54 protein-coding genes and 2 riboswitches (2 of these 56 cut by a window edge) are annotated in these 56659 nt (G+C 71.1%); of the genes, 22 read left to right on the top strand and 32 right to left on the bottom strand.

Annotation, left to right across the window (positions count from 1 at the left end; translation table 11 throughout):
* A riboswitch (TPP riboswitch) is annotated at positions 1-95 on the top strand (it extends 19 nt beyond the left edge of the window).
* The 6 genes from thiO (at position 93) to OG259_RS30050 (ending at position 6120) form a co-directional block, all read left to right on the top strand.
* Positions 93-1391 carry a glycine oxidase ThiO gene (gene thiO / locus OG259_RS30075; protein ID WP_328945102.1) on the top strand — a complete coding sequence of 433 codons (1299 nt, stop codon included), beginning with the start codon at positions 93-95 and terminating at the stop codon, positions 1389-1391. (Overlaps the previous riboswitch by 3 nt.)
* A complete protein-coding gene (thiS, locus tag OG259_RS30070; protein ID WP_328945101.1) occupies positions 1388-1588 on the top strand; it encodes a sulfur carrier protein ThiS in 201 nt (66 codons plus the stop codon). The genes thiO and thiS overlap by 4 nt, the downstream gene beginning before the upstream one ends.
* 5 nt (positions 1589-1593) lie before the next feature.
* Positions 1594-2388: a thiazole synthase gene (locus OG259_RS30065; RefSeq protein ID WP_328945100.1), complete on the top strand. Its 795-nt coding sequence runs from the start codon at positions 1594-1596 to the stop codon at positions 2386-2388.
* A gap of 248 nt (positions 2389-2636) precedes the next feature.
* Entirely contained in the window at positions 2637-4541 is a 1905-nt protein-coding gene (pknB, locus tag OG259_RS30060; RefSeq protein WP_328945099.1) for a Stk1 family PASTA domain-containing Ser/Thr kinase, read from the top strand.
* A 6-nt stretch (positions 4542-4547) separates the two neighbouring features.
* A complete protein-coding gene (locus OG259_RS30055) occupies positions 4548-5399 on the top strand; it encodes a deoxyribonuclease IV (protein ID WP_328945098.1) in 852 nt (283 codons plus the stop codon).
* Between the two features lie 85 nt (positions 5400-5484).
* Positions 5485-6120, top strand: a complete 636-nt coding sequence (locus tag OG259_RS30050) for a DUF4396 domain-containing protein (protein WP_328945097.1) — start codon at positions 5485-5487, stop codon at positions 6118-6120.
* 33 nt (positions 6121-6153) lie between these two features.
* Here OG259_RS30050 and OG259_RS30045 read toward each other — a convergent pair whose 3' ends face one another.
* A complete protein-coding gene (locus OG259_RS30045; RefSeq protein WP_266890918.1) occupies positions 6154-6798 on the bottom strand; it encodes a sulfite oxidase-like oxidoreductase in 645 nt (214 codons plus the stop codon).
* 177 nt (positions 6799-6975) lie between these two features.
* On the opposite strand from OG259_RS30045, the gene bfr reads away from it, so the two are divergent.
* Positions 6976-7452 carry a bacterioferritin gene (gene bfr / locus OG259_RS30040; RefSeq protein ID WP_030314454.1) on the top strand — a complete coding sequence of 159 codons (477 nt, stop codon included), beginning with the start codon at positions 6976-6978 and terminating at the stop codon, positions 7450-7452.
* 25 nt (positions 7453-7477) lie between these two features.
* Here the strand turns inward: bfr and OG259_RS30035 are convergent, their stop codons facing one another.
* Complete coding sequence (locus OG259_RS30035) at positions 7478-7723, bottom strand: (2Fe-2S)-binding protein (protein ID WP_266890921.1); 246 nt, start codon at positions 7721-7723, stop codon at positions 7478-7480.
* Between the two features lie 132 nt (positions 7724-7855).
* Entirely contained in the window at positions 7856-9208 is a 1353-nt protein-coding gene (locus OG259_RS30030; RefSeq protein WP_328945096.1) for a class II 3-deoxy-7-phosphoheptulonate synthase, read from the bottom strand.
* 195 nt (positions 9209-9403) lie between these two features.
* Between OG259_RS30030 and OG259_RS30025 the strand changes: the two genes are divergently transcribed.
* The 3 genes from OG259_RS30025 (at position 9404) to OG259_RS30020 (ending at position 14317) form a co-directional block, all read left to right on the top strand.
* Positions 9404-12181 (top strand): N-acetylmuramoyl-L-alanine amidase, encoded by a 2778-nt coding sequence (locus tag OG259_RS30025; protein WP_328945095.1) that lies wholly within the window; start codon positions 9404-9406, stop codon positions 12179-12181.
* Between the two features lie 90 nt (positions 12182-12271).
* Positions 12272-12328, top strand: coding sequence for a trp operon leader peptide (locus OG259_RS41810; RefSeq protein WP_071892416.1), 57 nt, complete (start codon positions 12272-12274; stop codon positions 12326-12328).
* A gap of 108 nt (positions 12329-12436) precedes the next feature.
* Positions 12437-14317, top strand: coding sequence for an anthranilate synthase family protein (locus tag OG259_RS30020; protein WP_328945094.1), 1881 nt, complete (start codon positions 12437-12439; stop codon positions 14315-14317).
* Between the two features lie 65 nt (positions 14318-14382).
* Here OG259_RS30020 and OG259_RS30015 read toward each other — a convergent pair whose 3' ends face one another.
* The 5 genes from OG259_RS30015 to OG259_RS29995 form a co-directional block, all read right to left on the bottom strand.
* Positions 14383-15162 carry a S1 family peptidase gene (locus OG259_RS30015; protein ID WP_328945093.1) on the bottom strand — a complete coding sequence of 260 codons (780 nt, stop codon included), beginning with the start codon at positions 15160-15162 and terminating at the stop codon, positions 14383-14385.
* Between the two features lie 131 nt (positions 15163-15293).
* Entirely contained in the window at positions 15294-16304 is a 1011-nt protein-coding gene (locus tag OG259_RS30010; protein WP_328945092.1) for a 2-hydroxyacid dehydrogenase, read from the bottom strand.
* Between the two features lie 121 nt (positions 16305-16425).
* Positions 16426-17112, bottom strand: a complete 687-nt coding sequence (locus OG259_RS30005) for a response regulator transcription factor (RefSeq protein WP_328945091.1) — start codon at positions 17110-17112, stop codon at positions 16426-16428.
* A complete protein-coding gene (macS, locus tag OG259_RS30000; RefSeq protein WP_328945090.1) occupies positions 17109-18323 on the bottom strand; it encodes a MacS family sensor histidine kinase in 1215 nt (404 codons plus the stop codon). The genes OG259_RS30005 and macS overlap by 4 nt, the downstream gene beginning before the upstream one ends.
* 34 nt (positions 18324-18357) lie before the next feature.
* Complete coding sequence (locus OG259_RS29995; protein ID WP_015032987.1) at positions 18358-19089, bottom strand: lysophospholipid acyltransferase family protein; 732 nt, start codon at positions 19087-19089, stop codon at positions 18358-18360.
* Positions 19090-19290: 201 nt separating this feature from the next.
* Between OG259_RS29995 and OG259_RS29990 the strand changes: the two genes are divergently transcribed.
* A complete protein-coding gene (locus OG259_RS29990) occupies positions 19291-20073 on the top strand; it encodes an alpha/beta hydrolase (RefSeq protein WP_328945089.1) in 783 nt (260 codons plus the stop codon).
* Positions 20066-20749, top strand: coding sequence for a hypothetical protein (locus OG259_RS29985; RefSeq protein ID WP_328945088.1), 684 nt, complete (start codon positions 20066-20068; stop codon positions 20747-20749). Before OG259_RS29990 ends, OG259_RS29985 begins: the two co-directional genes overlap by 8 nt.
* 42 nt (positions 20750-20791) lie before the next feature.
* Here the strand turns inward: OG259_RS29985 and OG259_RS29980 are convergent, their stop codons facing one another.
* From OG259_RS29980 to OG259_RS29955, 6 genes are all read right to left on the bottom strand, one after another.
* On the bottom strand, positions 20792-21538 hold the full coding sequence (locus tag OG259_RS29980) for an endonuclease/exonuclease/phosphatase family protein (protein WP_328945087.1): 747 nt from the start codon (positions 21536-21538) through the stop codon (positions 20792-20794).
* Between the two features lie 131 nt (positions 21539-21669).
* The gene (locus OG259_RS29975; protein WP_266890944.1) at positions 21670-22611 is read right to left on the bottom strand and encodes an ROK family glucokinase; all 942 of its coding nucleotides are present in this window, start codon (positions 22609-22611) and stop codon (positions 21670-21672) included.
* A gap of 66 nt (positions 22612-22677) precedes the next feature.
* Entirely contained in the window at positions 22678-23187 is a 510-nt protein-coding gene (locus OG259_RS29970; RefSeq protein WP_328945086.1) for a DUF5304 domain-containing protein, read from the bottom strand.
* 43 nt (positions 23188-23230) lie between these two features.
* The gene (locus tag OG259_RS29965) at positions 23231-24376 is read right to left on the bottom strand and encodes an ArsA family ATPase (protein ID WP_328945085.1); all 1146 of its coding nucleotides are present in this window, start codon (positions 24374-24376) and stop codon (positions 23231-23233) included.
* 181 nt (positions 24377-24557) lie between these two features.
* Complete coding sequence (locus OG259_RS29960) at positions 24558-25001, bottom strand: SRPBCC family protein (protein ID WP_266890950.1); 444 nt, start codon at positions 24999-25001, stop codon at positions 24558-24560.
* 89 nt (positions 25002-25090) lie between these two features.
* Positions 25091-25858, bottom strand: a complete 768-nt coding sequence (locus tag OG259_RS29955; protein ID WP_328945084.1) for a metallophosphoesterase family protein — start codon at positions 25856-25858, stop codon at positions 25091-25093.
* Positions 25859-26113: 255 nt separating this feature from the next.
* On the opposite strand from OG259_RS29955, the gene OG259_RS29950 reads away from it, so the two are divergent.
* On the top strand, positions 26114-27910 hold the full coding sequence (locus OG259_RS29950) for an AMP-dependent synthetase/ligase (protein ID WP_328945083.1): 1797 nt from the start codon (positions 26114-26116) through the stop codon (positions 27908-27910).
* 125 nt (positions 27911-28035) lie between these two features.
* On the top strand, positions 28036-28563 hold the full coding sequence (locus OG259_RS29945; protein WP_328945082.1) for a hypothetical protein: 528 nt from the start codon (positions 28036-28038) through the stop codon (positions 28561-28563).
* Here OG259_RS29945 and OG259_RS29940 read toward each other — a convergent pair.
* Positions 28547-29689 carry a glycosyltransferase family 4 protein gene (locus OG259_RS29940; protein ID WP_328945081.1) on the bottom strand — a complete coding sequence of 381 codons (1143 nt, stop codon included), beginning with the start codon at positions 29687-29689 and terminating at the stop codon, positions 28547-28549. The genes OG259_RS29945 and OG259_RS29940 overlap by 17 nt on opposite strands.
* Before the next feature lie 88 nt (positions 29690-29777).
* Here OG259_RS29940 and OG259_RS29935 point away from each other — a divergent pair, with 88 nt between their 5' ends.
* A complete protein-coding gene (locus tag OG259_RS29935; protein ID WP_328945080.1) occupies positions 29778-31052 on the top strand; it encodes a glycosyltransferase 87 family protein in 1275 nt (424 codons plus the stop codon).
* Here the strand turns inward: OG259_RS29935 and OG259_RS29930 are convergent.
* A complete protein-coding gene (locus OG259_RS29930) occupies positions 31013-32341 on the bottom strand; it encodes an MATE family efflux transporter (RefSeq protein WP_328945079.1) in 1329 nt (442 codons plus the stop codon). The two genes, OG259_RS29935 and OG259_RS29930, sit on opposite strands and share 40 nt — an antisense overlap.
* A gap of 101 nt (positions 32342-32442) precedes the next feature.
* On the opposite strand from OG259_RS29930, the gene OG259_RS29925 reads away from it, so the two are divergent.
* Entirely contained in the window at positions 32443-32985 is a 543-nt protein-coding gene (locus OG259_RS29925) for a PadR family transcriptional regulator (RefSeq protein ID WP_328945078.1), read from the top strand.
* On the opposite strand, the gene OG259_RS29920 is transcribed toward OG259_RS29925, so the two are convergent.
* The 5 genes from OG259_RS29920 to OG259_RS29900 all read right to left on the bottom strand — a co-directional run bounded on the left by OG259_RS29920 (position 32982) and on the right by OG259_RS29900 (position 38467).
* Complete coding sequence (locus OG259_RS29920) at positions 32982-34208, bottom strand: hypothetical protein (RefSeq protein WP_328945077.1); 1227 nt, start codon at positions 34206-34208, stop codon at positions 32982-32984. The genes OG259_RS29925 and OG259_RS29920 overlap by 4 nt on opposite strands.
* 91 nt (positions 34209-34299) lie before the next feature.
* Entirely contained in the window at positions 34300-35310 is a 1011-nt protein-coding gene (locus OG259_RS29915; protein ID WP_328945076.1) for a C40 family peptidase, read from the bottom strand.
* A gap of 199 nt (positions 35311-35509) precedes the next feature.
* Positions 35510-36559 carry a C40 family peptidase gene (locus OG259_RS29910; RefSeq protein ID WP_328945075.1) on the bottom strand — a complete coding sequence of 350 codons (1050 nt, stop codon included), beginning with the start codon at positions 36557-36559 and terminating at the stop codon, positions 35510-35512.
* Between the two features lie 267 nt (positions 36560-36826).
* Positions 36827-38191 carry an NYN domain-containing protein gene (locus OG259_RS29905; RefSeq protein ID WP_328945074.1) on the bottom strand — a complete coding sequence of 455 codons (1365 nt, stop codon included), beginning with the start codon at positions 38189-38191 and terminating at the stop codon, positions 36827-36829.
* A gap of 33 nt (positions 38192-38224) precedes the next feature.
* Complete coding sequence (locus tag OG259_RS29900; RefSeq protein WP_017238847.1) at positions 38225-38467, bottom strand: hypothetical protein; 243 nt, start codon at positions 38465-38467, stop codon at positions 38225-38227.
* Positions 38468-38625: 158 nt separating this feature from the next.
* Here OG259_RS29900 and OG259_RS29895 point away from each other — a divergent pair, with 158 nt between their 5' ends.
* Together OG259_RS29895 and OG259_RS29890 are read left to right on the top strand one after the other, a co-directional pair.
* The gene (locus OG259_RS29895; protein WP_266890977.1) at positions 38626-39360 is read left to right on the top strand and encodes a rhomboid family intramembrane serine protease; all 735 of its coding nucleotides are present in this window, start codon (positions 38626-38628) and stop codon (positions 39358-39360) included.
* Positions 39357-39638 (top strand): Lrp/AsnC family transcriptional regulator, encoded by a 282-nt coding sequence (locus OG259_RS29890; RefSeq protein ID WP_030205672.1) that lies wholly within the window; start codon positions 39357-39359, stop codon positions 39636-39638. The genes OG259_RS29895 and OG259_RS29890 overlap by 4 nt, the downstream gene beginning before the upstream one ends.
* A gap of 71 nt (positions 39639-39709) precedes the next feature.
* Here the strand turns inward: OG259_RS29890 and OG259_RS29885 are convergent, their stop codons facing one another.
* From OG259_RS29885 to ctaE, 6 genes are all read right to left on the bottom strand, one after another.
* Positions 39710-41122 carry an aminotransferase class V-fold PLP-dependent enzyme gene (locus OG259_RS29885; RefSeq protein WP_328945073.1) on the bottom strand — a complete coding sequence of 471 codons (1413 nt, stop codon included), beginning with the start codon at positions 41120-41122 and terminating at the stop codon, positions 39710-39712.
* Positions 41123-41366: 244 nt separating this feature from the next.
* A riboswitch (SAM riboswitch) is annotated at positions 41367-41483 on the bottom strand.
* Between the two features lie 88 nt (positions 41484-41571).
* Positions 41572-42636 carry an anthranilate phosphoribosyltransferase gene (gene trpD, locus OG259_RS29880; protein WP_328945072.1) on the bottom strand — a complete coding sequence of 355 codons (1065 nt, stop codon included), beginning with the start codon at positions 42634-42636 and terminating at the stop codon, positions 41572-41574.
* Positions 42637-42767: 131 nt separating this feature from the next.
* Positions 42768-44390, bottom strand: a complete 1623-nt coding sequence (gene qcrB, locus OG259_RS29875; protein ID WP_328945071.1) for a cytochrome bc1 complex cytochrome b subunit — start codon at positions 44388-44390, stop codon at positions 42768-42770.
* Complete coding sequence (gene qcrA / locus OG259_RS29870) at positions 44387-45439, bottom strand: cytochrome bc1 complex Rieske iron-sulfur subunit (RefSeq protein ID WP_328945070.1); 1053 nt, start codon at positions 45437-45439, stop codon at positions 44387-44389. Before qcrA ends, qcrB begins: the two co-directional genes overlap by 4 nt.
* A complete protein-coding gene (gene qcrC / locus OG259_RS29865) occupies positions 45436-46245 on the bottom strand; it encodes a cytochrome bc1 complex diheme cytochrome c subunit (protein ID WP_328945069.1) in 810 nt (269 codons plus the stop codon). Before qcrC ends, qcrA begins: the two co-directional genes overlap by 4 nt.
* A 74-nt stretch (positions 46246-46319) precedes the next feature.
* Entirely contained in the window at positions 46320-46940 is a 621-nt protein-coding gene (ctaE, locus tag OG259_RS29860; protein WP_328945068.1) for an aa3-type cytochrome oxidase subunit III, read from the bottom strand.
* Between the two features lie 202 nt (positions 46941-47142).
* Between ctaE and OG259_RS29855 the strand changes: the two genes are divergently transcribed.
* Positions 47143-47544, top strand: coding sequence for a hypothetical protein (locus OG259_RS29855; RefSeq protein WP_328945067.1), 402 nt, complete (start codon positions 47143-47145; stop codon positions 47542-47544).
* A gap of 138 nt (positions 47545-47682) precedes the next feature.
* On the opposite strand, the gene OG259_RS29850 is transcribed toward OG259_RS29855, so the two are convergent.
* The 4 genes from OG259_RS29850 to ctaC form a co-directional block, all read right to left on the bottom strand.
* Positions 47683-48939 (bottom strand): L,D-transpeptidase, encoded by a 1257-nt coding sequence (locus OG259_RS29850; RefSeq protein WP_328945066.1) that lies wholly within the window; start codon positions 48937-48939, stop codon positions 47683-47685.
* Positions 48940-49060: 121 nt separating this feature from the next.
* The gene (locus OG259_RS29845) at positions 49061-49459 is read right to left on the bottom strand and encodes a cytochrome c oxidase subunit 4 (RefSeq protein ID WP_328945065.1); all 399 of its coding nucleotides are present in this window, start codon (positions 49457-49459) and stop codon (positions 49061-49063) included.
* Positions 49456-51192 (bottom strand): aa3-type cytochrome oxidase subunit I, encoded by a 1737-nt coding sequence (gene ctaD, locus OG259_RS29840; RefSeq protein WP_328945064.1) that lies wholly within the window; start codon positions 51190-51192, stop codon positions 49456-49458. Before ctaD ends, OG259_RS29845 begins: the two co-directional genes overlap by 4 nt.
* Entirely contained in the window at positions 51189-52154 is a 966-nt protein-coding gene (ctaC, locus tag OG259_RS29835) for an aa3-type cytochrome oxidase subunit II (protein ID WP_328945063.1), read from the bottom strand. Before ctaC ends, ctaD begins: the two co-directional genes overlap by 4 nt.
* Before the next feature lie 367 nt (positions 52155-52521).
* Here ctaC and OG259_RS29830 point away from each other — a divergent pair, with 367 nt between their 5' ends.
* Complete coding sequence (locus OG259_RS29830; protein WP_328945062.1) at positions 52522-53907, top strand: cysteine desulfurase/sulfurtransferase TusA family protein; 1386 nt, start codon at positions 52522-52524, stop codon at positions 53905-53907.
* A 127-nt stretch (positions 53908-54034) separates the two neighbouring features.
* On the opposite strand, the gene OG259_RS29825 is transcribed toward OG259_RS29830, so the two are convergent.
* Positions 54035-55009, bottom strand: coding sequence for a carbohydrate kinase family protein (locus OG259_RS29825; protein WP_328945061.1), 975 nt, complete (start codon positions 55007-55009; stop codon positions 54035-54037).
* A 130-nt stretch (positions 55010-55139) separates the two neighbouring features.
* Here OG259_RS29825 and OG259_RS29820 point away from each other — a divergent pair, with 130 nt between their 5' ends.
* Together OG259_RS29820 and OG259_RS29815 are read left to right on the top strand one after the other, a co-directional pair.
* Positions 55140-55346, top strand: coding sequence for a hypothetical protein (locus OG259_RS29820; protein WP_266891008.1), 207 nt, complete (start codon positions 55140-55142; stop codon positions 55344-55346).
* Positions 55347-55412: 66 nt separating this feature from the next.
* Positions 55413-56659: the 5' portion of a hypothetical protein gene (locus OG259_RS29815; RefSeq protein WP_328945060.1), read on the top strand. The gene runs 283 nt beyond the window's last position; 1247 of the gene's 1530 nt are visible here — the first part of the coding sequence; the start codon lies at positions 55413-55415; its stop codon lies off the right edge, out of view.

Genomic DNA, 56659 nt, shown 5'->3' with positions numbered 1-56659 from the left:
CGGACGCACCGGGCTGAGAGGGAGGCTGGGACGGCCTCCGACCGTACGAACCTGATCCGGGTCATGCCGGCGAAGGGAGGGGCTGGACGCCCATGCGTTCTTCCGATGTCCATGTGTCCGAAACCGACGCGTCCGATACCGATGTACCCGATGTCCGTGAGGCCGACGTCCTCGGGACGGATGCCGATCGGGCCGACGTCCGCAGGACCGACGCCGGTCGGGCCGATGTCCGTCGGGCCGATGTCCTCGTCGTCGGGGGCGGCATCATCGGTCTGGTCACGGCCTGGCGGGCCGCGCGGCGCGGACTGCGCACCGCCGTGGTCGACCCGGACCCGGGCGGCGGCGCCGCGCGGGTAGCGGCCGGGATGCTCGCCGCCGTCACCGAACTCCACTACGGCGAGGAGACCCTCCTCGGGCTCAACCTCGCCTCCGCCCGGCGCTATCCCGACTTCGTCGCCGAACTCGCCGAGGCCACCGGCCTCGACGTCGGCTACCGCGCCTGCGGCACCCTCGCCGTCGCCCTCGACGCCGACGACCGGGCCCATCTGCGCGAGCTGCACGCCCTGCAGACCCGCTGCGGACTCACCTCGGAGTGGCTCAGCGGCCGCGAGTGCCGCCGCCTCGAACCGATGCTGGCCCCGGGCGTGCGCGGCGGACTCCGGGTGGACGGCGACCACCAGGTCGACCCGCGCCGGCTCGCCGCCGCGCTCCTCGTCGCCTGCGAACGCGCCGGGGTGGTCTTCCACCGCGCCCTCGCGCAGAACCTGACGGTGGTACGGGACCGGGCGCGCGGTGTCGTGCTCGCCGGGGGCGAGGAACTGACGGCCGACCAGGTCGTCCTCGCCGCGGGCAGCCTGAGCGGGCGCCTCGCGGGCGTACCGGACGAGGTCCTGCCGCCGGTGCGACCGGTGAAGGGCCAGGTACTGCGCCTGCGGGTACCGCCCCCGTACGCTCCCTTCCTCTCCCGGACCGTCCGGGCCGTCGTCCGCGGCAGCCACGTCTACCTGGTGCCCCGCGAGAACGGCGAACTCGTCGTCGGCGCCACCAGCGAGGAACTGGGCTGGGACACCACGGTCACGGCGGGCGGGGTGTACGAGCTGCTGCGCGACGCCCACGAACTCGTCCCCGGGCTCACCGAACTGCCGCTCACCGAGACCCTCGCGGGCCTGCGCCCCGCGTCCCCCGACAACGCGCCGATGCTCGGCCCCACCGCCCTGCCCGGCCTGCACCTCGCCACCGGCCACTACCGCAACGGGGTCCTGCTCACCCCCGTCACCGGCGACGTCATGGCCGAGGTGCTCACCACCGGCGTCCTCCCCGACGAGGCCCGCCCCTTCACCCCCCGCCGTTTTTCCAGTACTCCTCCCGTACGTCAGGAGCAGCCCGTATGAACGTGTCCGTGAACGGAGAACCGCGCGTGCTCTCCGGCCCCCTCTCCCTCGACGCCCTCGTCACCACCCTGACGACGGCCCACTCCGGGGTCGCCGCCGCCCTCAACGAGACGGTCGTACCGCGCGGCGAATGGGAGACGACGCTCCTCGGCGAGGGCGACCGGGTGGAAGTCCTCACCGCGGTCCAGGGAGGCTGAGCGCGATGTCCGACGACGTGTTCACCCTCGGGGGTACGGAGTTCTCCTCGCGCCTCATCATGGGCACCGGCGGGGCGCCCAGCCTCGACGTCCTGGAGCGCTCGCTGGTCGCCAGCGGTACGGAGCTGACGACGGTCGCGATGCGCCGCCTGGATCCGACCGTCCAGGGCTCGGTCCTCTCCGTCCTGGAGCGGCTCGGCATCCGGGTCCTGCCGAACACGGCGGGCTGCTACACGGCGGGCGAGGCCGTCCTCACGGCCCGCCTGGCCCGCGAGGCACTCGGCACCGACTGGATCAAGCTGGAGGTCGTCGCCGACGAGCGGACCCTGCTGCCGGACGGGGAGGAACTCCTCGAAGCGGCCGAGACGCTGGTCGACGACGGCTTCACCGTCCTCCCCTACACCAACGACGACCCGGTCCTCGCACGCAAGCTGGAGGACGTCGGCTGCGCGGCGATCATGCCGCTCGGCTCCCCCATCGGCTCGGGGCTCGGCATCCGCAACCCGCACAACTTCCAGCTGATCACGGAGCGGGCGGGGGTGCCGGTGATCCTCGACGCGGGCGCGGGCACGGCGTCCGACGCGGCGCTCGCGATGGAGCTGGGGTGCGCGGCGGTGATGCTCGCCTCGGCGGTGACCCGCGCGCAGGAGCCGGTCCTGATGGCCTCGGCGATGCGGCACGCGGTGGAGGCGGGGCGCCTGGCCCACCGGGCGGGTCGCATCCCCCGCCGCCACTTCGCGGAGGCGTCGTCGCCGACGACGGGCCGCGCGGCCTTGGACCCGGAACGACCGGCCTTCTGACCCGCACGCGGACCGACGCCCCGCGCGTGGGCCCCCACCCACCCCGCCGTGGATCTCCGTTCCGCCGGGCCGACTCCCACCCCCGCCCCGAGCGGGGGCAGCGTGCGGCACACACGGCGGCGGGCCCGGCTCGTACGGCGGGTGCGTGGGGTCGAGGCCCGGTTCGGGCGTGCGGTGCTCGTCACAGGTGCGTCGCAGTCGTGGGCGCCCGGCCAAGGCCCCGCCCGCCCCCTCGTAGACTCGACGCCGTGGACACGACCCTTCAGGACCCCCTCGTCGGGCGGCTGCTCGACGGCCGCTACCGCGTCGACGCGCGCATCGCCGTCGGCGGGATGGCCACGGTCTACCGGGCCGTCGACACCCGCCTCGACCGCGTCCTCGCGCTCAAGGTGATGCACCCCGCCCTCGCCACGGACGCCGCCTTCGTCGAGCGCTTCATCCGCGAGGCGAAGTCCGTCGCCCGGCTCTCCCACCCGAATGTCGTCGGCGTCTTCGACCAGGGCGCCGAGGGCGCGTACGTCTATCTGGCGATGGAGTACGTCGCCGGCTGCACCCTCCGCGACGTCCTGCGCGAGCGCGGCGCCCTCGCGCCCCGGGCCGCGCTCGACATCCTGGAGCCGGTGCTCGCCGCGCTCGGCGCCGCGCACCGGGCCGGGTTCGTGCACCGGGACATGAAGCCGGAGAACGTCCTGATAGGGGACGACGGCCGGGTGAAGGTCGCCGACTTCGGTCTCGTACGGGCCGTGGGCTCGGCGACGGCCACCACCGGTTCGGTCCTCGGCACCGTCTCGTACCTGGCGCCGGAGCAGATCGAGCACGGCACCGCCGACACCCGCGCCGATGTGTACGCGTGCGGTGTCGTCCTGTACGAGATGCTGACCGGCGGCAAGCCGCACTCGGGCGACACCCCCGCCCAGGTGCTCTACCAGCACCTCAGCACGGACGTGCCCGCCCCCTCGGCGACCGTTCCCGGGCTCGCCCTGGAGCTGGACGAGCTGGTCGCGGCGGCCACGGCCCGTAACCCCGAGGTCCGCCCGTACGACGCCGTCGCCCTGCTCGCCCTCCTCCGGGAGGCCCGCGCCGCGCTCGGCGACGAGCAGCTGGACGCCGTACCCCCGCAGGCGCGGTCCGAGGTCCGGGACACCACGGACGACCGGACCAGCGTGATCGCCCGGCCCGTACCGGCCGAGACCGACGCGCACCAGGTGCTGCACACGAACCGGCTTCCGGCCCCTGAGCCGCCCGCGCCCGGCCGTCGTCGCCGGCCCCCGCGCGGCCCGCTGCTCCTCGTCCTCGGCGTTCTGCTCGCCCTCGGCCTGGGCACCGGCGTCTGGTACATCAATTCCGGCCAGTTCACCCGGGTCCCCGCCGTGCTCGGTCAGACGGAGACCGAGGCGACCGAGCGGATCACCGACGCCGGTCTTGAGGTCGGCACGACGAAGCGCGCGTTCAGCGACGTGTACGAGCGCGGCACCGTCATGGCCGTCGACCCGGCGCCCGGCGAGCGTCTTCGGGACAACGGCACGGTCACCCTGACCCTGTCCCGGGGCCCCGAGATCGTGAAGGTGCCCAACCTCAAGAACAAGCCACTCGCCGAGGCCAAGCGGGCCCTGGCGAAGGAGGGCCTGGTGGCCGGGGTGATCACCAGTGCGTTCAGCGACTCGGTCGCCCAGGGCGCGGTGATCAGTACGGACCCCGAGCCCGGCACCGAGCGCGCCCCCGACTCGGCCATCGCCCTGGTGGTCAGCAAGGGCTCCCCGATCGACGTCCCCGATGTCACCGGCGAGACCGTGGCCGATGCCACGGCCCTGCTCCAGGACGAGGGGCTCAAGGTGGTCGTCGCCCCGGAGCGGATCAACTCGCCCGAGGACGCCGGATCCGTCGCCGCCCAGTCCCTCGCCGAGGGCAGCCGGGCCGCCGAGGGCGACACCATCACCCTCACCGTCTCCAAGGGCCCCCGGCTCGTCGAGGTCCCGGACGTCACCGGCGAGTCGGTCGACGACGCCCGTACGGCCCTGGAGGACGAGGGCTTCGAGGTGGAGATCAAGAAGTCCTTCCCCTACCTGGGCAACACGGTCGCGAGCCAGTCCGTGGAGGGCGGCTCCACCGCGCCCGAGGGCTCCGTCGTCACCATCACGATCAAGGGACTGTAGAAACTGATGCGCAACCCCGTCGGTGGCCATGTCCCGGTGGCCGGTGGCCTCGCCACGGTCGGCCTCGGTTACGCCCGTGAGCTCGGCGCCGAGACCGTGCAGGTCTTCGTCGCCAACCCGCGCGGCTGGGCCACCCCGCCCGGGAACCCCGCCCAGGACGAACGGTTCCGCGCCGAGTGCGCCGCCGAGTCGATCTCGGCCTGGGTCCACGCCCCGTACCTGATCAACTTCGGCTCCCACACCGAGGCCACCGCGGAGAAGTCGGTGGAGTCGATGCGGCACTCGTTGCGGCGGGGCCGCGAGATCGGCGCGAAGGGCGTGGTGGTGCACACCGGCTCGGCGACCGGGGGCCGCACGCGCGCGGTGGCGCTCGCGCAGGTGCGGGAGCTGCTGCTGCCGCTGCTCGACGAGCTGACGCACGAGGACGATCCGGATCTGCTCCTGGAGTCGACGGCCGGGCAGGGCTTCTCGCTCTGCTCGCGCGCGGAGGACTTCGGACCGTACTTCGACGCGCTCGACCGTCATCCGAAGCTGGGGATCTGCCTCGACACCTGCCACATCTTCGCCGCCGGCCACGATCTGACCGGTCCGCACGGCGCCGCGCAGACGCTCGACCAGCTGGTGGCGACCGTGGGCGAGGGACGGCTGAAGCTGATCCACGCCAACGACTCCCAGGACGTCGTCGGCGCCCGCAAGGACCGGCACGCGAACATCGGCGTGGGTCACATCGGCGAGGACGCGTTCCGGAACCTCCTCCGCCACCCCGCGACCGAGGGCGTGCCGCTGATCATCGAGACGCCCGGCGGCACGGCGGGTCACCTCGCGGACGTGGAGCTGCTCAAGAAGCTGAGGGACTGACACGGTTTCCCGTTGAGGAATACCCCAGGGGGGTATACGGTTCTTGCAACGGCAGGAACCGCTACCCGACCATGGGGGGCACCCGATGCAGCACGACGCGCACGCCCATCACGACCACAGCACCCACACGGGCCACGAGGGTCACGCGGGCCACACCGGACACGAGGGTCACGCCGACCACACGGCAGGACTCGAAGGCCACCAGACCCACCAGACCCACGAGGGTCACCAGGAGCAGCACGGTGGCCACCAGGACCAGCACGGCGCTCACCACGCCCCCGGCAAGGTCTCCTGGTCCATGGCCGCCAAGGCCACACTGCACTGCCTCACCGGCTGCGCCATCGGCGAGATCCTCGGCATGGTCATCGGCACCGCGCTCGGCTGGGGCAACACGCAGACGATGATCCTGGCGATCATCCTGGCCTTCTTCTTCGGCTACGCGCTCACCCTGCGCGGCATCCTGGCCGCCGGCGTCGATTTCAAGACGGCCTTCAAGGTGGCGCTCGCCGCCGACACCCTCTCCATCGCGGTGATGGAGATCATCGACAACGGCATCATCGCCCTCTGGCCCGGCGCCATGGACGCGCATCTCGACGAGGCGTTCTTCTGGATCGTGCTCGCCATCGCGCTCGCCGCCGCCTTCGTGATCACCACGCCGGTCAACAAGTGGATGATCGGCCGCGGCAAGGGCCACGCGGTGGTCCACCAGTACCACCACTGAACGGCGAAAACAGACCGACGGACGGTCCGGGGCCTACAGCTCCGGGCCGTCTCCCGGTTCCTCCTGGTACGAGTACCGCTGCTCCGTCCAGGGATCGCCGAGGTTGTGGTAGCCCCGCTCCTCCCAGAAGCCCCGGCGGTCGGCGGCCATGTACTCGACGCCCCGGACCCACTTGGGGCCCTTCCACGCGTACAGGTGCGGGACCACCAGGCGCAGCGGGAAACCGTGCTCGGCGGTGAGCAGCTCCCCGTCCTTGTGGGTGGCGAAAATCGTACGGTCCCCGGCGAAGTCGGCGAGCCGCATGTTGGCGCTGTAGCCGTACTCGGCCCAGACCATCACATGGGTGACCTGCGGCGCCGGCGGGGCGAGCTCCAGCACCGTACGGGCCGGGACGCCACCCCATTCGGCCCCGAGCATGCTGAATTTCGTGACGCAGTGCAGATCGGCCTCGACCGTGGAGAACGGAAGGGCCGAGAACTCCTCGTGGTTCCAGCACCGCTTGTCACCGTCGGCCGTCGCGCCGAAGACGCGGAACTCCCAGCGGTCCGGCTTAAACTTGGGGACGGGCCCGTAATGGGTGACCGGCCAGCCGCGCTGGAGCCGCTGACCAGGCGGAAGGTCCGGTGAACGATCCGGCTGCCCCGCTTCCCGGTGTACTCCGCTCTCCGGCTGACCCATGTCATCCATGGTGACAGACGGCGAGGGGTGGTCATGACCAAGCGACGTCCCACCGGGCAGGATCCGGGCAACTCCCACTAAGCCTGCACTTACTGGACGCCCCCCATTCGGGGTGCGAGGATGCGGCCATCCTGCCCAGTGACGGCGTAGACACGCAACGTGGAAGGAGCCTCTGCGATGCAGGGCGACCCCGAGGTCCTCGAGTTCCTCAACGAGCAGCTGACCGGCGAGCTGACGGCCATCAACCAGTACTGGCTGCACTACCGCATCCAGGACAACAAGGGGTGGACGAAGCTCGCCAAATACACGCGCGAAGAGTCCATCGATGAGATGAAGCACGCGGACAAGCTGACCGAGCGCATCCTGATGCTCGACGGCCTGCCCAATTACCAGCGGCTCTTCCACGTACGGGTCGGCCAGACCCTCACCGAGATGTTCCAGGCGGACCGCCAGGTCGAGGTGGAGGCGATCGACCGTCTCAAGCGCGGGATCGAGGTCATGCGGGCCAAGGGGGACATCACGTCCGCCAACCTCTTCGAGGAGATCCTGGCCGACGAGGAGCACCACATCGACTACCTGGACACGCAGCTGGAGCTGATCGAGTCCCTGGGTGAGGCGCTCTACATCTCGACGCTCATCGAGCAGCCCAGCTGACAGCCCGGCCGGCGCTCCGGAGGCCTCAGGCGGCCTCGGAAAGCCCCTCGGGCTCGACGACGTCGGCCGCCAGGGCGGGCATGCCCTGGTCCACGAGGTCACGTCGTGGGCAGTTGCCCCGACCGAGAATGGCCTGAATGCGACGGACGCAGGAACCGCAGTCCGTGCCGGCCTTGCAGGCCGACGCGATCTGGCGCGGCGTGCAGGCGCCCGCGTCGGCATGCTGCTTGACCTGCTTCTCCGTAACGCCGAAGCATGAGCAGACGTACAACGCGGTTCACCTCCCGCCGTGATCGATTAGGCTAACCTAACCTTACCCGGCGACGCGGGACCGTAAAAGCCCTGGATACGACGATGGGGCGCGGATCACATCGATCCGCGCCCCATCGTCGTAGGTACCTACTTACTGATCGCGGTACATCTCCGCGACCAGGAAGGCCAGATCGAGGGACTGGCTGCGGTTGAGACGCGGGTCGCAGGCCGTCTCGTAGCGCTGGTGCAGGTCGTCGACGAAGATCTCGTCGCCGCCGCCCACGCACTCGGTGACGTCGTCACCGGTGAGCTCGACGTGGATGCCGCCCGGGTGGGTGCCCAGCGCCTTGTGGACCTCGAAGAAGCCCTTGACCTCGTCGAGCACGTCGTCGAAGCGGCGCGTCTTGTGGCCGGAGGCGGCCTCGAAGGTGTTGCCGTGCATCGGGTCGGTGACCCAGGCGACGACCGCACCGGAGGCGGTGACCTTCTCGACCAGCTCGGGGAGCTTGTCGCGGACCTTGTCGGCGCCCATGCGGACGATGAAGGTCAGCCGTCCCGGGTCGCGGTCCGGGTCGAGACGGTCGATGTACGTCAGCGCCTCGTCCACCGAGGTGGTCGGGCCCAGCTTGATGCCGATCGGGTTCGAGATGCGCGCGGCGAACTCGATGTGGGCGTGGTCGAGCTGGCGGGTGCGCTCACCGACCCAGACCATGTGGCCGGAGGTGTCGTACAGCTTGCCGGTGCGCGAGTCCGTACGGGTGAGGGCGCCCTCGTAGTCGAGCAGCAGCGCCTCGTGGGAGGCGTAGAACTCGACGGCCTTGAACTCGGCCGGGTCGGTGCCACACGCCTTCATGAAGTTCAGCGCGTTGTCGATCTCGCGGGCGAGCGCCTCGTAGCGCTGGCCCGAGGGGGACGACTTCACGAAGTCCTGGTTCCAGGCGTGCACCTGGCGCAGGTCGGCGTAGCCACCGGTGGTGAAGGCGCGCACCAGGTTGAGCGTGGAGGCGGAGGCGTTGTACATCCGCTTCAGGCGCTCGGGGTCCGGGATGCGGGACTTCTCGTCGAAGCCGAAGCCGTTGACCGAGTCGCCTCGGTACGTCGGCAGGGTCACCCCGTCACGGGTCTCGGTGCCCTTGGAGCGGGGCTTCGAGTACTGGCCGGCGATGCGGCCGACCTTCACCACGGGCACGGAGGCCGCGTAGGTGAGGACGGCGCTCATCTGGAGCAGCGTCTTGAGCTTGGCCCGGATGTGGTCGGCGGACACGGCGTCGAAGGCCTCGGCGCAGTCGCCGCCCTGGAGCAGGAACGCCTCGCCACGGGCGACGGCTCCCATCCGGGCGCGCAGCTGGTCGCACTCGCCGGCGAAGACGAGCGGAGGATACGACTCGAGGTCCGCGATCACATCGCGCAGAGCCTCGGCATCGGGGTACTCGGGCTGCTGCGCCGCGGGCAGGTCTCGCCAGGTCGCCTTGGCGACGGCGTGGGTATCAGCGTTCACGGTCACACGCACAACATTACGGGGTTCTTCGTCCGGTCCTGTCCCCCTGCCCAGTGGCTGAGACGCGCACCCGGAATGTCACCCGCCGATATTCACACGATCGAGTGGTGTTACCCTCTGGCCCGTTTCACTTTAAACAGTCGAATCACAGGGGTGGGCGTGACCCAAGGGCACCGCAGGGACCGCAGGAAGAGACGACTCTTGTACGGAGCGGCGGCCGCAGTCGTCGCCACCGCCACGATCGGCACCATCGCGGTCGCTTCACCGGGCCTCCTCGGCGCGGCGGGCGACACCAAGGCTACTGAGGATGTCCCCCTCCAGACACAGTTCGCAAACGCGGCGCAGGAATTCGATGTGCCGCAGAGCGTGCTGATGGCGGTGTCGTACCGGCAGACGCGGTGGGAGTCGCACGACGGGCTGCCGAGCACGACCGGCGCGTACAACGTCATGGGTCTGACGGACGTCGACGCCGAGGACATCGAGCAGCCCACCGACGAGGAGCGCCTCGCGCACCTGAACGCGAGCGGCAAGGCCGAGATCGAAAAAACGTTCGACAAGGCCAAGGCCCTGGCCGCCCTGCCGAAGGAGACCGTCGACACCGACGACCCGCGGCTGCACACCCTGGACAAGGCGGCCGGTCTGATCGGCAGCTCCGCCGAGGCCGTCCAGAACGACACCACCGCCTCCATCCGCGCCGGTGCCGCGCTGCTCGCCGAGTACCAGAAGCAGGCCGGCGCCGAGCTCTCCGACGACCCGGGTGTCTGGTACCCGGCCGTGGCGCGCTACAGCCAGTCGTCGAACAAGAAGAGCGCCGACCTCTTCGCGAAGCGCGTCTTCGAGTCGATCGAGACGGGCGAGCGGGCGCTCACCACGGACGGCGAGTCGGTCGCTCTGCCGGCGGACCCGGCGGTCGAGCCGGTCAAGCCGTCGAACGTGCCGCTGGCCGCGACCTTCGCGAGCACCACGGCGCTCCCGACCCCCGAGTGCCCGCCCACCGGCCTCGTCTGCGACTTCCGTCCGGCGGAGGTTCCGAGCACCGGACAGCGGAACTACACCCTCGCCAATCGTGCCAAGGGCACGCAGCTGAACATCAGCCGGATCGTCATCCACGACACCGAGGGCAGCTACGACGGCACCATCGAGACCTTCCAGAGCGCGACCGCCAAGGGCAGTGCCCACTATCTGATCCGCGCCAACGACGGTCTGGTCACCCAGATGGTCGAGAACAAGAACATCGCGTGGCACGCGGGCAACTGGTCCGACAACATGCACGACATCGGCGTCGAGCACGAGGGCTTCGCCATCCGGGACGGCTACTGGTACACCGAGCCCCAGTACGAGTCCTCCGCCAAGCTGGTGAAGTTCCTCGCCGCCCAGTACGGGATTCCGCTGGACCGTGAGCACGTCATCGGCCACGACGAGATCGCGGGCCACGTCAACGCCAAGGTCGCGGGGATGCACTGGGACGCCGGTCCGTTCTGGGACTGGAACCACTACATGTCCCTCCTCGGCGCCCCGACCGGTGCCGGCGGTGCCGGCGGTCTGCTCAAGGCCGGCCAGCTGGTCCGCGTCGTCCCGCCGTTCACCTCGGCGAACCAGCAGCCGATGAAGTACAGGGAGGAGCTCCCCGACAAGACGGTGGTCGTCAAGACGACCGCCCCGCTGCCGGTGAACTTCGGCTACCTGTACTCGGAGCCCGTGGCCGACCAGGCCAAGGCGCTGACCGATCCGTACTTCTCGGACGGCTGGCAGTACGGCTCCAACTGGGCGAACAAGGTCCCGGCCGGCGGCACCTACGTCGTCGCCGAGGTGAAGACCAACTGGACCGCCATCTGGTACCGCGGCCAGAAGGCCTGGTTCTACAACCCGGGCGGCCAGTACACGTCCGTCGTCAAGGACAGCACGCAGCGGGTCCTCGTGCCCGCGCCCGGCAAGACCCCGCTGATCTACGGCCGGTCCTTCCCCGAGGCCTCGGCGTACCCCGGGACCAACGGCGTCACCGCCCCCACGGACAACCCCAACTACCTGTCGAAGTACTCCTTCGGCAGTGGTGCCGCGTACGTGAAGGCCGGCCCGGCGGTCAAGGGCGACGACTACTTCGGCTCCGCCCAGACGAACGTCGTCGGCACCGACATGTACATCCCGATCCGCTACAACCACCGCATGGCGTGGGTGAAGGCCTCGGACGTCGTCGAGTCCGCCCCGGCCCCGGCGGTGAACGCCACCGACCGCTACAACGTCCTCGCCCGTGACGCCTCCGGTGTCCTCTGGCAGTACCAGGGCACCGGCAAGGGCGCGTTCCTGAACCGGTACCGGGTCGGCCCCGGCTGGGACGCGTACAACACGATCACCCCGATGACCGCGCTCCGTGCCGATGGCACCGGCGACGCCGTCGCCCGGGACAAGGACGGCGTGCTCTGGTACTACCGGGGCAGTGGCAACCCCTCCGCGCCGTTCGCGAGCCGCCTTCGGGTCGGCGCCGGCTGGAACGTGTACGACAAGCTCCTCGGCGCTCGCGACATGAACGCCGACGGCCGGCCGGACCTGATCGCCCGCGACAAGACCGGCGTGCTGTGGCTGTACAAGAACACCGGCGCCTCCCCGAACCCCTTCGCGACCCGTGTCCGGGTCGGCGGCGGCTGGAACATCTACAACGAGCTGATCAGCACCGGTGACATGACCGGGGACGGCAAGCCCGACCTGATCGCCCGCGACAAGACCGGCGTGCTGTGGCTGTACAAGAACACCGGCGCCTCCCCGAACCCGTTCGCCACCCGCGGCCAGGTCGGCGGCGGCTGGAACGCCTACAACGTCATGGTCGGCCCGAGCGACCTCGACCTCGACGGCAAGCCTGACCTGATCGCCCGGGATGCCGCCGGTGACCTGTGGTTCTACAAGAACACGAACGGCTACCCCAACCCGTACGCCACCCGCGTCCGCGTCGGTGGCGGCTGGGGCATCTACAACCTGATCGTCTGATCGGGGCAACACGGCCACGGGGCCCGTTCCACACCGTCCGCGGTGTGGAACGGGCCCCGTTCGCGTGTCCCGCTGGGTTACAGTGCTCGCATGTTCGCGCCGCAGATCCAGAACTGGTGGTGGACCGCTCATCCGGCGGCCCACTGATCGCGCGTACACCGACTGACACGCGAAGGCCGCCCGAGGGGCGGCCTTTTCTCGTACCCGGGGCCGTTCCTCCTCTCCGTACTCCTCCCCGGAAGGAACGACACACCCATGGACCCCGTGGACCTCTCCCGTCTCCTCGACCCCTCCTGCCCGCCCTTCGCCCTGCTGCGCCGCCGCACTCCCGGCCGTGACCACGACACCGTCGAGGTGCTGATCGGCCGGGTCCACGAGGCCGAGCGCCTCGCGGAGCTGCCCGTGAGCCCGCTGCCGACGCTCGCCCTGGTGCCCTTCCGGCAGATCCGGGAGCGCGGCTTCGACGTGCGGGACGACGGCACCCCGCTCTCGGTGCTCGTCGCCGACGAGACGTACGAGCTGCCGCTCGCGGAGGCCCTGAGGCAGCTCCCCGCGCACGACGTGGCCGTCGAGGGCGGTGGCTTCGACGTCTCCGACGAGGAGTACGCGGGGATCGTGCGGCGGGTCATCGACGAGGAGATCGGCTCCGGCGAGGGCGCGAACTTCGTCATCCGGCGTACGTACACCGGGGAGATCCCGGGCTTCGGGCGGGCCGACGCGCTCGCCCTGTTCCGGCGGCTGCTCGCCGGTGAGCGGGGCGCGTACTGGACCTTCGTCGTGCACACCGGCGACCGGACGCTGGTCGGGGCGAGCCCCGAGGTGCACGTACGGATGTCGGGCGGCACGGTCGTCATGAACCCGATCAGCGGCACGTACCGCTACCCGGCCGGGGCCGCCCCGACCACCGAGGGCCTGCTCGCCTTCCTCGCCGACCGCAAGGAGACCGAGGAGTTGTCGATGGTGGTCGACGAGGAGCTCAAGATGATGTGCACGGTCGGCGACATGGGCGGGGTGGTGGTCGGTCCGCGGCTGAAGGAGATGGCCCATCTCGCGCACACGGAGTACGAGTTGCGGGGCCGCTCCAGCCTGGACGTGCGGGAGGTGCTGCGGGAGACGATGTTCGCGGCGACCGTGACCGGCTCGCCCGTGCAGAACGCGTGCCGGGTGATCGAGCGTCATGAGGTGGGTGGGCGCGGCTACTACGCGGGCGCCCTCGCCCTGCTCGGCACCGACGAGAGCGGCGCGCAGACCCTGGACTCCCCCATCCTGATCCGTACGGCCGACATCGCCTCCGACGGGCACCTCCGAGTGCCGGTCGGCGCCACGCTCGTACGGCACTCCGACCCGGCGGGCGAGGTCGCCGAGACCCATGCGAAGGCGGCCGGGGTGCTCACCGCGCTCGGGGTGAGGGAAGGCCGGCCGGCCGGCGGGGCCGCACCGGCCTCCGTGGCCCTCGCGGACGATCCGCGGGTACGGGCCGCCCTGGACGCGCGGCGGGCGGACCTCGCGCCGTTCTGGCTGAAGATGCAGGTCAGGTCGGCCGAACTGGCCGGCCGCGCGCTGGTGATCGACGCCGAGGACACCTTCACGGCGATGCTGGCGCACGTCCTGCGCTCCTCGGGCCTCGACGTGTCGGTGCTCCGCTACGACGAGCCGGGGCTGCGCGAGCTGGCGCTCGCCCACGAGGGGCCGGTGGTCCTCGGTCCCGGTCCCGGCAACCCCTCGGACGCCGCCGACCCGAAGATGCGCTTCCTGCGCGCTCTGACGGCCGAGCTGGTGCGGGAACACCGGCACGGCCTTCTGGGTGTCTGCCTCGGGCACGAGCTGATCGCCGCCGAGCTGGGCCTGGAGATCGTCCGCAAGCGGACCCCGTTCCAGGGGGCCCAGTTGCGGATCGACCTCTTCGGGCAGGAGCGGACGGTCGGCTTCTACAACAGCTTCACCGCCCGCTGCGACGACCGGACCGCGACGGAGCTGGCGCTGCACCGGATCGAGGTGAGCCGGGACACGGAGACCGGCGAGGTGCACGCGCTGCGCGGGCCGGGTTTCGCGGGGGTGCAGTTCCATCCGGAGTCGGTGCTGACGACGGAGGGCGCGGCCCTGACGGCCTCGCTCCTCGCCGGCGTACTGGTCTGAGGGACGACGGCTCCCAGGCCCGCCCGCGAACCCGCCGGTGCCGGCGGGTTCGCGGGCCCGCCGGTTCAGGACACCGGCAGGTTCAGGCCCTTGGCGATCGCGTCGACCCGGGTGAACACGGACGCCGGGTACTGGTCGTCGCAGTACTTGTTGCCGCTGGAGACGATGCCGACGAGCTTCCCGCCCGCGACCAGCGGCCCGCCCGAGTCGCCCTTGCAGACGCTGTCGGGGGCGCCGGACGCCGAGGTCCCGCACAGCTTCAGGGCGGCGGAGTCGGTGGGATCGGTGAACGGCTCGCAGCTCTTGAGCGGCGCGAGGCGCAGCTCGGCCGCCTTCAGCCGGGTGGCGAGGGTCGTCCGGTCGGTGCGGCCCCAGCCGACGGTCTTCGCCTTCGTGCCGGAGGCGTAGCGGGCGGAGTCCTTCGGCCCGGCGAGCGGCATCGTCGCGTACGGCATCGGCCCGTCGAGGGTGAGGACGGCGGCGTCGTACGCGAACGTGCCGTCGCCCCACTTCGGGTGGACCTTGATCGAGGCGATGTGCCGGACGGTCCCCTTGGTGCTGCCGAGGTCGGTGCGGCCACCGATGACGAGCAGGTCGCGCGGGACCGCGGCGTCGTCCACGCAGTGGGCGGCGGTGAGCACCTTGGTGGGTGCCACCAGGGTCCCGCCGCAGAACTGGACGCCTTCCGGGGTCTGGATGAGCATGGCGTACGGGTGGTCCACCACGGTGGTGCCCCGGCCCCCGTGGATCGCGGCGGCCGGAGTCGCCGTGACGGCGGCCGTGGCGACGGCGGCGGCGACGGCGGTGAGCGCGACGACGGAGCCGCGCCTGACGAACGAGAACATCTGATCCCCCACGAACCTGTGATTCCGCAAGAAGTCGGCGCGCGGTCCGAACGGCCGCGCTGCCTGGTCACGTTGCAGGAGGGAGGGGGCTCCGGTGAGGTTGTCCGGAGGGCGGAGCTGTAGCGATTCGGTCACATGGACGGGGTCGGGGTACGGGGGACCAGGACGTTCTCGCTGCGCCGGCCGGCGGTGTAGTCGAGGACGTTCCGGACGGTGGTGTCGATGATCTGGCCGACCGCGTCCTCGGTGTAGTACGCCTGGTGGGAGGTGACCACCACGTTCGGGAAGGTGACCAGCCGGGCCAGGGTGTCGTCCTCGACGACCTCCAGGGACTTGTCGAGGAAGAAGAGCCCGGCCTCGGCCTCGTAGACGTCGAGGCCGACGCCCGCGAAGCGTCCGGCCCGGAGTTCGACGACCAGCGCCTCGGTGTCGATGAGGCCGCCGCGGCTGGAGTTCACCAGGATGGCGTCGTCCTTCATGGACGTGAGGGCGGCGGCGTCGATGATGTGCTGGGTGGCGGGCAGCAGCGGTACGTGGAGGCTGATCAGGTCGGCCTCGGCGAAGAGCCGTTCCTTCTCGACGTACTTCATGCCGAGTCCGACGCAGGCGGGGTTCTCGGCGATGTCCCAGCCGAGGAGGGTCATGCCGAAGCCGTGGGCGATCCGGGTGAACGCCTCGCCGATCTTGCCGGTGCCGAGCACGCCGACGGTACGGCCCCGCAGGTCACGCCCCATCAGCCCGTCGAGGCGGAAGTCGAAGTCGCGGGTCCGGTTGGAGGCGCGGACGATCCGGCGGTTGACGGCCATGGCGAGGGTCCAGGCGAACTCGGCGACGGAGTACGGCGAGTAGTACGAGACCCGGGCGACGGTGAGGCCGAGACGCTCGGCGACCTCCAGGTCGATGTTGTTGAAGCCGGTGGAGCGCTGGGCGATCAGCTGCGTCCCGCCGGCGGCGAGGGTCTGCAGGACACGGTGGTCCAGGACGGCGTTGACACTGGTGGAGACGATCTCGTAGCCGGCCGCGATGGGGGCGGTGTCCTCGGTGAGGAAGACACTCAGACAGCGGACGTCGTGGTGTCCCGCGAAGGCCTTCTCGATCAGGGGCTTCTCGTCCGCCTGCACGCCGAATGCCAGGATTTCCACGGGATTCCCCTCGATGACGGTGATGGGCCGGATATGCGCGATCCTCGCGAATATACGACCCATCCCGTCGCGGCGCCCGGCCTACCGCGCGCCTGGGGTCGGGTGCCTGCCGCCCGGCGCCTCAGGCGTCGTCGAGGCCGCGCTCTATGGCGTACCGGACGAGCTCCACCCGGTTGTGCAGCTGGAGCTTGCCGAGGGTGTTCTGGACGTGGTTCTGCACCGTGCGGTGCGAGATCACCAGGCGCTCGGCGATCTGCTTGTAGCTGAGCCCCTTGGCGACGAGCCGCAGGACCTCCGTCTCGCGCTCGGTCAACTGCGGGGCCTTCGGCTCGTCGCCGCCGGCCGCCGGGGCGGGCTCGGAGGCGAGCCGGCGGTACTCGCCGAGGACCAGTCCGGCGAGGCCGGGGGTGAAGACGGGGTCGCCGGCCGCGGTCCGCCGCACGGCGTCGATCAGCTCCTCCGTACTGGCCGACTTGAGGAGATAGCCGGTGGCGCCGGACTTCACCGCCTCCAGCACGTCGGCGTGCTCGCCGCTCGCCGAGAGGACCAGGACGCGCAGTCCGGCGAGGCCGCCGACGAGCTCCTTGCACACCTGGACGCCCGGCTTCACCGGCAGGTTCAGGTCCAGCACGAGGACGTCGGGGGTGACCGCGAGGGCGCGGCGGACGGCCTGCTCGCCGTCGCCGGCGGTGGCGACCACGTCGAGGCCCGCCTCGGCCAGGTCGCGGGCGACCGCGTCCCGCCACATCGGATGGTCGTCGACGACCATCACCCTGATCCGCTGCTGCTCGGCCTGCTGCTCGCTCATCTTTCCTGTCCTGCCTTCCCCCGTGGAACCTTCAACTCGACTTCCGTGCCCTGGCCCGGGACCGAGATCAGCTCGGCCGAGCCGCCCAGATCCCGCAGTCTCCCCCGGATGGAGAGGGCGACCCCCATCCGGCCCTCGCCCCAGGCCTCCGCGAGACGGCCCTCCGGGATGCCGGGGCCGTCGTCCCGGACCGTCACGATCACCTCGTCCGGCCAGTCCTCGACGAGGATCCAGGCCTGGGCGTCCTCGCCCGCGTGCACCCGGACATTGTCCAGGGCGGCACCGACGGCGGCGGCCAGCTCTCGGGCGGCGGGCGGCGCGAGGAGCACGGGCGCACCCGGCTCGGACAGGGTGACCTTCGCCCCGGCGCGCGGGGCGATCAGGAGGCGCAGGTCGACGGGGGTGTCGTCGTCCGGCTCGTCGTCCACGTCGACGACGCGGACCACGGCACCCTCGGACTCGTCCTCCGAGACCAGGCTGGGCCGGGTGAGACCGCCCGCGACGAGCGTACGGAGCGCCACCTCCTGCTCCCCCGCCATCCTGGCGATCTCGGCGGCCTCGCCGCCCATCGCCGTGCCGCGCCGCTGCACCATCGCGAGGACCTGGAGGACGCTGTCGTGGATGTCGCGGGCGAGCCGCTCCCGCTCGCGGGTGGCGGCCTCGATCTCCAGGGCGCGGGCGAGGGTGCGCTCGGAGGCGCGGGCGACCTCGACGACGTATCCGATGGCGATGGAGGCCACCCAGACGAGCAGGACGTTGTGGAGGGTGTCCCGGCTGGGGTGGCCGCGCTCGACGAGGTTGGCGGCGGCGACGGCGGTGGAGGCGAAGCCGGCCCAGCGCCAGCCGCCCTTGAGCGCGTACGCGAGGACGGATCCGGCGGTCCATATCGTCGGGAGGGTGGGGCCGTCGACGGTCTGGGCCTGGGCGTCGGCGAGCGGGGTGAGGAGGATGCCGACGAGGGCGACGGTGAGGTCGGCGCCGAGGAAGCGCTTGGTGCAGCTGGCCGCGTTCGCCACCCTGGGGAGGGTGGCGAGGGTCCAGACGCTCATCACCGCCAGATAGGAGACCGCGATCCAGGGCCGCTCGTACCCCTCCCGGCCGAAGACGAACAGCAGGACCGCGTAGATCATCGTCCCGACGCGGTAGCCGGTCAGTGCCCGCCACAACGGCTGCTCGACCGACATGCGCACGACACGCTCGCGCTTGGCCATCTCCCCCACCCCCGGGCGTCCCGTACGGGAACGCCTACGCGCCGGACTCTTCCCGAGCCGCGATCTCGGCCTTGACGGCCTCCTTGGCCGCCTTCTCCGCATCCGCGATCTGCCGCTTGGCGGCGGTCGCGTAGATGTCGACGTACTCCTGGCCGGACAGCTTCATGATCTCGTACATGACCTCGTCGGTCACCGAGCGCAGGATGAAGCGGTCCCCCTCCATGCCCTGGTAGCGGGTGAAGTCCAGCGGCTTGCCGATCCGGATCCCCGGGCGCATCAGCTTGGGGACGACCTTGCCGGGCGGCTGGATCTTCTCGGTGTCGATCATGGCGACCGGGATCACCGGCGCGCCGGTGGCCAGGGCCACGCGCGCGAGACCGCCGGGCTTGCCCCGGTAGAGCCGTCCGTCGGGCGAACGGGTGCCCTCGGGGTAGATCCCGAAGAGGCCGCCGCTCTCGATGACCTCGATACCGGCCTTGATGGCCGCCTCACCCGCGCCGCGGGCACCCGAACGGTCCACCGGGAGCTGGCCGACGCCCTTGAAGAAGGCGGCGGTGAGCTTGCCCTTCACACCCGGCGAGGTGAAGTACTCCGCCTTGGCGATGAAGGTGACCTTGCGGTCGAGCACGGCGGGCAGGAAGAAGGAGTCGGAGAACGACAGGTGGTTGCTCGCCAGGATCGCGGGCCCCTCGGCGGGAATGTTCTCCAGACCCTCCACCCAGGGCCGGAAGGCAAGCTTCAGGGACCCTCCGAGGGAGAACTTCATTGCGCCGTAGATCAACTCGCCATGCCTTCCGTGTGCCGTCGCGACGACTTTATCCCGTACCGGGGTACGGCCCCCGCTACGGCCCTGGTCGGTGTCGGTCCGGTCGCGTACCGTGAAGGTCCTTCCCCATTTTCCGTCGCTGCGGCGCCCCCGAAGGCGCACCCGAAGGCGAACGCGAAGTCGAGCGAACAGGAGACCCCGGTGCCGGTCCTTCCCGGAGCCGAGCCGTACCGCCATGAAGGCGGAGAGGTCGGCGTCCTTCTCTGTCACGGATTCACCGGTTCCCCGCAGTCGTTGCGCCCGTGGGCCGAGTATCTGGCCGAGCGCGGCCTGACGGTGTCACTGCCGCTGCTGCCCGGCCACGGCACCCGCTGGGAGGACATGCAGCTCACCACCTGGCACGACTGGTACGCGGAGGTGGACCGGGCGCTGAGCGAGCTCCTGGAGCGGTGTGCGACCGTCTTCGTCTTCGGCCTCTCCATGGGCGGGGCGCTGACCCTGCGGCTCGCCGCGCGGCACGGCGACGCCGTGAAGGGCATCGTCCTGGTCAACCCGGGGAACAAGGTGCACGGCCTGGCGGCGTACGCGCTGCCGGTCGCCCGTCATCTGGTCCCCTCGACCAAGGGCATCGCCAGCGACATCGCCAAGGAGGGCGTGACCGAGGTCGGCTACGACCGGGTGCCGCTGCACGCCGCGCACTCCCTGCGCGAGTTCTTCCGGACCGTCGACGCGGAGCTTCCGCAGGTCACACAGCCGGTGGTACTGCTCCACAGCCCTCAGGACCATGTCGTGCCGCCGGTCGACTCGGCCCGGATCCTCTCCAGGATCTCCTCGACGGACGTCCAGGAGATCCTGCTGGAACAGAGCTACCACGTCGCGACGTTGGACCATGACGCGGAGCGGATCTTCGACGAGAGCCTGGCCTTCGTCGAGCGTCTCGCCCCGGGTCTGGTCGACGAACAGGGGAGCAGGAGCGGTGGCTGAGGAGCAGGACGGCGGCGGGCGGGAGCCGCAGCCCATCGACGAGGAGGCGGCCTGGGCCGCGATCGTCGCGGGGTACGGCGAGGAGCCCGTGGACCCGCCGGGGGCCAAGCCGTTCCGGACGGTCGAGAACCTGTCGCTTCCGGAGCCGGAGGGCGAGGACGACGGCGAGGGCGCCGGTGAGGTCCGGCCGGTGAAGCCGGGGCCGACCGTCGGAAAGGGCACGCCCTGGAAGCCGAGGCCGACGACCGGGGAGACCGCCCCGGAGGCCTCCGAGGAGCCCGGGTCGGACGAGGAGCCGGAGGCCGGTCCCGAGCGCCCCGCGCTCGGCAGCTCGGTCGTCTTCGCGCCCGGAGTGCGCCCCTCCGGCCCCCGGGACTACTCACCCACCGAACCGGAGGACGCCCCCGGCGGCTCCGACGAGGGCCACTTCGTGCCGCCGGAGCCGCCCCCGCTGCCCGAGGCGGACACGACGACCAAGTTCGCCTGGCTCGCCGTGGTCGGCGGCCCGGTGCTGATGCTGCTCGCCGTCCTCCTCCAGTGGGACATGACCTGGTGGCTGACCACGCTCTGCATCGGCGGCTTCCTGGGCGGCTTCGCGACCCTGGTGGGGCGCATGAAGCGCGACGACGACGATGACGACGGCTTCGACGACCCGGGCCGCGGCGCGGTCGTCTGATCCTCCTGCCGCCGGTGGCCCGGGCCACCGGCGGTGCGGCCCTCAGGGCAGTGCCGGGACGCGGACCGCCGCCAGCACCGGAAGGTGATCGGTGGCGGCCCGCAGGTCCGCGGGGTCGAGGTCCGTGGGCACCCCGCAGCCCAGGAACTCGACGCCCGGGGTGGCCAGGATCGCGTCGATCCGCTGGTGCGGATCGGCGGGGGTCGAGGTGTTCGCGCCTCCCCAGGGGCTGACCTCCCAGCCGTCCTGGAGCTCCTTCGCCAGACGGCGGAAGGCGGGGCCTTCGGGCCGTTCGTTGAGGTCCCCGGCGACGAGGGCGTGCGGGGTCCCCAGGGCGCCGACCCGGTCGAGGACCATCCCGGCCTGGGCGTACCGCTCGTCCTCGCGCAGACTCAGATGGCAGCTGATGAGCCCGACCCGGGCCCCGGCGAAGCGGACGACGGCGGTCGCGAGGCCGCGCCGGTGCAGGCCGGGGGTGAGCGGCAGCAGCACGTCCTCGGTGCGTTCCACGGTGGCCCGCAGGGAGCAGAGCAGCATGGGCCCGGCCGCGGTGGCACCGCCGCTCAGGATGACGAGCTCGCTCTTGGCCGCGAGCCGGGCGGCGTGCTTGCGCCAGCGGAAGAAGCGCGGGGCCTCCTGGACGAAGACGAGGTCCGGGGCGCAGGCCCGGATGACCCGGGCGAGGGCGTCCTCGTCGTCGCGCATCGAGCGCACGTTGTAGCTGAGGACCCGGAGGACGGCCGAACCGTCCGCCTCGGTGCGGGAGTTGGGCAGCTCACTGATCGCCATGACACGTAACGTACGACAACCGCCCGCCGCGTCCACGTGGGACGCGACGGGCGGTCGCCGTATGCCTTCGTATGCCTTCGCGCTCATGCCCTCGCGCTCAGGCCTTCGTGCTCATGCCCTCGTGCGGGCGGTCAGCCCTGGCGGGCCAGGTCCGCTGCGCCGACCAGGCCGGCCTTGTTGCCGAGCTGGGCCGCGAGGACCTGAGCGTGCGGACGCCACTGGCCGCCGATCAGCCAGCGCCGGAAGGACTTGCGGATCGGGTCGAGGACGAGATCGCCCTCGTCCGAGACGCCGCCGCCGACGATGAACGCCGAGGGGTCGAACAGCGAGGCCAGGTCCGCGAGACCGGCACCGGCCCAGCGGGCCAGCTCACGGAAGGAGTCGACGGCGACCGGGTCGCCGGCGCGGGCGGCCTGGCTGACGTGACGGCCCTCGATGCCCTCGGGGGTGCCGTCACCGAGACCGAGGAGGACCTCGGCGCGCTCGGGGGTGGCGTTGGCGCGCTGCTTGGCGTACCGGACGAGCGCGCGCCCGGAGGCGTACTGCTCCCAGCAGCCCTGGCTGCCGCAGCCGCACAGCAGACCGTCCGGGACGACCCGGATGTGGCCGAACTCGGCGGCCACGCCGAAGCGTCCGCGACGCAGCTTGTTGCCGATGATGATGCCGCCGCCGAGGCCGGTGCCGAGGGTGATGCAGATGACGTCCTCGTGGCCCTGGCCGGCGCCGAACCTGTACTCGCCCCAGGCTGCCGCGTTGGCGTCGTTCTCGACGACGACGGGCAGGCCGACCCGCTGCTCGACCTTGTCCTTGAGCGGCTCGTGCCGCCAGTCGATGTTCGGCGCGAAGAGGACGGTGGCACGCTTGTCGTCGACGTAGCCCGCGGCACCGATGCCGACGGCCTCGATCGTGTGGCCCTTGCCGGCCTCGGACACGGCCGCGCAGATCGCGTCGACGATGCCCTCGGGGGTCGGCGGGGTGGGCACCTTGTGCGTGTCGAGGATGTTGCCCTCCTCGTCGACCACGCCGGCCGCGATCTTCGTGCCGCCGATGTCGACGCCGATGGTGAGTCCCATGTGTCCCTCAGTTTTCGGTCGAGCCCCGCTAAGGCCCACCGTACCCGAGGGGGACGGGCGTCCCGATCAGTCGAGGTCGATGTGCTGGCCGGTTCCGGGCCCCTCGTCGTCCTTGCGGTCGTCCTTGCCGTCGTCCTTGCGGTCGTCGTCGCGCTTGCCGTCGTACGGCTCGCCGCTCGGCCCGTCCGCGTCCCGGCGCGGGTCGCGCGGGTCGTCCGGGGTCACCTTCTCGTCGCGCGTCCAGCGGCTCTCATGGCCCTCGACGGCGGAGCGGTAGGCGGCCAACAGCTCGTTCCCGGCGGCGGCGAGGTGGTCGAAGACCTGCGGGTTGCGCTCGATCACGGGCTCGACGACGGACTTCGCCTGGTTGACGAGCTGCTGCACGGTCTGCGCGGCCTGTCCGCCGAGCAGCGGGTTCCCGAGACCGCCGGAGACCTTGTCGGCGACGGCTTCGAAGAGCTTGCGGAACTCGTCGGCGGCGGAGCCGGTCTCCGCCCCGCGCTGCGCCCTGCGGCGGGCCTTCTCGGCCTCCAGGTCCTCGGCGCACGCCTTGGCCCAGGCATCCGAATCGCTCATGGCGTACTCCTCAGTGGCTGGTACTTCGACGGTACACGCCTCCTCAAGAGGTACGGGGCCAGAGTCCGGGGTCGGGGGTGAAGCGCACCCGGAGGTCCCCTTCGACGAGTCCCGCGCCGGTGACCGTGCAGCGACGGAGAGCGGCCGGCAGGGGCACGTTGCGGCGGAAGGAGCCGACGGTAAGGAGCAGTTCGTCACCCCTGCGGACGAGGGACAGTTCCTCCTTGACGGCCCCGGGGAGGCCGATGTGCCACACCAGGACGCCGTCCTCCTCCCGCCGGTCCTCGACGGCCCAGTCCGATACGGGGTCGGGGACGGCCACGGGCCGTGCGGGCGCGAGCAGCGCGAGGTCCTCGGGTCCGCGCGGGTCCCGGCCGAGGTGCGGCAACTCGTCGAGTACGCCGCCGACGTCGCCGGCGGTACGGAGCTCCGCCAGGTGCCGGTGCTGCTGGGCGGTGAGTCCGGCGAGCCAGGGGTCCTCGGATTCGGCGGGCAGCAGCCGGTTGGCGACGACGGCGTCGAGGGCGAGGCCCTGGAGGGCGAGGCCGAGCCGGGCGCCGCGCAGGGCCCGGACGGCGGTGGGACCGGGTTCGAGGACGAGACGGACGCTGGTGGTGGGGGCGTCGACGACGGCCTGGACGGCGGCCAGCTCGGCCTCCCAGCGCCCGGCGGTCTCGTACAGCCACTGGGCGGGCATCGGGACCCCGGCGAGCTGGGCGAGCATCGGGCGCAGGGCGCGGGCGGCCTGCCGCTCGGGGGGCAGGAGGCGGCGCAGGTAGCGGCGCAGCTGCTCGGGCAGGGCGAGGACGGCGAGGGCCTCGGGGAGCGGCGGCAGATCGACGACGGCGAGTTCGTGGTCGCCCTCGGCGGCGTCGCGCAGGGAGCGCAGCAGGGCGAACTGGCGGCTGCCGGGGAGTTCGGTGAGCTCGGCGTCCTCGAAGGGCACGGCGCCCAGCAGGTCGAGGGCGGCGGAGGAGCGGGCCTGGAGGGCGAGGAACTCGCGGCGGAAGTCGGCGGCCGGCTCGGGGCGCAGGACGCGGAGTCCGTCCTGGGCCTGAAGCGGTTCCCGTTCGACGTCCTCGGAGACCAGCAGGACGCGGCGGCCGGCGCGCGCCTCGGCGAGGGCGGTGGCGGCGGCGACGGTGGTACGTCCGGCGCCGCCGAGGCCGGTAACAAGAATGATCCGCATACGGAGGACGTTACCGGGGCCCTCCGCACGAGCATTCGGCCCCGCTGTGGGCAACGGTTCCGCGCGGGGCGGACCACACACCCTCTGCCGGGCCCAGGCGTCCGCGCCTGGGCCCGCACCCCGTGCACACCGCAATGCCGGTGCAAGGGGCGGGGCCCCGGCCGGGGCGTCGGCGGAAGGGCTACGCGCCCGATTCGACGCGCTTCTTCAGGCCGGCGAGCGCGCGGTCGATGATGACCTTCTCCGCCTTGCGCTTGATCATGCCGAGCATGGGGATCTTGACGTCGACCGTCAGCTGGTACGTGACCTCGGTGCGGTCGCCGCCGCCGACCGGGGCGAGCCGGTACGACCCGTCGAGGGACCGGAGCATCTGGGACTTGACCAGCGTCCAGCTGACCTCGTTCCCCCCGGTCCAGGTGTACGCGAGGGTGTGGTCGTCCTTGATCGCGCCGGCGTCGAGCAGCAGCCGGACCTTCTCGGCGCGGCCGGCGTCGTCGGTCGCCAGGACCTCGGCCTCCTTCACCTCGCCGGTCCACTCGGGGTAGCGGGCGAAGTCGGCGATCACGCCCATGACGTCGGCCGGTGCCGCCTCGATCGTGATGCTCGAGCTGGTGTGTTCGGCCATCGTGGTGGCTCCTCCACTGTGCGGTCCGGCGGAAGTCAAGGGGCACAGATGTGCCGACGGCAGGCTATCGCGCCGCGGCGCGGGGCCTGTCACCACTCCAGTGCGAAGGGCTTGCCCGTCGAAGCGAAGTGGCCGACGTTCACGCACTCGGTCGATCCGATCCGCATCCGCTGGGCGAGCGGCTGGTGGACGTGCCCGAAGAGGGCGTAGCGGGGGCGGGTGCGCCGGATGGCGTCGAGCAGGGCCCGGCTGCCGCGTTCGAAGCGGCGGGCGACGGTGTCGTACGTCAGGTCCGGCACGTCCGGCGGGATGTGGGAGCAGAGGACGTCGACGTCGCCGAGTGCCTCGACCTTCGCCGCGTACTCCTCGTCGGAGATCTCGTACGGGGTGCGCATCGGGGTGCGCAGGCCGCCGCCGACGAAGCCGAGGACGAGCCCGCCGACCTCGATCCGCTCGCCGTCGAGGACGGTCGTCCCGGGGCGGGCGAATTCGGGCCAGAAGCGGGGGATGTCGACGTTCCCGTAGGTGGCGTACGTGGGGGTGGGGAAGGCGGCGAAGAGTTCGGCGTACTGGCGGCGGACTGCTCCCTCGATCGCGGTCTCGCGGTCGACGTCGAGCTCGGCCCAGAGGCGACGCCCCAGGTCACGGGCCTCGTCGAAGCGGCGGGCGGTGCGCAGCTCGACCAGCCGGTCGGCGTTCTCGACGCCGAAGAGGTCGGGGAAGATCCCGCGGCTGTGGTCGGCGTAGTCGAGGAAGAGGACCAGGTCCCCCAGGCATATGAGGGCGTCGGCCCCGTCCCCCGCCCTGGCGAGGTCTCCGGCGTTGCCGTGCACGTCACTGACCACATGGACTCGCATGGGCCCACCTTAGGGGGTGTCACCTGCGGTTACTTCCGAGTCGGGAAACCTGTGGATTACTGTGCGGAGAGCACCGCCACACATGTGTGACGCACGGAACATCTGGCCGGAACCCCCTATCCGGAACCATGTACTGATGGGTAACGTCCGGGCAGTCCAGTCGTGCTCACCCCCACGGAGCACCTGCCAGTTCTTGGACTTCACCGGTGCATCACACAGAGCCGTGGCGCCGGCGCCCGATGAGGAGCAGCAGTCTTGCGCGAGTTCAGCCTTCCGGCCCTGTACGAGGTCCCCGCGGACGGCAACCTGACGGATCTCATCCGCCGCAACGCCTCCCAGCACCCAGACGTCGCCGTCATGGGCCGCAAGGTCGACGGCGTGTGGACGGATGTGACCGCGACACAGTTCCTCGCGGAGGTCCGCGGGGCCGCCAAGGGCCTGATCGCGGCCGGTGTCGAGCCGGGCGACCGGGTCGCGCTGCTGTCGCGTACGCGTTACGAGTGGGTCCTCCTCGACTTCGCGATCTGGAGCGCGGGCGGCGTGACCGTTCCCGTGTACGAGACCAGCTCGCCGGAGCAGATCCAGTGGATCCTCGGCGACTCGGACGCGACGCTCGCGCTCGTCGAGAGCGGGGCGCACCAGGAGTCCGTCGAGTCCGTGCGGGCGAACCTGCCGGAGCTCAAGGGCGTCTGGCAGATCGAGGACGACGCGGTCGCGCAGCTGACCGCGGCCGGCTCGGACGTCTCCGACGAGCTGCTCGACGAGCGCATGTCGGCGGCGAACGCGGACGACCCGGCGACGATCGTCTACACCTCCGGCACGACGGGCCGCCCCAAGGGCTGCGTCCTGACCCACCGGGCCTTCTTCGCCGAGTGCGGCAACGTGGTGGCGCGCCTGAAGCCCCTCTTCCGTACGGGCGAGTGTTCGGTGCTGCTGTTCCTGCCGGCCGCGCACGTCTTCGGGCGGCTCGTCGAGATCGCGTCGGTGATGGCGCCGATCCGGCTGGGCTGCGTCCCGGACATCAAGAACCTCACGGACGAGCTGGCCTCGTTCCGGCCGACGCTGATCCTGGGCGTGCCCCGGGTCTTCGAGAAGGTCTACAACTCGGCTCGGGCCAAGGCGCAGGCCGACGGCAAGGGCAAGATCTTCGACAAGGCCGCGCACACGGCGATCGCGTACAGCAGGGCGCTGAGCACCCCGCAGGGCCCGTCCTTCGGCCTCAAGCTGAAGCACAAGATCTTCGACAAGCTGGTCTTCAGCAAGCTGCGGGCGGTGCTCGGCGGCCGTGGCGAGTACGCGATCTCGGGCGGCGCGCCGCTGGGTGAGCGGCTCGGTCACTTCTTCCGGGGCATCGGCTTCACGGTCCTGGAGGGCTACGGCCTGACGGAGTCGTGCGCGGCGACGGCGTTCAACCCGTGGGACCGGCAGAAGATCGGCACGGTCGGTCAGCCGCTGCCGGGTTCGGTGGTGCGGATCGCCGACGACGGCGAGGTGCTGCTGCACGGCGAGCACATCTTCACGGAGTACTGGAACAACCCGACGGCGACGGCCGAGGCGCTGGCGGACGGCTGGTTCCACACGGGTGACATCGGCACCCTCGACGAGGACGGCTACCTCGCGATCACCGGCCGGAAGAAGGAGATCCTGGTGACGGCGGGCGGCAAGAACGTCGCCCCGGCGGTCATCGAGGACCGGATCCGGGCGCACGCGCTGGTCGCGGAGTGCATGGTGGTCGGCGACGGGCGTCCGTTCGTGGGCGCGCTCGTCACGATCGACGAGGAGTTCCTGGGCCGCTGGGCCGCCGAGCACGGCAAGCCGGCGGGTTCGACGGCGGTCACCCTCCGCGACGACGCGGACCTGGTGGCGGAGGTCCAGCGCGCGATCGACGACGGCAACGCGGCGGTCTCCAAGGCGGAGTCGGTCCGCAAGTTCCGCATCCTCCCGGCCCAGTTCACGGAGGAGGCGGGCCACATCACCCCGTCCCTGAAGCTGAAGCGGAACGTGGTGGCGAAGGACTTCGCGGACGAGATCGAGGCGATCTACCGGGGTTGATCCCGGACGTCACGTACGTACGGCCGGAGGCCCGGGGCGAGCTCGCCCCGGGCCTCCGGCCGTTTGCGCATTCTCGCCACACCTCGGCCTTGAACGTGTTCAATTCCCCGTGACAGGATGCCCCCATGAAGATCACGAGGGGAAACGCGCTCCGCCGGCTCCGGCGATACGGCGCGGTGGTGGCCCTGCTCACCGCCCTGACCGGCTGCTTCGCCGGCCCGGCCCAGTACTACGGGGGGACGGGCGTCCACGACGCCACGACGTCCGAGATCGCCGGGGCCTGGGAGTCCACCGAGGGCACCTCGATGACGCTGCGCCCGGACGGCACGGCGACCGTCACCCGGCTCGACGGCCAGGACTTCGCGTTCGACGAGGGCTGGCGGCTCTCCGGCACGGGCAGCTGGTCCCTCGCCGACACCGCCGACGGCCAGCGGGTGCGCCTGGAGCTCACCGCCCGCACGAAGGTCGAGACGCGCACCGACGCGCAGCCGCCCCTGCCGACCGCCTCGGACGCGCCCACGGCCTACGCCTGGCGCTTCTTCGTGGACCGCGACGAGCGGCGGGCACCCGTCCTGTTCTTCTTCTTCGGCGACCCCGACTCCGGCAGCACCTACGTCATGACACGGAAGCCGACCGCTACAGCAGCTCCCTGAGCCGCTCCGCGAGGAGGTCCCAGCGCCACTTCTCCTCGACCCAGGCCCGGCCCCGCTCGCCCATGCGGGCGCGGAGTTCCGGGTCGAGGAGGAGGGTGGTGACGCGGTCGGCGGTGTCCTCGGCGGACTCGCCGCGGACGACCCAGCCGGTCTCGCCGTCGAGGACCGCGTCGGGGGCTCCGCCCGAGTCGCCCGCGACGACGGGAAGGCCGGTCGCGGAAGCCTCCAGGTAGACGATGCCGAGGCCCTCGACGTCGAGGCCGCCGCGCCGGGTGCGGCAGGGCATGGCGAAGACGTCACCGGCTCCGTAGTGGGCGGGCAGCTCCGACCAGGGGACGGCGCCGGTGAAGCGTACGGATCCGGCCACCCCGGTCTCGGCGGCGAGACGGTGCAGGTCCTTCTCGTACGGGCCGCCGCCGACGATCAGGAGGACCGCGTCCGGCACATGGCGCAGGATCTGCGGCATGGCCCGGATCAGGGTGTCCTGGCCCTTGCGCGGGACGAGCCGGGAGACACAGACGACCACGGGGCGGTCGCTGAGCCCGAGGCGGGCGCGGACCTCCGCGCCGCCCGAGTCGGGGTGGAAGGTCTTCTCGTCGACACCCGGCGGGAGCTGCGTCATCCGGTCCGCGGCGGCCGGCGTGAGGGCCGCGGCGATCCGGGAGCGGGTGTACTCGCCGAGGTAGGTGATCGTGTCCGTGCCCTCGCCGATCCGCCGCAGCAGCTGCCGGGAGGCGGGCAGCTGGGCCCAGCCCGCCTCGTGGCCGTGCGTGGTGGCGACGAGTCGCCGCGCGCCGGCCCTGCGCAGCGCGGGGGCCATCAGGCCGAGCGGCGCGGCCGCGCCGAACCACACGGACTCGCAGCCGTGCTCGCGCAGGAGCGCGGTGGCACGGGCGGTGACCCGAGGTGTGGGCAACAGCATGGTGGTGCGATCCCGGACGACCGTGAAAGGCTGTTCGGCGTCGAACGCGGCCGTCGCCTCGGCCCCTTCGCGGCTGCGCTTCCAGGTGGAGGCGTAGACCACGATCTGTTCGGGATCCAGGCGGAGGGCCATGTTGTGCAGGAAGGCCTGGATTCCGCCGGGACGCGGCGGGAAGTCGTTGGTTACGATCAGGGTCTTGTGCATCGTGGCCGAATCTACCGCGAGCGCACCCACCGCCCAGCACCACCACTCCCCCGCGTGAGCGGGCCGACAGGACAAGGACGAGACAGTGATGACGGGCGCAGTGGGGAAGTGGTCACGCACGGGTCTGCGACTGCCGGTCGGCCTCTGGGCCCTGACCCGGGTCATCCTGCTGCTGTGCGTCTTCAAGGTCGTGGTGATCCCCGGACCGGACATCACGTTCGACATCGAGAACATCTACCAGGGCTGGTACGAGGTCCTGCGGACGGGCACGTATCCGCTGGACGACGTGACCTGGCAGTACCCGCCGGCCGCCGCGTTCGCGATCCTCGCCCCGGGGCTGCTGCCCTTCCTCGGCTACTCGGCCGCCTTCTTCGTCCTCGCCTTCCTCTGTGACGCGCTCGTCTTCGGGCTGCTCCTGCACACGGGCCGCCGGGCCGGCCGCTCGCCGCGCGGTGCCTGGATCTGGATCGCGGGCGTCGCCCTGCTCGGCCCGACCGTGTACGCCCGGTACGACGTGATGGTGACCGCCGTCGCGGTGGCGGCGATACTCGCGGCCGGCCGGAGCCCGCGCGTCCTGGGCGCTCTCGCGGGCTTCGGTGCGGTCCTGAAGGTGTGGCCGGTGCTGCTGCTCGCGGGCACCCCGAAGGGCAGGGCGACCTTCCGCTCCTGGCCCGTGGCGGTGGGCGCGGCGGCCGCGGTGCTGCTGTTCTGCGTGCTGTGGATGCCGGGCGCGCTCGCCTTCCTCTCCTTCCAGCGCGACCGGGGCACCGAGGTCGAGTCGCTGGGCGCGATGGTCTTCCACGTGGCCCGGCACTTCGGCTGGAGCGGCGAGGCGCAGATGAACTACGGCTCGATCGAGTTCCTCGGCCCGTACGTCTCCACCGTCTCGACGGCCGCGATGGTCCTCACCTTCGCCGCCTTCGGCTGGCTGCTGCTCTGGCGGTTCAAGGCACGCCGCTTCACCTCGTCGACGGTCGCCGACGCGGGCTTCGTGGCGGTGCTGCTCTTCACCACGACGAGCCGGGTGCTGTCCCCGCAGTACATGCTGTGGCTGGTCGGTCTGGCGGCGGTGTGTCTCGCGTACCGGTCGAGCCGGATGGAGCGGCCGGCGCATCTGATCGTGTGGGCGGCGGCGGTGACGCAGTTCGAGTTCCCGGTGTGGTTCTCCCACGTGACCAGGAGCGATCCGCTGGGCATCGCGGTGCTGTTCACCCGGAACGGTCTGCTGATCGCGGCCACGCTCATCGCCTGCCGGATCCTGTGGCAGCAGACGGTGACGGAGCCCCGTCTCACCGGGTCCGCGGTCGTGCCCGCGCAGGCGACTCAGCCGGAGCGCGAGAAGGCGCTGTCCGGCTCGCGCTGAGGGGCGCCGACGGTACGGCGGTGCAGCAGTCCCAGTGCCGCGCACTGGGCCGCCATGGCGAGGGCCATGGCCAGGCAGATCCCGGGCAGTCCGAGACCTGAGAGGCCGTACGCGAGCGGCAGCTGGACCAGGACGCCCGCGACGGTGATCCGGGCGAGGTACGGGCTCGCCCCGGTGCCCTCGAAGACCCCGGCGAGCGCGATGTATCCGGCCATGAGCAGCAGATAGGGGCCGAGGCAGCGCAGGAAGAGCGCGCCCGCATCCGCCACGGCGGGCTCGGCGCCGAAGGCCCGCATGACGGGTCCCGCGCCCAGGAGCAGCACTCCCGCGGAGCCGGCGCCGAGCACCCCGCCGAGCAGCAGGGCCTGTCGTCCGACGGCCCGGCGTTCGTCGCGGCCCGCTCCGAGGAGATGGGCGCTGTGGATGGCGGCGGCCTGCCGGACGGCGTAGAAGGCCATGGTCGCCACGTACATGGCCTTGGTGGCGATGCCGTAGGCGGCGATCTCGGTGACACCGAGCCGGGCCACGACGGAGACGAGGGCGAGGGCCCCCGCCATCCGGACGGCGAAGTCGACGCCCATCGGCAGTCCGGTGACCGCGGTCCGGCGCAGGGCGGCGGCGGTCCGCTCGGCCCGGCGGGCGGCACGGGCGGCCCTGAGCAGGGGGTTGCGGCGCAGGGCGAGCAGTCCGACGGCGAGGGCGACGGCCCGGCCGGTGACGGTGGCGAGGGCGGCGCCCTGCACCCCGTACGCGTGGATGAGCAGCGGGTCGAGGACGAGGATCAGTCCGTTGGCGAGGAAGGCGAGCCGCATGGGGGTGCGGGTGTCGCCCGCGCCCTTGAGGATGCCGTCGAGGACGTTCGTGGCGAAGAAGACGGCCGTGCCGGGGAGCGAGACCGCGAAGTAGGCGACGGCCAGGGCGTGGGCGGGGTGGTCCGGGCCGCCGAGCAGCAGGGCGGCGAGCGGGTCGCGCAGCAGGTACCCGCCGAGGGCCACGGGTGGTATCAGCAGGGCGCCGAGGGCGGCGGCGCCCCGGACGGCGGCGCGGACGGCGCCCGGGTCGTCGGCGCCGCGGGCGCGGGCGACGAGCACGGTGGTGCCGGAACCGGCCACGAGGACGACGCCGAGGAGCAGGTTCTCGACGTTGGTGGCGATCGCGACGGCGGCGACGGCGCCCCCGCCGAGCCGGGCGACCCAGACCATGTTGATGACGCCGGCGGCGACTCCGGCCAGGAGTTCGAGATAGACCGGGCGGGCGAGCCGGACGAGCGTGCGGCGGTGCGCGGACATAGGAAAGCATCCCCCTCTTTTCGATGTACCTCGAATCGAGGCACATCGAAAAGAGATACCATGGCGACCGGTCCGACGACAGCCGTGAAGGAGGACACCCGGTGCTGGAGCTGTCGATCCTGGGTTTCCTGGACGAGAAGCCGCTGCACGGGTACGAGCTGAAGGAACGCATCAACGGCCTCAGCGGTCATGTGCGCCCCGTCAGCGACGGTGCCCTCTACCCGGCGATCAACCGCCTGGTGAAGAACGGCCTGGTGGACAGCCGGACGGAGCCCGGCGCGAGCGCCGCCCCGCGCCGGACCCTCTCCCTCACCCCCGAGGGCCGCCGGGACCTGCTCGCCCGGCTGCGCACCCCCAAGGACGCCGAGATCACCGACGGCCAGCGCTTCTTCACCCTGCTCGCCTTCCTGGGCCGGCTCCCCGACCCGGCGGACCAGGCGGCCGTCCTCCGCCGCCGCCAGGAGTTCCTGAACACCCCGGCCAGCTTCTTCTACGAGGGCGGAACCCCGGTCAGCGTCGAGCGGGAGCCGGACCTCTTCCGCCAGGGCATGCTGCGGATCGCCCGAGCGACGGGCACGGCCGAGAAGGCCTGGCTGACGGACGCACTGGCCGCCCTGGAGGGCACCTCCCGGGACACGGCCTAGCCGAGCCGCTCCCGCAGATAGGCGCGCCAGTCGGCGGTGAACTCCCCGGGCGTGGTGTCCAGCACCTCCTGGAGGGCCTTCTCCACCGCGCCCTCCCGGCCGGGGTGCGCGCCCACCGCCCGGTAGAAGTCCGTCAGTCCCGCCTCGCCCCAGCGGTCCGCGATCAGCGCACAGGCCAGCCAGCCGCCCTCGTACGCCCGGGCCAGCGCCTCGGCGTCCCCGCCGAAGGCGAAGTCGGGGTCCTCCGGGAGCTGGGCGGGCAGTTCGCCCGCGCGGACGGCGCGGCCCAGTTCGGGGGCGGCCTGGGCGGGGGTGCGGCCGGCGTCCCGGTAGGCGACCCAGTCGGCGAAGCCCTCGGAGAGCCAGACCGGGGTCGACGGGGTGGTGTCGGCGCGGGTGGCGACATGGACGGTCTCGTGGGTGAGGACGAGCTGCCGGCCGAACGCGCCGAGGACCCCGTACGCCTCCGGGTTGACGATCACCCGGTCCGCGGGCGCGTCCGCACCGCCCCGGGTCTCCCCCGTGGTGACGGCGGCGATGCCCCGGTAGGAGGTCCCGGGTGCCCCGAGGAGCTCCCCCATCCCCTCCAGCGAGCCGGGGACGAGGACGACCACCTCCCGGGCCCAGTCGGCGGGCCAGGCGGCGGAGACGGCGGGGACGGCCCGGTCGGCGGCCGCGGCGATCTCCCGGAGCCGCTCGGGCTTCTGGCCGACGCCGAGGACGAGCGAGCGGGCGCCGCGGACGGCGGCGACGTCGCCCTGCTCCCAGAGGTGCCGGGGCGCGCCCTGCGCCGGACGGTCACCGGTCACGTACCAGCGTCCGTCCCGTTCGGTCAGGTTCAGGACCCGGTCGCCGGTGACGGGCCGCTTGTCGTGGCCCTTGAGCCGGTAGCCGAGTTCGGCGCGGACGGTGACGCGGTCGGGGGCCGTGCGGTCGATCCCGGTGAGCCGGTACGTCCAGCCGTCGACGGGAACCGTCGCGAGCCGCCGGAAGACGGTCAGGGCGGTCGGCGCGTACGCGGGGTCGACGGCGGCCAGGTAGCCGGGCCGGTCGCGGTCGAGGAGCGCCCTGGCGTGCCGGTCGAGGAGCCCCTGTATCTCCCGGGCCGCCGTGTCGGCGGGCCTGGTCCCCGTACCGCAGCCGACGAGCCCGACGAGCGCGAGCAGCAGGGCCAGCAGGCAGGCCGTCGCCGACCGCCGCGCTCCACACCCCTGACCTGCCACGCCTCCGATCGTACGGTCGGAACGGCGGGACCGGCTCCCGGTGCGGGTGACGGCCCCCGCGCCCGGGGCGGCCCGGGCCCGGCAGCCGGGCTCAGACCCGGGTCACCGTCACGTGCGACATCATGTTCACCGGGTCGTAGCGCACCCGCGCGCCCGGGTAGGGGGCGTGGATGACCTGCCCGTTGCCCGCGTAGATCCCGACGTGGCTGGCATCGCCCCGGTAGGTGACGAGGTCACCGGGCTGCGCCTGGGCGAGCGGCACCTGACGGCCCGCGTACCGCTGCGCGGAGGAGGTGCGGGGCAGACTGATCCCGGCCTGCCCGTACGACCAGACCATCAGGCCCGAGCAGTCGAAGGCGGAGGGGCCGGTCGCCCCCCACACGTACGGCTTGCCGATCGCGCTGCGGGCGGCGATCACCGCGGCGGACGCCCGGGAGGAACCCGGGGGCGCCTCGGCCATGGGCGGGAGTTCCTCCGCGCGCCCGCCGGAGCGCGATGCCCGGTCGAAGTCGGCGCGCTCCTCGACGGTGAGGCTGGCGAGCACGCGGCGGGCCTCGGCGAGCTTGCCCTCGACGACGCGCTTGTGCCGGGCGACCTCGGCCCGGCTGCGCTCCAGCTCGACCAGGGCCGTACGGGCCTCGGACCGCTGCTGCTTCAGCCGGCGCTGCTCCCGCTGGAGTTCGGCGAGCGCGACGCCCTGCCGGGCGGTGAGCCGGTCGAGCGCGGAGGCCCGGTCGAGGTAGGTGTCCGGGTCGGAGGAGAGCAGCAGGGCGATGGCCGGGTCGATGCCGCCGGAGCGGTACTGGGCGCCGGCGACCGAACCGAGCGCGCCCCGCATGCGGTTGATGCGCTCCTGGCCCCGGGCGAGGCTGTCCTGGGCCTGGGAGACCGTCCGGCGCAGCGCGTCCGTCTTCTCGTCCGCCCGGTTGTAGCCCTCCGTGGCCTTCTCGGCCTCCTCGAAGAGCCGGTCGACCGTGGCGCGGGTGGCCGCGGGTCCGGCCCCGGGGTCGGCGCTCGCGGGGACGGCCCCGAGGGACGCCGCCGCGGTGGCCGCGGCGGCGGTGAGGACGGTGACCCTGGCGGGTCGGCGGTGGGACGCCACGGATCGCGCTCCGTTCGGCTCGACGCTGACTGGAGCGGCAGACAGTAGCCGCTGATCACTCCGCGTCCAACGAACCCTCCGGACACACAAAGTGACGCCCCGCCGGAGATCACAGGTCACCGGCGGGGCGTCAGGTCAGCTCGCGTCGCGGCGAACCACCCGATTGGGCGGTCGGCTGCGCGGGTCGCGTCGGGGCGGGTCAGCCGCCGATACGGACACCGAACTGGAAGGAGCCCAGGGTGTTCATGGACTCGTAGCGGACGTTGACGCCCGAGTACGGGGCGTGCAGGACCGTGTTGTTGCCCGCGTACAGACCCACGTGCGACAGGTTGTTGAAGAAGACCAGGTCGCCCGGCTTGAGCTGGCTGCGGCCGATCTTCGTGCCGTCGTTCTGCTGGGTGTAGGTGGTGCGGGTGAGGTCGATGCCGGCCTTGCCGTAGGCCCACTGGGTCAGACCGGAGCAGTCGAACGAGTTGGGGCCCTCGTGACCGGAGGCGTACGGCATGCCGATCCGGGTGGCGGCGGCGCTGAGCGCCGCGGCGCCGAAGCCGGACGCGGGGGCCTCGTTGCCGAGGTCGACGCGCTCGCCGGCCGCGCGGCTGGCGCGCTGCTCCTGCTCCTGCTCCTTCTGCCTGATCTTGGCCCGCTCGGCCTCGGTCAGGGTGTTGAGGAGCTTGCGGGCGTCGGCCAGCTTGCTCTGGAACTTCTTCTTCTTCTCGCCGAGCGTCTTGCGGACGTCCTCGAGGTCGCCGAGCTTCGTGGTGGCCTCGGCGCGCTGCTGCGCGAGGCTGCGCTGCTTGGCCTGGATCGTGGTGAGGACGTCGGCCTGCTGGGCACTCAGCTGGTCGATCGCGGACGCCTTGTCGAGGTAGGTGTCCGGGTCGGCGGAGAGGAAGAGCTGCAGCGCGGGGTCGATGCCACCGGAGCGGTACTGGGCGCTGGCGACCGAACCGATCTGGTCGCGCAGGGTGTTGAGCTCCTGCTGGCCGCGGGCCACCTTGTCCTGAAGGTTGCTGATCTCCTTCTGCAGCTTGCCGCGGCGCTCCTCGGCGAGGTTGTACTGCTCCGTGGCCTCTTCGGCCTCGTGGTGCAGCTTGTCGACCTTCGACTTGACCTCGTCGATCTTGGGCTTGGCGGGGGCCGCCTGGGCACCGCTCTGGGCGGTGAGAGCGACGGCGGCCGCTGCGGTCGCGGTGAGCACGGTCACGCGCATGCGGCTCGGCTGCTTGGGTCGACGGTGGGACGCCACGAAGGCGAGCTCCTTCTTCCTCAGAGCCGCCCAACCGGTAAGGGGCAGGCGGTTCCTCCGCCGCCACCCCGGATGGGTGATCAACCGCGCGAAGGTTCGAAGCTCGACCCTAGTGACCAAGTTGTGATCAGTTCAAATCCCACTGGCAAAAATATTGCCCACGGACCACTTAATTTACACGTACCGCACGGGCAGTGATGGGCACTTGACGGTCCGCCGTCCAGAATTCGGGCATAAGGCCCGAGAGTTGCGATGTCGTGCGATGCGTCATGAGAGCCGCGAAAGCCGCTTCAGCAACAAGGCGGACGCCACCGGCCGCGCACCGGCCTTCGCCACTCCGTCGGCCACCTCGCGGTCGGTGCTCACCACCACGACCGGCCGGCCCGGCGGCTCCGCCCGTACCAGCTGACGGATCAACTCGTCGGCCGTCACACCGGGCTTGGAGAACAGCACCCGCACCCCGCGCGGCGGCGCGAGCAGCACCGGGGCCGCCAGCTCCGCCCCGTCGAAGACACAGGTGACCTCGGCGCCCGAGCGGGCCGCGAGCGCGGACAGGCTGCCGAGCAGCCGCAGCCGCTGCTTCTCCAACGGCATCGTCGGATAGCCGGTCTTGGTGACGTTGTAGCCGTCGACGACCAGATGCGCCTGCGGCAGCGCGAGGAGCTGGTCGAGCAGCGCCGGGTCGGTCTCGGAGAGCGCCCGCGCCGCGATGTCCTTCGGCGACATCCGCCCCGGCTCCACCGCGTCCACGGTGTCCGCGGGGTGCATCGACACGGGTGGCAGCGCGAGTTCGCGGCGCAGCCCCTGGGCGGCGTCGAGAACGGTGTCGAGCAGCAGCCGCAGCCGCATGTCCTCCACCGAGCGCCCCTCGCGGGCCGTCCTGCGGCTCGCCTCCAGGGCCGCCTCGACCTCGCCGAGCCTGGCCTTGAGCCGCCGGCTCTCGCTCTCGGCGGACGACACCTGAGCCGCCGCCTCCGCCTTCGCGGTGTCGATCTCGCCCTGGACCCGGCGCAGCGCGGCCTCACCACGCTTCACGTCGCTCTGGGCGCTGCGCAGCTTGCGGTGAAGCGATTCCGCTTCCTTCCGGGCCGCCTCCAGGTCATGGCGCAGCTGCTCGGTCTCACCGCGCGAGCGGTCCCGGGCTGCGGCGAGTTCCTCGCGCAGCCGTTCCAGTTCCCGCCGGCCCGCTTCGTCGGCGCGCTCGGCGTCGACGCGCTGGGCCTCCTCGCCCGCGGCGGCCACGAGCTTGACCCAGCCGGGCGGGCGCAGCACATAGGCGGCCGCCGCCACGTCGACGGGGTCGGCGGCGGCGGGCGGGGTGCCGGTCTCGACGGCTCCGGCCAGCTCGGGCTGGCCGTGCTTGAACCGTTCGCCGATCCGCTGCCGGAAGAGCGGGTCGCTCTCCAGGGCGGCGGCCATCGCGTTCCCGGCGAACTTGGCCCGCCGGGTCGCGGTGAAGCGGGCGTACTGCCTCAGGGGTGCGGGCAGCTCCGCGACGGTCAGCCCGCCGAAGGCGTCAGCGACCAGCGCGACGACCCGCCGCCGTACGCCTTCCGGCAGTGGGTGGTCGAGCGCCTCGGCAGCGTCACCTGCCGCGCCGGCCGGTTCTCCACCGTGCGCGGGCTGCTCCACGATCCGTCACCCCTATGTCGTCCGCGCCGTCCCTCAGGAAGCGGCGCCCGGCCTGTCCACCAGTTCGATCTGATCCACCGCGTTGCACCACCGGCAGCGGACCGACTCGATGGTCTCACTGACCACCTGCCGCTCCTCGACCGTCGGGTCTCCCGCGAGGTCCAGATGGACGTACTCGACGACCTTGGACGAGCGCGTCACGTCGAAGCGGGTCAGGTTGCCGCAGAGCGTGCAGCGCCACCGGGTCTCGGCGGTCGGCAGGGGAACCGTCGTCATCGTGCCGTCCTTCTTCCTGTTGCGTGGTACCAGGTGCGGGAGCCGCGGTGCGCCGTCGAACTGCGGTTGTACTGCCCGTTACCCTACGGCCTCGCCGGTACCCGGGGGCACGGCGAGGCACTCTGTCCAGTTCGGCCCCGGTACGCCATGATCTGTCCATGATCGACTGGCGAGGTGCGGCCCTCGGTGCCTGGCGGGGCACGCGCAGCGGACCCACGGTGACGTACGGACTGATCGCCGCCTGCTGTCTGCTCTTCGCGATCGGCCCGGTCTCCGGGCTCAACCCGGTGTACGGCACGGGCGACCAGCTCCTCGCGGCGCAGGGCGAGTACTTCCGCCGCTGGGGCGTCGTCCCGGCCGAACTGATGAGCGGCGAGCCCCGCGCCCTGCTCACCCCGCTCACCGCGCTCTTCGTCCACGGCAGCTGGCTCCACCTGCTGGGAAACATGCTGTTCCTGTACGTCTTCGGAGCGATGGCCGAGGAGCGCATGGGTCCCGTCGAGTTCGCCCTCTTCTACCTGGGCACGGGCTACCTCGCACTGCTCGGGTACGCGGTGGCGCACGCGAACAGCGAGCAGACCCTGGTCGGGGCGTCCGGGGCGATCTCCGGGGTGCTCGGGGCCTTTCTCTTCCTCTTCCCGCGCTCCCGGGTCACCAGTCTCTTCCCGTTCCTCTTCTTCCTGCCGCTGCGCTTCCCCGCCTGGATCGTGCTGATCTTCTGGTTCGTGCTGCAGTGGCTGGCCGCGCGGGCGGCGGGCGCCGGTCCCGGCGTCGCCTATCTGGCCCATGTGGTGGGCTTCTCCGTCGGCTTCCTCTACGCCTGGGGGCGCTACCGGGGTGGGGATAGAGTGAAAGCCCAAGCCGCGGCGACCGAGGGAGAAAGCCAGCCGTGATCACCGCGATCGTGCTCATCAAGACCAGCGTGGACCGCATCCCCGAGATCGCCGAGTCGATCGCCGCGCTCGACAGCGTCAGCGAGGTCTTCTCGGTGACCGGCACCTACGACCTCATCGCCATGGTCCGCGTGCCCCGTCACGACGACCTGGCGGACGTGATCCCCGGCAGCATCAGCAAGATCCCGGGCGTCGAGGCCACGGACACGCATGTCGCCTTCCGTACGTACTCCCAGCACGATCTGGAGGCGGCCTTCGCCATCGGGCTGGAGTCCTGAGTCCTCGTACACGGCACGGGTGAAGGGGGCCTCCCGCTCGGGAGGCCCCCTTCACCCGTACGAGTGAGTCCTCAGCCGCGGTCCGGGACGCAGCGGCCGTCCTCGGTACGGTACTTCCACTGCGCGCCGTCGCGGACGAGCTCCTTCACGGCGCCGACGAACCGCTCCACGTGCTCGTCCGGCGTACCGGCGCCGAAGCTCACCCGGATGGCGTTGAGGGAGCGCTCACCGGGCGCCGCCTCGGGGGCGCCGCACTCGCCCGGGTCCTGCGGGTCGCTGCCGAGCAGCGTGCGGACCAGCGGGTGGGCGCAGAACAGACCGTCGCGGACGCCGATGCCGTACTCGGCGGAGAGCGCGGCGGCGAAGTGGGAGCTGTTCCAGCCCTCCACGACGAAGGAGATGACACCGACGCGGGGGGCGTCGTCGCCGAACAGCGAGAGCACCTTGACCTCGGGAACCTCGGCGAGACCCTCGCGGACCTTGGCGATCAGGTGCTTCTCGCGGGCCACGAGCCCCTCGAAACCGGCCTCGGCGAGCGCCTTGCAGGCGGAGGCGATGGAGTACACGCCGATGACGTTCGGGGAGCCGGCCTCGTGCCGGGCCGCGGTGGTGTGCCACTCCACGTCCACACCACCGTCGGCCCGACGCGCCACCTTGCGGGAGGCGCCGCCGCCCGCGAGGTAGGGCTCGGAGTCCTGCAGCCAGTCGGCGCGGCCCGCGAGGACGCCCGAGCCGAAGGGCGCGTACAGCTTGTGCCCGGAGAAGGCGATCCAGTCCACGTCCAGCTCCTGCACGGAGACCGGGTGGTGGGGCGCGAGCTGGGCGGCGTCGAGCACGATCCGGGCGCCGTGGGCGTGGGCGGCGGCGGCGAGTTCCTTCACCGGCCACAGCTCACCGGTGACGTTGGAGGCGCCGGTGACGCAGACCAGGGCGGGACCGTACGGGTCGCGGTCGGCGAGGGCGCGCTCCAGGGTGGCGACGGCCTGCTCCGGGGTGCGCGGCGCGTTGAGGTAGGTGACCCGGGCGTCACGCCAGGGCAGCAGCGAGGCGTGGTGCTCGGTCTCGAAGACGAAGACCTGGCAGTCGGCGGGGAGGGTGGCGGCGAGCAGGTTGAGCGAGTCGGTGGTGGAGCGGGTGAAGACGACCTGGTCGCCGGGGCGGCAGTCGAGGAACTCGGCGACGGTGACGCGGCTGTTCTCGAAGAGGTCGGTGGAGAGCTGGGAGAGGTAGCCGGCGCCGCGGTGGACGCTGCCGTAGTAGGGGGCGTACGCGGCGACGTCGTCCCACACCCGCTGGAGGGCCGGGGCGCTGGCCGCGTAGTCGAGCGCGGCGTAGGTCACCTCGCCGCCGGTGACGAGCGGGACGGTGACGTCGCGGCCGAGCACGGGCAGCGGGGCGTCGCAGCAGGGGTCGGCGGACTCGGCGGCGGTCTCGACGACAGCGGTGGCGGTGGCGGTGACGACGGCGTCAGGGCGTGCGGACATGGCGGTATCTCCCGGCGGGCGGTGCTGAATGGCTTCGGTGATCCCGTACGCGGCCGGACATGGCGGGGTACGGGTGATGCCTCGGAGGACATGGGAGGGCACGGAAGTGCACGCGGGTACACGGGTACGCGGAAGTGACCCTGATCCGATGATCCGAGGGTGAAGAAGGGGCGTATTCGCCCTATCGCATTCGCTTGCTCACGGAAAAAGCTCCTCGAGAGACCAGGACCCCTGGTGTTCGAGGGGTCCGCGCTTGCCGTAGACCTCGCTGCCTACGGCCTGGTCATCACCCGGGGCACCCCGCCACGGACGGAGGGTTGCCGGACAGCAAGCCGGGGCCAAAACGCTGTCACTCGTGACCTGTAGAGCATCCTGCCACATGATCGACGAAGCGCAAGACCCCGGTCCGCATACTGGACCGGGGTCTTGGGCATACGACGTGCGAGGGATCAGGCGTTGCTGGCGGTGATCCAGCGCTCCAGGGCCCGGCGGGCCTCGCCGGAGTCGATCGCCTCCGCGGCCTTCTCGATGCCGACGCGGATCTCCTCCACCAGGGTGCCCTCCCCCGGCGTGAGCGCGGTCAGCGCCGCCGCCGAGTTGAGCAGCACCGCGTCCCGTACCGGACCGGTCTCCCCCGCGAGCAGTCGGCGGGCGACGTCGGCGTTGTACGAGGCGTCGGCGCCGCGCAGGGCCTCCACCGGTACGAGGTCGATGCCGACGTCCCGAGGATCGAAGGCCTCCTCGCGTACCGAACCGTCGCGGACCACCCAGACCCGCGAGGTGGCGGTGGTGGTCAGCTCGTCCAGGCCGTCGTCGCCGCGGAAGACGAGCGCGGAGGAGCCGCGGTCGGCCAGCACCCCGGCCATGATCGGAGCCATCCGGGCATCGGCCACGCCGGTCGCCTGGGCCTTGACGCGGGCCGGGTTGGTGAGCGGACCGAGGAAGTTGAAGGTGGTCCGGATGCCGAGTTCCTTGCGGGCCGCGGCGACATGACGCAGCGCCGGGTGGAACTTCACCGCGAAGCAGAAGGTGATCCCGGCCTCCTCCGCGACCTCGGCGACCCGCTGCGGGGTCAGCTGCAGATTGACGCCCAGCTTCTCCAGGACGTCGGAGGCGCCGGAGGCGGAGGACGCGGCCCGGTTGCCGTGCTTGACGACCTTGGCACCGGTGCCGGCGACGACGATCGCGGACATCGTGGAGATGTTGACGGTCTTGGCGCCGTCGCCGCCGGTGCCGACGATGTCGACGGACGGGCCGGGCACCTCGATCGTGTTGGCGTGCTCGTACATGGTGCGGACGAGGCCGGTGATCTCGTCGACGGTCTCGCCCTTGGCGCGCAGGGCGACCGCGAAGCCGGCGATCTGGGCGTCGGTGGCCTCGCCGCGCAGGATCCGGTCCATCGCCCAGGCGGTGTCCTCGGCGCTCTGGTCGCGGCCGGTCAGCAGACCTTCCAGTACGACGGGCCAGGAGCGGCCCGCCGACGTAGGTCCTCCAGCGGGGGTCGCAGCGCTCATGGCAGCTCCTGGTGAGTCCGTAACGGCTAGGGCTCCACCCTATCGACCCCCGGGGACGGCAAAGAGCCCCGTCCATCGAATGGACGGGGCTCCCGCTGTGGCGACTTCAGAAAGTCGGAGGATCCAGGTGATCAGTGGTGGCCGTGGCCGCTCTCGATCTCCTTGTACTCCTCCACCGTGGGCTTGGCGATCTGGTTGTCGTCGCCGTAGTAGCCCTTGTTGAGCTTGACCCGGAGCTTCTCCATGCGCCCGATCTTGCGCTCGACACCGTTCTCGTCGACGGCCGGCGGAAGCTCCGCGGCCTCGTACTGCTCGTGCGCGGTGAGGCGGTGCCTCTCGCCCTGGCTGAGCGGCTCGTGGATCTCGACGAACTCACCGTGCGGCAGGCGCTTGATGATGCCGGACTCGCGGCCGTGCAGCACCTTGTCCTTGTCGCGGCGCTGGAGGCCGAGGCAGATCCGCTTGGTGACGACGAACGCGATGACCGGGCCGACGAAGAAGAAGATCCGCACGAACCAGGTGATCGAGTTGAGCGACAGGTGGAAGTGGGTCGCCCAGAGGTCGTTTCCACCACCCACCAGCATGATCATGTACGCGGTGATCCAGGCGACACCGAAACCGGTGCGCGTCGGAGCGTTGCGCGGGCGCTGCGCGATGTGGTGCTCGCGCTTGTCGCCGGTGATCCACGACTCGATGAACGGGTAGACCGCGATCGCCGCGAGGACCGCCGGGAAGACCGCCAGCGGGATCATCACGCCCAGGACCAGCGTGTGGCCCCAGAGGTTGATCTCCCAGCCCGGCATGACACGGATCAGACCCTCGGCGAAGCCCATGTACCAGTCGGGCTGGGCGCCGGTGGACACCTGGTCCGGGCGGTACGGGCCGATGGCCCAGATGGGGTTGATCGAGGCGATCGCGGAGATGACCGCGATGACACCGAAGACCAGGAAGAAGAAGCCTCCGGCCTTGGCCATGTAGACCGGCAGCAGCGGCATGCCCACGACGTTCTTGTTCGTGCGGCCGGGGCCCTCGAACTGCGTGTGCTTGTGGAAGAACACCAGGATGAGGTGGGCCACCACGAGGCCGAGCATGATGCCGGGCAGCAGCAGGATGTGGGCCGAGTAGAACCGGGCCACGAAGTCGCCGCCGGGGAACTCCCCGCCGAACAGGAACATCGACAGGTACGTGCCGATGACCGGGACGGACAGGATCGCGCCCTGCATGAAGCGGACACCGGTGCCGGAGAGCAGGTCGTCCGGGAGCGAGTAACCGGTGAAGCCGGTGAACATGCCCAGGAAGAACAGCAGGAAGCCGAACAGCCAGTTGATCTCACGGGGCTTGCGGAACGCACCCGTGAAGAACACGCGCATCATGTGCACGAACATGCCGGCGAGGAAGATCAGCGCCGCCCAGTGGTGGATCTGCCGGATCAGCAGACCACCGCGCACCTCGAACGAGATGTGCATGGTCGAGTTGAACGCCTCGGACATCAGCTGTCCCTGGAGCGGGACGTACGGTCCGACGTACTCCACCTCGTTCATCGACGGGTGGAAGAACATCGTCAGATAGACGCCCGTCAGGATGATGATGAGGAAGCTGTAGAGGCAGATCTCGCCCAGCATGAAGGACCAGTGGTCCGGGAAGATCTTCCGCATGTTGGCCTTGGCCAGCGTGTAGATCCCCAGGCGACCGTCGGCCCAGTCGGCGACCCGCTCACCGGCGGGCGCTTTCTTGGTATCGGTCACGGTGCTCATCCGCGCTCCCAGAAGGAAGGACCGACGGGCTCGTCGAAGTCGCCGAGCGCCTCCAGGAAGCCCTTGTCGTTCACGCCGATCCGCAGCTGCGGGAGGGCGTGACCGGCCGGGCCGAAGATGACGCGGGCGCCGTCGGAGAGGTCGAAGGTGGACTGGTGGCACGGGCAGAGGACGTGGTGCGTCTGCTGCTCGTACAGGGAGATCGGGCAGCCCACGTGGGTGCAGATCTTCGAGAAGGCGACGATGCCCTCGTGCGACCACTCGAGCTCGCGCTTGTCCTTGATGTCCTCCGGCTGGATCCGGACGATCATCAGGGCGGCCTTGGCGATCTCGGTCTGGAAGTGGTGGTCGTGCTCCGAGAGGCCTTCCGGCATCGCGAAGGTCAGCGAACCGACCGCGACGTCCTCGGGACGCAGCGGCTCGTGCGTGTTCATGTTGATGAGCTGAAGGCCCTTGGCCCACATGGTGGTCCGGAGCTTCTTCTCGGGCAGCGGGCCCATGTCACGCAGCAGCACGAGGCCGGAGAGCGGAACGAGCGACAGCGCGCCGAACATCGTGTTGCGGATGAGCTTGCGGCGGCCCATGCCCGACTCGGCGGCACCGGCCGCGAAGTCCGACATGACCTTCGCCTTGGTCTCGGCGTCGGCCGCGATCGGGTGCCGCTCGTCCGCGATCTCGACGTCGGACATCAGGGTGCGGGCCCAGTGGACCGCGCCCGCGCCGATGAAGAAGAGCGCGAGACCCAGGGTCCAGCCCAGCGCGAAGTTGAGCGCGGACACCCGGCCGAAGGGCCAGATGTACACGATCTTGTCGACCGGGAAGATCACGTACGAGGCGATGAAGCCGATCGTGGCCAGCATCGACAGCGTGAACATGAACGCCACCGCGCGCTCGGACCGACGGGCGGCCCGCTCGTCGATGTCCTGGATGCGGGGCTTGTGGGGCGGAAGGCCCGGGTCGGCGAACGGGTCGTCGGCGACCTTCACCGCGCCGTGCGCGGTGTCCTGCCCTGCCGGCAGGTTCTCTTCTGGAATCTCTTGGCTACTCATGACTTCTTGGCCTTAGCGGTGTGGGCCGCGACCCAGATGGCAACTGCGATCAGCGCACCCAGACCGAAGACCCAGGCGAACAGGCCCTCGCTGACGGGGCCGAGGCCACCGAGCTTGAGACCGCCCGGGTTGTCGGCCTTGTCGCTGTTGACGGCCTGGACGTACGCGATGATGTCCTTCTTCTCCTTCTCGGGCATCGTCGTGTCCGGGAAGGAGGGCATGTTCTGCGGGCCGGTCTGCATGGCCTCGTAGAGGTGCTTCGGGCTCACGCCTTCGAGGCTCGGGGCGTACTTGCCGTAGGTCAGCGCGCCACCCTCACCGGTGAAGTTGTGGCACTGGGCACAGTTGGTGCGGAACAGCTCGCCACCCTTGGCGATGTCGGCACCGTCAGGGCTGTACTGGCTCTCGGTCGGCGTGATCGGACCGGCACCGAGAGACGCCACGTACGCCGCGAGCTGATCGATCTCAGCCTGCGAGTAGATGACCTTCTTCTTCGGGACCTGGGCGCCCGGCTGCTGGGCCGGCATGCGACCCGTGCCGACCTGGAAGTCGACGGCGGCCGAACCGACGCCGACGAGGGAGGGGCCGTCAGTGGTGCCCTGACCGCCGGTTCCGTGGCAGCTGGCGCAGCCGACGGAGTAGAGCTTCTTGCCCTCCTCGATGGCGAGGGACTGGGCGGTTTCATCGGCCTTCGCCGTGCTCGCAGGCGCGAACGCGGCGTACAGCCCCCCAGTGGCCGCCAGCGCGAGAAGTAGGACGACGACCGCCGCCAGCGGATGGCGTCGTCGTGCGGAGAGCTTTTTCACGGATTACCCCGGTGTCAGGATCTTCTGCGTCGATGCTTGCTGGATGTCTCGGTCCGCCGTGACGGCGGCGCCGATTACTTGATCATGTAGATCGTGGCGAAGAGGCCGATCCAGACGACATCGACGAAGTGCCAGTAGTAGGACACGACGATGGCGGCGGTTGCCTGCTCGTGAGTGAACCTCTTGGCGGCGTACGTTCGGCCGAGGACCAGCAGGAAGGCGATGAGACCGCCCGTCACGTGCAGGCCGTGGAAGCCGGTGGTCAGGTAGAACACGGAGCCGTACGGGTCCGAGGACAGCGAGAGGCCGTCCTTCTTCACCAGCTCGGTGTACTCGAAGACCTGGCCGCCGATGAAGATCGCACCCATCACGAACGTGATGATGAACCACGACCTGAGCTTCTTCACGTCGCCCCGCTCCGCGGCGAAGACGCCGAGCTGGCAGGTGAGTGAGGAGAGCACCAGGATCGTGGTGTTGGTGGCCGAGAACGGGAAGTTCAAGGCCGAGGCCTTTTCCGCCCAGAACTCGGCACCCATCACGGATCGCAGGGTGAAGTACATCGCGAAGAGGGCCGCGAAGAACATCAGCTCGGAGCTCAACCAGATGATGGTTCCGACGCTGGTGAGGTTCGGTCGATTGACCGACGGGTGCGCGTGCCCTGTTTCTACTGTCGTTACTGTCGCCACGACCGACATTATGTCGGTCGCTTATCCCGCCCTCACTCCGGGGGGTGCCGTTCGGAGTGTCAGAGGGGTGTGTCCAGCCCGAACGGCCCAGTGCGAGGCCCCCCGGGCGCCCTTCGAACAGGTGTTGAACGGGTGTTGACGGAGTGTGGACCGGAGTAGCATCCGCGCATCGGTCGACGACGACCCAACCGCCTTCCCAGCCGGAGGAACGATGCAGTCGAGTGCCACGGTCCTGGTCTACAGCGACGACGCGAACACCCGCGAGCAGGTACGGCTGGCGGCCGGGCGCAGGCCCGCGTCGGACGTTCCCCCGGTCGAGTTCGTGGAGTGCGCGACCCTGCCCGCGGTGCTGAAGCACCTGGACGAGGGCGGCATCGACGTCTGCGTCCTGGACGGCGAGGCGGTGCCCGCCGGCGGCATGGGGGTCTGCCGGCAGATCAAGGACGAGGTCTTCCGGTGCCCGCCGGTACTGCTGCTCATCGGCCGCCCGCAGGACGCCTGGCTGGCCACCTGGAGCCGCGCGGACGCCGCGGTCACCCTTCCGGTGGAACCGGTCGAGTTCGCGGCGTCCTTGGCCGCCCTGATCCGCTCGCGCCTGTCGATCGACGCGTAGTCGCCGCACACGGCGAGTGAGCCGAAGTGGCGCGCCGGGGGAACAGGGCCGAGCGCGCGGAGGCCTGCGAGGAACGAGCAGGTCGAGCACGGTCGGCCCTGTTCCCCCGGCTTCGGCGCCCCGGAGGAGAACCGAGCCCTAGAGGGGGAGGGGCCTGAGGCGGGCCTTCTCCGTGGTGGCCACCGGGTTTCCGGCGGCCTCCACCAGGGCGCTGCCCTCCCGCCACTTGGCCCACGGCATGTTCCAGTCGCCGAAGCCGTTGCCGAAGGTGTCCATCGTGTCGCCGGAGCTGTTGACGACGCTGACGATGTCGCCGGGGCGGACGGTCTCGTAGAACCAGGCCGCGTTCCCTGTCGACATGCCGACACAGCCGTGGCTCACGTTCGCCACGCCCTGCGAGCCGACCGACCAGGGCGCGGCGTGGACGTATTCACCGCTCCAGGTGACCCGGGTGGCGTAGTAGACGGGCAGGTCGTACGACTCGGAGCTGCCTTCGGCGATGCCGATGCTGGTGCCCCGCATCCGGACGTAGTACTCCTTGCCGAGGACCACCTTGACACCGTTTCGGGTGGAGAAGCCCGGTTTGCCGGTGGTCACCGGAATGGTATTGATCACTTCTCCGTTGCGTCGCACGGTCATGTAGTGGGACCCGGCGTCCGCGACGGCCTCGATCCGGTCGCCGATGGTGAGCTTCAGGGGCTTGGACGCGCCGCCGTAGAGCTTGTCGCCGACCTTGAGGCCGTCCAGGTTGCCGGTGACCGTGACGCTCGCGCCCGCGGGCCAGTACTCCTTCGGACGGAAGTGCAGCTTCTTGTCGTCCACCCAGTACCAGGCGCCCTCGACAAAGGGCGTGGAGCGGACCTTGAGGGCCCGTTCGACGACCGCGCGGGCCGCGCGGTCCTTGACAGGGAGGCTGAGGTCGGCCGTGATGGGCTGCCCGACGCCGTACGTGCCCGCCTCCGGGCCGAAGGCCACGGTGAGGGCCCGCTTGGCGGGGGCCGTCTCGAAAGTGAACGTACGGGCGCCTGGAGCGCCGTCCTCGTCCTCGGTGGACACCCGAACGGTGTAGCGGGCGCCGGCCGCCAGAGCGGCCGTGGAGCGCCAGCGCCGGCCGTCGGCGGTGAGTTCGCCCGCCAGGTGGTGGCCCGAGGCGTCGGTGGCGGTGACGTCGGTGATCCGGCCGTCGTCACCCTTGGCGGTGATCTCCAGGGGCTTCTCGGGGTCCGCCTTGGCGCCGTCCTCGGGGGCGCTGACCGCGAGCTGGTCCGCCGCGTCATACGCCCTCGCCGACAGCGGATGGCCGTCGGAGCCCGCACACGCCGAGGCGCCTGCGGTGACGGTGACGGCCAGAAGAGTGCAGCTCAGAACAGTCCGAATGCGCGGCGTGTCGTTCATGACTTCACGCTAAAGACTGTCCTCGGCACCAGCGCGTCGAGTGCGCCAAAAGAGGGGCCCGGGCACTTCGGTGACGAAGTGTCCGGGCCCCTCTGGGCGCTCCGGTGCGGAGCGGGTACCGCTACTGGTTCTGGTTCTCGCCGCGGTAGAACTCGAAGACCCAGCCGAACAGGCCGACGAGGATCAGCGGGGCGGAGAAGTACAGGATCCACCAGCCCATCGCGATGGCGAGGAAGGCGAGCGCGCCACCGGCGGCCAGCGACAGCGGCTGCCAGCTGTGCGGGGCGAAGAAGCCCACTTCACCGGCCTCGTCCGCGACGTCGGCCTCCTTGTCGTCCTGCGCCATCGCGTCGACACGCTTGGCCGTGAAGGCCAGGTAGTAGCCGATCATGATGGCCAGGCCGAACGCGAGGAACAGCGCCGTCGTACCGACCGGCTCCTTCGACCAGACGCCGTACAGGACGGCCATGGCAAGGATGAAGACGCTCAGCCAGATGAACATCTTGCCCTGGATCTTCACTTGCCGGCCTCCTTGCTGCCCGCGAGGGCCTCGACCACGTGCCCCTTGTTCTCGAGCTGGTCGAGAGCGGCGATCTCAGGGTGGTGCAGGTCGAACGCCGGGGATTCCGAACGGATCCGCGGCAGCGTGAGGAAGTTGTGCCGCGGCGGCGGGCAGGACGTCGCCCATTCGAGCGAACGGCCGTAGCCCCACGGGTCGTCGACCTCGATCTTCTTGCCGTACTTGGCGGTCTTCCAGACGTTGTAGAGGAACGGCAGGATCGACAGACCGAGCAGGAAGGAGGAGATCGTCGAGATCGTGTTCAGCGCGGTGAAGCCGTCGGCGTCGAGGTAGTCCGCGTAACGACGCGGCATGCCCTCGGCACCGAGCCAGTGCTGCACCAGGAAGGTGCCGTGGAAGCCGATGAACAGCGTCCAGAACGTCATCTTGCCGAGCCGCTCGTCCAGCATCTTGCCCGTGAACTTCGGCCACCAGAAGTGGAAGCCGGCGAACATCGCGAAGACCACGGTGCCGAAGACGACGTAGTGGAAGTGCGCGACGACGAAGTACGAGTCGGAGACGTGGAAGTCCATCGGCGGCGAGGCCAGGATGACGCCCGTCAGACCACCGAAGGTGAAGGTGATCAGGAAGCCGATCGTCCAGAGCATCGGTGTCTCGAAGGACAACGAGCCCTTCCACATCGTTCCGATCCAGTTGAAGAACTTCACGCCTGTCGGTACGGCGATGAGGAACGTCATGAAGGAGAAGAACGGCAGGAGCACGCCGCCTGTGACGTACATGTGGTGGGCCCACACGGTCACGGACAGACCGGCGATCGCGATGGTCGCGGCCACCAGACCGATGTAGCCGAACATCGGCTTGCGGCTGAAGACCGGGATGACCTCGGAGACGATGCCGAAGAAGGGCAAGGCGATGATGTACACCTCTGGGTGTCCGAAGAACCAGAAGAGGTGTTGCCACAGCAAGGCGCCGCCGTTGGCCGCGTCGAAGACATGGGCACCGAACTTGCGGTCCGCCTCCAGGGCGAACAGCGCGGCCGCCAGCACCGGGAAGGCGAGCAGGACCAGAACACCGGTCAGCAGCACGTTCCAGGTGAAGATCGGCATACGGAACATCGTCATGCCCGGAGCGCGCATGCAGATGATCGTGGTGATGAAGTTGACCGAACCGAGGATCGTGCCGAAGCCGGAGAAGGCCAGACCCATGATCCACATGTCGGCGCCGACACCCGGCGAGCGGACGGCGTCCGACAGCGGGGAGTAGGCGAACCAGCCGAAGTCGGCCGCACCCTGCGGGGTGAGGAAGCCGGCCACCGCGATGATCGAGCCGAAGAGGTACAGCCAGTAGGCGAACATGTTCAGCCGCGGGAACGCCACGTCGGGCGCGCCGATCTGCAGCGGCATGATCCAGTTCGCGAATCCGGCGAACAGCGGCGTCGCGAACATCAGCAGCATGATCGTGCCGTGCATCGTGAACGCCTGGTTGAACTGCTCGTTCGACATGATCTGCGTACCCGGACGGGCCAGCTCGGCGCGCATGAAGAGCGCCATGAGTCCGCCGATGCAGAAGAAGACGAACGACGTGACCAGGTACATCGTCCCGATCGTCTTGTGGTCGGTGGTGGTCAGCCACTTGATCACGACGTTGCCGGGCTGCTTGCGCCGTACGGGCAGCTCGTTCTCGTACGAGTCCTCAGCTGCGGCGGCACCCTGGGTTTCGTTTTGGATGCTCACAGTTGGTTCTTCTCCGCATTCCTGGCCGGGTCCGTCAGCTCGATGCCAGACGGGATGTAGCCGGTCTGCCCCTTCTCGGCCAGCTCCTTCAGGTGCTGCTGGTAGCGCTCCGGAGAGACCACCTTGACGTTGAAGAGCATCCGGGAGTGGTCGACACCGCACAGCTCGGCGCACTTGCCGAGGAAGGTGCCTTCCTGCGTCGGGGTGACCTCGAAGGCGTTGGTGTGACCCGGGATGACGTCCTGCTTCATGAGGAAGGGGACCACCCAGAAGGAGTGGATGACGTCACGGGAGGTCAGGACGAACCGGACCTTCTCACCCTTCGGCAGCCACAGGGTCGGGCCCGGGTTGCCGGTCTGCGGGTTGCGGTCACCGGGGATACCGGCGTCGTAGACGCCGCCGGCGTTCGCCGGGAAGTCGTCCTGGAACTTGTCCGGGATGGCGTCGAGGTTCGGGGCCGTCTGCGCGTCACCCTTCACACCCGGCACGTTCTCGATGTAGTTGAAGCCCCAGCTCCACTGATAGCCGACCACGTTGATGGTGTGGGCCGGCTTGTCGGCGAGCGAAAGGAGCTTCGTCTCGTCGCGCGCGGTGAAGTAGAAGAGGACCGACACGATGATGAGCGGAGTGACCGTGTACAGCGCCTCGATGGGCATGTTGTAACGGGTCTGCGGGGGGACCTCGATCTTGGTCCTGGTCCGCCGGTGGAAGATGACGGACCAGATGATCAGGCCCCACACCAGGATTCCGGTGATGAGCGCGGCGGCCCAGGAGCCCTGCCACAGGGAGAGGATCGTGGGAGCCTCTTCCGTGACGGGCGTGGGCATACCAAGGCGGGGGAAGTCTTCCCAGTTGTACGAGCAGCCCGTGGCTGTCGCCAGGATCAGGCCCGCAGTCAGCACCTGCGGCAGCTTCCGCCGCATCGGGCGCCGCGACGAGCGGTCGGAGCCGTTGGGACTCACGTAGCGCCTTCCCGAGAGTCTCGGCCCGCGTTGGTCGGCCACGGCCGTCCGTCTCGCTGGTCGGTCGCCGCCCCGGCCGCGGGCAGGGGTTTGGATGTTTATGCGGACCAAACCCTACTGGACGCTATTTGGGGTCGCGCGGGGAGGGTGCCCAACGCGCCGTCCGAGTCCCCGAAGGGGTGGACTCCGGGGTTCCGGAGGGGGGTCGGGCACGTCCGTTCGGCGGCCTGCCGGTGCGCCGCGGCGCGGTTCTGACGAGGGCTCACGACGGGCTCACCACGGAGTCGCTCCGACCTCACCGCGGACTCGTCGCGGACTCACCGTGGGCGGACGAAGGCCGCCCACGCACAGGCCCTACCGTGGGCGGATGCCGTACTTCGACGCCGCGTCCGCCGCCCCGCTGCACCCCGTCGCCCGACAGGCGCTGCTCGCCTCGCTCGACGAGGGCTGGGCCGATCCTGCCCGGCTGTACCGGGAGGGGCGGCGGGCCCGGCTGCTCCTCGACGCGGCCCGGGAGGCCGCGGCGGAGGCCGTGGGCTGTCGTCCCGACGAGCTGGTGTTCACTCCTTCGGGGACGCGCGCGGTTCACGCGGGAATCTCGGGATCTCTCGCGGGGCGTCGGCGTGTCGGAAACCGGATCGTGGTCTCCGCGGTCGAACACTCCTCCGTACTCCATGCGGCCGAGACGCACGCGGCCGCCGGCGGCGCCGTGACCGAGGTGCCGGTGGGCCGCTCCGGGGCGGTGGACGCGGACGCCTTCGGGGCCGCGCTCGACTCCGGGACCGCCCTGGCGTGCCTTCAGTCCGCCAACCACGAGGTGGGGACCGAGCAGCCGGTGGCGGAGGTCGCCGAGGCCTGCCGGGCGGCGGGTGTGCCGCTGCTCGTGGACGCGGCCCAGTCGCTCGGCTGGGGGCCGGTGGAGGGCGGCTGGTCGCTGCTCGCGGCGAGCGCGCACAAGTGGGGCGGTCCGGCGGGCGTGGGGCTCCTCGCCGTACGGAAGGGGGTCCGCTACGCGCCCCAAGGCCCCTCGGACGAACGGGAGTCGGGCCGGGCGCCCGGCTTCGAGAACCTGCCGGCGATCGTGGCGGCGGCGGCCTCGCTGCGGGCGGTGCGGGCGGAGGCGGCGGCCGAGGGGGCCCGGCTGCGGGCTCTGGTGGACCGGATCCGGGCGCGGGTGCCGGAGCTGGTGCCGGATGTGGAGGTGGTGGGCGACCCGGTGCGCCGTCTCCCCCACCTGGTGACCTTCTCCTGCCTGTACGTCGACGGGGAGACGCTGCTGCACGAGCTGGACCGGGAGGGTTTCTCCGTTTCGTCCGGTTCGTCGTGTACGAGTTCGACGCTGACGCCCAGCCATGTGCTGCGCGCGATGGGAGTACTGAGCGAGGGCAACGTCCGGGTGTCGCTGCCGACCGGCACCACGACGGAGGACGTGGACCGCTTCCTCGACGTACTGCCGGGGGTGGTCGCGGAAGTACGGGAGAGGCTCGGAGCGCCGGCCTCGTCTCCGGTGGCCGCACCGGGGCCGGACTCCCTGGTGGTGGACGCCCTCGGGCGGCGCTGCCCGATCCCGGTCATCGAGCTCGCGAAGGTCATCGGCGACGTGCCGGTGGGCGGCACGGTGACGGTCCTCGCCGACGATGCGGCGGCGCGGCTGGACATTCCGGCGTGGTGCGAGATGCGGGGGCAGTTGTACGTGGGCGAGTCGCCGTCGGAGGGAGGCGGGGTCGCGTACGTGGTACGCCGCCTGAGCTGAGCGCCGGGCCGCCCCTGAGGGCCGCGGGCCGCGGCGGGGCCGGCGCCCCCGCCGCGCTGGGCCTGCGCCCCGCCCCGGCCACACAGCGGGGGCGGGGCGGGGCCCGGGTCGGGCCGTGGGGTGGAGGTCAGGCCAGGTGGGCGCGGACTTCGGCCGCGGCCGTGTCGCCGTAGGCCTTGGTGAAGCGCTCCATGAAGTTGGCTCGGCGCAGGGTGTACTCCTGCGTGCCCAGGGTCTCGATGACCAGCGTCGCCAGCATGCAGCCGACCTGCGCGGCGCGCTCCAGGCCGACGCCCCAGGACAGGCCGGTGAGGAAGCCGGCGCGGAAGGCGTCGCCGACGCCGGTCGGGTCGACCTTGGCGGTCTCCTCGGGGCAGCCGACCTCGATCGGGGTGTCGCCGACGCGCTCGATGCGCACACCGCGCGAGCCGAGCGTGGTGACCCGGTGGCCGACGCGGGAGAGGATCTCGGCGTCGGTCCAGCCCGTCTTGGACTCGATGAGGCCCTTCTCGTACTCGTTGGAGAAGAGGTAGGTCGCGCCCTCCAGGAGGGTGCGGATCTCCTGGCCGTCCATGCGCGCGATCTGCTGCGAGAAGTCGGCGGCGAACGGGATCTCCCGCGTCTTGCACTCCTCCGTGTGGCGGAGCATCGCCTCGGGGTCGTCGGCGCCGATGAGGACCAGGTCGAGCCCGCCCACCCGGTCGGCGACGGCCTTGAGCTCGATCAGCCGGGCCTCGCTCATCGCGCCCGTGTAGAAGGAGCCGATCTGGTTGTGGTCCTTGTCCGTGGTGCAGACGAAGCGGGCGGTGTGCAGAACCTCGGAGATGCGCACCGAGCCGGTGTCGACGCCGTGGCGGTCGAGCCAGCCGCGGTACTCGTCGAAGTCGTAGCCGGCCGCGCCCACCAGGATCGGGCTGCCGCCGAGCTGCCCCATGCCGAAGCAGATGTTGGGGCCGACGCCGCCGCGGCGGACGTCGAGGTTGTCGACGAGGAAGGAGAGGGACACCGTGTGGAGCTGGTCGGCCACGAGCTGGTCGGCGAACCGGCCGGGGAAGGTCATGAGGTGGTCGGTGGCGATGGAGCCGGTGACTGCGATACGCACGACGGGGTGCTCCTGCGGGAAGGCGGTAATGACAGTTCACGCTACCGGGTGGAGGGCGCGCTGCCGAACAGTGGAAACTACCCCAGAGTAGGGCTTTTCCCCGGGGGCGTGCGGTGCATACGGTGCGCCCATGACCATCTACCCCGCTTCACGTGAGCGACACGAGTCCGAGTTGAGCCTCGCCGAGCTGCGGGGCGCCGGCGCACGGATGGCTCCGCACTGGGTGACTCCGGCCTCCCCCGCGCCCGCGCCGGTCTCCCCCGCGCTGATCCACGGGGTCGTCGTACCGGCGGCCTCGGCACGGCTGATCGACGCCACCGCCGAATACGGGGGCTGACGGAGGGAACCGTCCGCCCGCCCGCTCCGTCCCACCGGCGTCCGGTCGAGACGAGGGAGCGTTGCGGTGAGCGGTACGGAGAACGTACGGCGGCGGCGGAGTGTCATCGCCGCCTCGGTGGCGGCGGGTGTGCTGCTCGCCGGGGGTGGTGGCGTCTACCTCGCCACCACGGCATCCGGTGACGGCACCGGCGCCGGCGCGGCCACCAAGGCCGCCGACGCGGCCGGTCCGCCCCCGCCGCTGCGCCTGGAGGGCGGCAGCGGCGGCGGGACCGCCGGCGGTGGGGACACCGGCGGCGACACACGGGGCGGTCCGGGCATCGCGCCCGGTGAGCCGGACCCCGGAGGCGGCCCGAACGGGACCGTCTACACAGCCAAGGGCCCACTCCCCCAGGGGCCCTCCTCGGCCGCGGTCCACCGGCCCGAGGGCCTGGTCACCTCGGCGGAGGTGACCAGGCTGGCCGAAGCGCTGGGCATCTCCGGGAGCCCCTCCCTGGTGGGTGAGGTCTGGACGATCCGGCCCGAGAAGGACGGTTCGGGACCACGCCTCGACGTGTCGGAGAAGGCGCCGGGGAACTGGACGTACTCCTGGTACGACGGCGGCCCGGCCGGCGACGCCTGCCTCAAGGGCAGGGCGTGCCCGCCCCCGGGCGAGACGAAGCCCGCGCCGGGCGGTACACCGCTGAGCGAGGCGGCGGCGAAGGCCGCGGCCGCGCCCGTCCTGAAGGCTCTCGGCCAGGACGACGCGAAGGTCACCGCGACCCAGGTCATGAACGGTTCGGTGCGGGTGGTCAACGCCGATCCGGTGGTGGGCGGGCTGCCGACCTACGGCTGGTCGACGGGGCTGCACATCGCGCGGGACGGCCGGCCGGTCGCAGGCAGCGGGATGCTGAAGGAGCCGGTGAAGGGCGCCACGTACCCGGTGGTCGGGGCGTCGAAGGCCCTCGCCCAGCTGAACGAGGACTCGAAGGGCACCGGCCCGATCGGCATCGGGCACTGCCCGACCGCCCCGTCGGCGGTGGACGGGAACGGGAAGCCCGAGGACGCCGGAACGGTCGGCTCGACCCCGAAGCCCGTCGAGCCGACCCCGCCCTGCCAGACGATCGTGGACAGGGCCGCTCCGGACCAGGTGCCGGTGACGGCCGCGGTGTTCGGTCTCGCCGCGCGGGACGTGGCCGGCGAGCGGCTGCTCGTACCGTCCTGGCTGTTCACCGCGGACCCGGCGGACGGCGCGCCGTACACGGTGGCACGGGCGGCGGTGGCCCCCGAGTACCTGGTGCCGCCCGCGAAGCCCACGCCGACGCCCACGCCCCC

This window comes from Streptomyces sp. NBC_00250 (genome assembly GCF_036192275.1).
GTDB lineage: Bacteria > Actinomycetota > Actinomycetes > Streptomycetales > Streptomycetaceae > Streptomyces.
This window is presented reverse-complemented; position numbering and strand designations above follow the sequence as displayed.

Bases quoted from the DNA above. Each gene is read 5' to 3' on its own strand.
- OG259_RS29975 (WP_266890944.1), bottom strand. From the start codon at position 22,611: ATGGGACTCACCATCGGCGTCGACATCGGCGGCACGAAGATCGCGGCC.
- OG259_RS30055 (WP_328945098.1), top strand. From the start codon at position 4,548: ATGCGCAACCCCGTCGGTGGCCATGTCCCGGTGGCCGGTGGCCTCGCC.
- OG259_RS29900 (WP_017238847.1), bottom strand. From the start codon at position 38,467: ATGACGACGGTTCCCCTGCCGACCGCCGAGACCCGGTGGCGCTGCACG.
- OG259_RS29980 (WP_328945087.1), bottom strand. From the start codon at position 21,538: ATGGCGATCAGTGAGCTGCCCAACTCCCGCACCGAGGCGGACGGTTCG.
- OG259_RS30045 (WP_266890918.1), bottom strand. From the start codon at position 6,798: ATGGGTCAGCCGGAGAGCGGAGTACACCGGGAAGCGGGGCAGCCGGAT.
- OG259_RS29995 (WP_015032987.1), bottom strand. From the start codon at position 19,089: ATGAAGTTCTCCCTCGGAGGGTCCCTGAAGCTTGCCTTCCGGCCCTGG.
- OG259_RS29820 (WP_266891008.1), top strand. From the start codon at position 55,140: ATGACCATCTACCCCGCTTCACGTGAGCGACACGAGTCCGAGTTGAGC.
- OG259_RS30015 (WP_328945093.1), bottom strand. From the start codon at position 15,162: ATGTTCTCGTTCGTCAGGCGCGGCTCCGTCGTCGCGCTCACCGCCGTC.
- OG259_RS29850 (WP_328945066.1), bottom strand. From the start codon at position 48,939: ATGAACGACACGCCGCGCATTCGGACTGTTCTGAGCTGCACTCTTCTG.
- OG259_RS29855 (WP_328945067.1), top strand. From the start codon at position 47,143: ATGCAGTCGAGTGCCACGGTCCTGGTCTACAGCGACGACGCGAACACC.
- OG259_RS30020 (WP_328945094.1), top strand. From the start codon at position 12,437: ATGGACCCCGTGGACCTCTCCCGTCTCCTCGACCCCTCCTGCCCGCCC.
- OG259_RS30050 (WP_328945097.1), top strand. From the start codon at position 5,485: ATGCAGCACGACGCGCACGCCCATCACGACCACAGCACCCACACGGGC.
- OG259_RS29930 (WP_328945079.1), bottom strand. From the start codon at position 32,341: ATGTCCGCGCACCGCCGCACGCTCGTCCGGCTCGCCCGCCCGGTCTAT.
- qcrB (WP_328945071.1), bottom strand. From the start codon at position 44,390: ATGAGCACCGTGACCGATACCAAGAAAGCGCCCGCCGGTGAGCGGGTC.
- thiS (WP_328945101.1), top strand. From the start codon at position 1,388: ATGAACGTGTCCGTGAACGGAGAACCGCGCGTGCTCTCCGGCCCCCTC.
- OG259_RS29955 (WP_328945084.1), bottom strand. From the start codon at position 25,858: ATGCGAGTCCATGTGGTCAGTGACGTGCACGGCAACGCCGGAGACCTC.
- OG259_RS29885 (WP_328945073.1), bottom strand. From the start codon at position 41,122: ATGTCCGCACGCCCTGACGCCGTCGTCACCGCCACCGCCACCGCTGTC.
- OG259_RS30065 (WP_328945100.1), top strand. From the start codon at position 1,594: ATGTCCGACGACGTGTTCACCCTCGGGGGTACGGAGTTCTCCTCGCGC.
- thiO (WP_328945102.1), top strand. From the start codon at position 93: ATGCGTTCTTCCGATGTCCATGTGTCCGAAACCGACGCGTCCGATACC.
- OG259_RS29965 (WP_328945085.1), bottom strand. From the start codon at position 24,376: ATGCGGATCATTCTTGTTACCGGCCTCGGCGGCGCCGGACGTACCACC.
- OG259_RS29960 (WP_266890950.1), bottom strand. From the start codon at position 25,001: ATGGCCGAACACACCAGCTCGAGCATCACGATCGAGGCGGCACCGGCC.
- OG259_RS29945 (WP_328945082.1), top strand. From the start codon at position 28,036: ATGAAGATCACGAGGGGAAACGCGCTCCGCCGGCTCCGGCGATACGGC.
- OG259_RS30005 (WP_328945091.1), bottom strand. From the start codon at position 17,112: ATGAGCGAGCAGCAGGCCGAGCAGCAGCGGATCAGGGTGATGGTCGTC.
- OG259_RS29830 (WP_328945062.1), top strand. From the start codon at position 52,522: ATGCCGTACTTCGACGCCGCGTCCGCCGCCCCGCTGCACCCCGTCGCC.
- OG259_RS29940 (WP_328945081.1), bottom strand. From the start codon at position 29,689: ATGCACAAGACCCTGATCGTAACCAACGACTTCCCGCCGCGTCCCGGC.
- ctaE (WP_328945068.1), bottom strand. From the start codon at position 46,940: ATGTCGGTCGTGGCGACAGTAACGACAGTAGAAACAGGGCACGCGCAC.
- OG259_RS29895 (WP_266890977.1), top strand. From the start codon at position 38,626: ATGATCGACTGGCGAGGTGCGGCCCTCGGTGCCTGGCGGGGCACGCGC.
- macS (WP_328945090.1), bottom strand. From the start codon at position 18,323: ATGGCCAAGCGCGAGCGTGTCGTGCGCATGTCGGTCGAGCAGCCGTTG.
- bfr (WP_030314454.1), top strand. From the start codon at position 6,976: ATGCAGGGCGACCCCGAGGTCCTCGAGTTCCTCAACGAGCAGCTGACC.
- OG259_RS29935 (WP_328945080.1), top strand. From the start codon at position 29,778: ATGACGGGCGCAGTGGGGAAGTGGTCACGCACGGGTCTGCGACTGCCG.
- trpD (WP_328945072.1), bottom strand. From the start codon at position 42,636: ATGAGCGCTGCGACCCCCGCTGGAGGACCTACGTCGGCGGGCCGCTCC.
- OG259_RS29970 (WP_328945086.1), bottom strand. From the start codon at position 23,187: ATGAGCGATTCGGATGCCTGGGCCAAGGCGTGCGCCGAGGACCTGGAG.
- qcrA (WP_328945070.1), bottom strand. From the start codon at position 45,439: ATGAGTAGCCAAGAGATTCCAGAAGAGAACCTGCCGGCAGGGCAGGAC.